42 protein-coding genes (1 of these 42 running past the window's edge) are annotated in these 40,973 nt (G+C 44.7%); 22 read left to right on the forward strand and 20 right to left on the reverse strand.

Features of this window, described 5'->3' with window-relative positions; all coding sequences use genetic code 11:
• Positions 1-95, reverse strand: partial view of an RT0821/Lpp0805 family surface protein gene (locus WH96_RS12590; protein ID WP_047764501.1) — the start only. 373 nt of this gene lie to the left of the window's left edge; the window shows 95 of its 468 coding nt (coding positions 1-95); its start codon is at positions 93-95; its stop codon lies beyond the left edge, outside the window.
• Between the two features lie 322 nt (positions 96-417).
• Between WH96_RS12590 and pdxH the strand changes: the two genes are divergently transcribed.
• The 6 genes from pdxH to modC all read left to right on the forward strand — a co-directional run bounded on the left by pdxH (position 418) and on the right by modC (position 5,501).
• Complete coding sequence (gene pdxH, locus WH96_RS12595) at positions 418-1,041, forward strand: pyridoxamine 5'-phosphate oxidase (RefSeq protein WP_047764502.1); 624 nt, start codon at positions 418-420, stop codon at positions 1,039-1,041.
• A gap of 22 nt (positions 1,042-1,063) precedes the next feature.
• Positions 1,064-2,041 (forward strand): cation diffusion facilitator family transporter, encoded by a 978-nt coding sequence (locus WH96_RS12600; protein ID WP_245629488.1) that lies wholly within the window; start codon positions 1,064-1,066, stop codon positions 2,039-2,041.
• A gap of 16 nt (positions 2,042-2,057) precedes the next feature.
• Entirely contained in the window at positions 2,058-2,831 is a 774-nt protein-coding gene (locus WH96_RS12605; protein WP_047764593.1) for an SDR family NAD(P)-dependent oxidoreductase, read from the forward strand.
• A 108-nt stretch (positions 2,832-2,939) separates the two neighbouring features.
• Positions 2,940-3,686, forward strand: a complete 747-nt coding sequence (modA, locus tag WH96_RS12610; RefSeq protein WP_047764504.1) for a molybdate ABC transporter substrate-binding protein — start codon at positions 2,940-2,942, stop codon at positions 3,684-3,686.
• A 43-nt stretch (positions 3,687-3,729) separates the two neighbouring features.
• Entirely contained in the window at positions 3,730-4,395 is a 666-nt protein-coding gene (gene modB, locus WH96_RS12615) for a molybdate ABC transporter permease subunit (RefSeq protein ID WP_047764505.1), read from the forward strand.
• Positions 4,392-5,501, forward strand: a complete 1,110-nt coding sequence (gene modC, locus WH96_RS12620) for a molybdenum ABC transporter ATP-binding protein (protein ID WP_047764506.1) — start codon at positions 4,392-4,394, stop codon at positions 5,499-5,501. The genes modB and modC overlap by 4 nt, the downstream gene beginning before the upstream one ends.
• 96 nt (positions 5,502-5,597) lie before the next feature.
• On the opposite strand, the gene WH96_RS12625 is transcribed toward modC, so the two are convergent.
• The gene (locus tag WH96_RS12625) at positions 5,598-7,358 is read right to left on the reverse strand and encodes a methyl-accepting chemotaxis protein (RefSeq protein WP_053005895.1); all 1,761 of its coding nucleotides are present in this window, start codon (positions 7,356-7,358) and stop codon (positions 5,598-5,600) included.
• Between the two features lie 359 nt (positions 7,359-7,717).
• On the opposite strand from WH96_RS12625, the gene WH96_RS12630 reads away from it, so the two are divergent.
• On the forward strand, positions 7,718-9,889 hold the full coding sequence (locus tag WH96_RS12630; RefSeq protein WP_053005896.1) for a CHASE3 domain-containing protein: 2,172 nt from the start codon (positions 7,718-7,720) through the stop codon (positions 9,887-9,889).
• 64 nt (positions 9,890-9,953) lie between these two features.
• On the opposite strand, the gene WH96_RS12635 is transcribed toward WH96_RS12630, so the two are convergent.
• A complete protein-coding gene (locus WH96_RS12635) occupies positions 9,954-10,397 on the reverse strand; it encodes an Lrp/AsnC family transcriptional regulator (RefSeq protein ID WP_053005897.1) in 444 nt (147 codons plus the stop codon).
• Between the two features lie 160 nt (positions 10,398-10,557).
• Between WH96_RS12635 and WH96_RS12640 the strand changes: the two genes are divergently transcribed.
• Complete coding sequence (locus WH96_RS12640; RefSeq protein WP_047764507.1) at positions 10,558-11,328, forward strand: carbon-nitrogen hydrolase family protein; 771 nt, start codon at positions 10,558-10,560, stop codon at positions 11,326-11,328.
• Positions 11,329-11,393: 65 nt separating this feature from the next.
• Here the strand turns inward: WH96_RS12640 and WH96_RS12645 are convergent, their stop codons facing one another.
• The 3 genes from WH96_RS12645 to WH96_RS12655 form a co-directional block, all read right to left on the reverse strand.
• Positions 11,394-11,939, reverse strand: coding sequence for a hypothetical protein (locus tag WH96_RS12645; RefSeq protein ID WP_047764508.1), 546 nt, complete (start codon positions 11,937-11,939; stop codon positions 11,394-11,396).
• A gap of 118 nt (positions 11,940-12,057) precedes the next feature.
• On the reverse strand, positions 12,058-13,269 hold the full coding sequence (hemA, locus tag WH96_RS12650) for a 5-aminolevulinate synthase (protein ID WP_047764509.1): 1,212 nt from the start codon (positions 13,267-13,269) through the stop codon (positions 12,058-12,060).
• A 358-nt stretch (positions 13,270-13,627) separates the two neighbouring features.
• Positions 13,628-15,025: an aspartate aminotransferase family protein gene (locus WH96_RS12655; RefSeq protein ID WP_047764510.1), complete on the reverse strand. Its 1,398-nt coding sequence runs from the start codon at positions 15,023-15,025 to the stop codon at positions 13,628-13,630.
• A 242-nt stretch (positions 15,026-15,267) separates the two neighbouring features.
• On the opposite strand from WH96_RS12655, the gene WH96_RS12660 reads away from it, so the two are divergent.
• The 5 genes from WH96_RS12660 to WH96_RS12680 all read left to right on the forward strand — a co-directional run bounded on the left by WH96_RS12660 (position 15,268) and on the right by WH96_RS12680 (position 19,440).
• Positions 15,268-16,476, forward strand: a complete 1,209-nt coding sequence (locus WH96_RS12660) for a response regulator (RefSeq protein WP_047764511.1) — start codon at positions 15,268-15,270, stop codon at positions 16,474-16,476.
• 135 nt (positions 16,477-16,611) lie between these two features.
• The gene (locus WH96_RS12665) at positions 16,612-17,097 is read left to right on the forward strand and encodes a hypothetical protein (RefSeq protein WP_204248194.1); all 486 of its coding nucleotides are present in this window, start codon (positions 16,612-16,614) and stop codon (positions 17,095-17,097) included.
• A 4-nt stretch (positions 17,098-17,101) separates the two neighbouring features.
• Positions 17,102-17,629, forward strand: coding sequence for a hypothetical protein (locus WH96_RS12670; RefSeq protein ID WP_053005898.1), 528 nt, complete (start codon positions 17,102-17,104; stop codon positions 17,627-17,629).
• Between the two features lie 3 nt (positions 17,630-17,632).
• Entirely contained in the window at positions 17,633-18,358 is a 726-nt protein-coding gene (locus tag WH96_RS12675) for an SCO family protein (protein WP_047764512.1), read from the forward strand.
• A 128-nt stretch (positions 18,359-18,486) separates the two neighbouring features.
• Positions 18,487-19,440, forward strand: a complete 954-nt coding sequence (locus tag WH96_RS12680) for an AEC family transporter (protein WP_047764513.1) — start codon at positions 18,487-18,489, stop codon at positions 19,438-19,440.
• Here the strand turns inward: WH96_RS12680 and WH96_RS12685 are convergent.
• Together WH96_RS12685 and WH96_RS12690 are read right to left on the reverse strand one after the other, a co-directional pair.
• Positions 19,437-19,844, reverse strand: coding sequence for a DUF2867 domain-containing protein (locus tag WH96_RS12685; protein WP_204248195.1), 408 nt, complete (start codon positions 19,842-19,844; stop codon positions 19,437-19,439). The two genes, WH96_RS12680 and WH96_RS12685, sit on opposite strands and share 4 nt — an antisense overlap.
• A gap of 179 nt (positions 19,845-20,023) precedes the next feature.
• A complete protein-coding gene (locus tag WH96_RS12690) occupies positions 20,024-20,830 on the reverse strand; it encodes a helix-turn-helix domain-containing protein (protein WP_047764514.1) in 807 nt (268 codons plus the stop codon).
• A gap of 107 nt (positions 20,831-20,937) precedes the next feature.
• Between WH96_RS12690 and WH96_RS12695 the strand changes: the two genes are divergently transcribed.
• Positions 20,938-21,351, forward strand: coding sequence for a hypothetical protein (locus WH96_RS12695; protein WP_047764515.1), 414 nt, complete (start codon positions 20,938-20,940; stop codon positions 21,349-21,351).
• A gap of 59 nt (positions 21,352-21,410) precedes the next feature.
• On the opposite strand, the gene WH96_RS12700 is transcribed toward WH96_RS12695, so the two are convergent.
• The 4 genes from WH96_RS12700 to WH96_RS12715 form a co-directional block, all read right to left on the reverse strand.
• On the reverse strand, positions 21,411-21,767 hold the full coding sequence (locus WH96_RS12700) for a nitrile hydratase accessory protein (RefSeq protein WP_047764516.1): 357 nt from the start codon (positions 21,765-21,767) through the stop codon (positions 21,411-21,413).
• Positions 21,764-22,426: a nitrile hydratase subunit beta gene (nthB, locus tag WH96_RS12705; protein ID WP_047764517.1), complete on the reverse strand. Its 663-nt coding sequence runs from the start codon at positions 22,424-22,426 to the stop codon at positions 21,764-21,766. Before nthB ends, WH96_RS12700 begins: the two co-directional genes overlap by 4 nt.
• A gap of 46 nt (positions 22,427-22,472) precedes the next feature.
• Entirely contained in the window at positions 22,473-23,117 is a 645-nt protein-coding gene (gene nthA / locus WH96_RS12710; RefSeq protein ID WP_047764518.1) for a nitrile hydratase subunit alpha, read from the reverse strand.
• A 173-nt stretch (positions 23,118-23,290) separates the two neighbouring features.
• Complete coding sequence (locus WH96_RS12715) at positions 23,291-24,223, reverse strand: LysR family transcriptional regulator (RefSeq protein WP_047764519.1); 933 nt, start codon at positions 24,221-24,223, stop codon at positions 23,291-23,293.
• A gap of 94 nt (positions 24,224-24,317) precedes the next feature.
• Here WH96_RS12715 and WH96_RS12720 point away from each other — a divergent pair, with 94 nt between their 5' ends.
• Positions 24,318-25,202: an NmrA family NAD(P)-binding protein gene (locus WH96_RS12720; protein WP_047764520.1), complete on the forward strand. Its 885-nt coding sequence runs from the start codon at positions 24,318-24,320 to the stop codon at positions 25,200-25,202.
• A gap of 172 nt (positions 25,203-25,374) precedes the next feature.
• Here WH96_RS12720 and chrA read toward each other — a convergent pair whose 3' ends face one another.
• From chrA to WH96_RS12740, 4 genes are all read right to left on the reverse strand, one after another.
• A complete protein-coding gene (gene chrA, locus WH96_RS12725; protein WP_218045049.1) occupies positions 25,375-26,724 on the reverse strand; it encodes a chromate efflux transporter in 1,350 nt (449 codons plus the stop codon).
• 3 nt (positions 26,725-26,727) lie between these two features.
• Positions 26,728-27,561 (reverse strand): chromate resistance protein ChrB domain-containing protein, encoded by an 834-nt coding sequence (locus tag WH96_RS12730; protein WP_047764521.1) that lies wholly within the window; start codon positions 27,559-27,561, stop codon positions 26,728-26,730.
• 197 nt (positions 27,562-27,758) lie between these two features.
• Positions 27,759-28,793 (reverse strand): permease, encoded by a 1,035-nt coding sequence (locus WH96_RS12735; protein WP_047764522.1) that lies wholly within the window; start codon positions 28,791-28,793, stop codon positions 27,759-27,761.
• Between the two features lie 89 nt (positions 28,794-28,882).
• Positions 28,883-29,239, reverse strand: a complete 357-nt coding sequence (locus WH96_RS12740; RefSeq protein WP_245629489.1) for an ArsR/SmtB family transcription factor — start codon at positions 29,237-29,239, stop codon at positions 28,883-28,885.
• A 334-nt stretch (positions 29,240-29,573) separates the two neighbouring features.
• Between WH96_RS12740 and WH96_RS12745 the strand changes: the two genes are divergently transcribed.
• From WH96_RS12745 to WH96_RS12755, 3 genes are all read left to right on the forward strand, one after another.
• Positions 29,574-30,506, forward strand: a complete 933-nt coding sequence (locus WH96_RS12745) for a LysR family transcriptional regulator (protein WP_047764524.1) — start codon at positions 29,574-29,576, stop codon at positions 30,504-30,506.
• 183 nt (positions 30,507-30,689) lie between these two features.
• Entirely contained in the window at positions 30,690-32,879 is a 2,190-nt protein-coding gene (locus tag WH96_RS12750; RefSeq protein ID WP_047764525.1) for a methyl-accepting chemotaxis protein, read from the forward strand.
• 60 nt (positions 32,880-32,939) lie between these two features.
• Positions 32,940-33,245: an STAS domain-containing protein gene (locus tag WH96_RS12755; RefSeq protein ID WP_047764526.1), complete on the forward strand. Its 306-nt coding sequence runs from the start codon at positions 32,940-32,942 to the stop codon at positions 33,243-33,245.
• Between the two features lie 63 nt (positions 33,246-33,308).
• Here the strand turns inward: WH96_RS12755 and WH96_RS12760 are convergent, their stop codons facing one another.
• Positions 33,309-33,980, reverse strand: coding sequence for an orotate phosphoribosyltransferase (locus WH96_RS12760; protein ID WP_047764600.1), 672 nt, complete (start codon positions 33,978-33,980; stop codon positions 33,309-33,311).
• 240 nt (positions 33,981-34,220) lie between these two features.
• On the opposite strand from WH96_RS12760, the gene WH96_RS12765 reads away from it, so the two are divergent.
• Positions 34,221-35,036 (forward strand): enoyl-CoA hydratase/isomerase family protein, encoded by an 816-nt coding sequence (locus WH96_RS12765; RefSeq protein ID WP_047764527.1) that lies wholly within the window; start codon positions 34,221-34,223, stop codon positions 35,034-35,036.
• A 169-nt stretch (positions 35,037-35,205) separates the two neighbouring features.
• A complete protein-coding gene (locus WH96_RS12770; protein ID WP_047764528.1) occupies positions 35,206-35,697 on the forward strand; it encodes a PAS domain-containing protein in 492 nt (163 codons plus the stop codon).
• Between the two features lie 48 nt (positions 35,698-35,745).
• Here WH96_RS12770 and WH96_RS12775 read toward each other — a convergent pair whose 3' ends face one another.
• On the reverse strand, positions 35,746-36,144 hold the full coding sequence (locus WH96_RS12775) for a PaaI family thioesterase (RefSeq protein WP_047764529.1): 399 nt from the start codon (positions 36,142-36,144) through the stop codon (positions 35,746-35,748).
• 41 nt (positions 36,145-36,185) lie between these two features.
• A complete protein-coding gene (locus WH96_RS12780) occupies positions 36,186-36,665 on the reverse strand; it encodes an Lrp/AsnC ligand binding domain-containing protein (RefSeq protein WP_047764530.1) in 480 nt (159 codons plus the stop codon).
• 151 nt (positions 36,666-36,816) lie between these two features.
• On the opposite strand from WH96_RS12780, the gene putA reads away from it, so the two are divergent.
• Together putA and WH96_RS12790 are read left to right on the forward strand one after the other, a co-directional pair.
• The gene (gene putA, locus WH96_RS12785) at positions 36,817-39,954 is read left to right on the forward strand and encodes a bifunctional proline dehydrogenase/L-glutamate gamma-semialdehyde dehydrogenase PutA (protein WP_082130470.1); all 3,138 of its coding nucleotides are present in this window, start codon (positions 36,817-36,819) and stop codon (positions 39,952-39,954) included.
• Positions 39,955-40,146: 192 nt separating this feature from the next.
• A complete protein-coding gene (locus WH96_RS12790) occupies positions 40,147-40,638 on the forward strand; it encodes a hypothetical protein (RefSeq protein WP_047764531.1) in 492 nt (163 codons plus the stop codon).
• A gap of 89 nt (positions 40,639-40,727) precedes the next feature.
• On the opposite strand, the gene WH96_RS22340 is transcribed toward WH96_RS12790, so the two are convergent.
• On the reverse strand, positions 40,728-40,973 hold a 246-nt coding region (locus WH96_RS22340; RefSeq protein ID WP_204248197.1), incomplete at its 5' end, for a hypothetical protein.

Consider the following 40,973-nt stretch of genomic DNA (forward strand, 5'->3'; position numbering starts at 1 on the left):
AGTCCACCGACTGTTTGTTTTACGCCACGATCATTTGAACAGGCTGTCGTCGACAAGGCTATCAATAGGACTGCTATACTTGCTTTGACTTTCATCGTCTTGCTCTCTTGTAGTTATTCGTCTGCATTATGAATGAAAGAACTTTCCGGTTTATGTTCGTTCTGGACATCTTGTTCTTTCACACACAGTTGCTTAAGTTTCAACATATCAGATAAAAGATAATTGAGGCACTATTATGACCCCAAAGTCTTTTCTGTGACATATCTGTGTTCGTGTTTGTGTATCATCCTGCTTATTCGCTAAGCAAGATTTCACCAAGATGTCGCACTTGAGAATGTTGTGATCTCGACCATGTTCTGATAAAGCATTCTAATACTATTTTTGCGTATGACTGCTGGCTAAAAGGCTGTTTTTATTATGATCCGCGATAATACTCCTTCTGATCCCTATGATATTTTTGATGCCTGGTTAAAAGAGGCAGAAGAAAAGGAGCCGAATGATCCTACGGCGATGAGTTTATCAACGGTCGATGAAACCGGGATGCCGTCTTCGCGTATGGTTTTGCTCAAGGATTGGGACAGTCAGGGTTTTGTATTTTACACAAATTACGAAAGTCGAAAAGGTGAACAGCTTATTGCGCACCCCAAGGCAGCTTTGATGTTCCACTGGAAATCTGTCCGTCGGTCCGTGCGTATCGAAGGGCTTGTGGAGCAAGTGACGTCTGAAGAAGCTGACGAGTACTTTGCAAGCCGTCCCAAGCAAAGCCAAATTGGTGCTTGGGCCAGTGATCAATCTCGCCCGCTTGAAGGGCGTTTTGAGCTCGAGAAAAGAGTAGCAAAGTACGCCGCAAAGTATGGTCTTGGCAAAGTGCCCCGTCCACCACATTGGTCAGGTTTCCGTGTGCGTCCGCTACGTATTGAGTTTTGGCAGGATGGTCCTTTTCGATTGCATGATCGACTGGTTTATTCGGCTAACGATGTAAAACCGGGGGACGATGTCAAGCAAAGTGGGCAGTGGAATACCGAACGGCTGTTCCCTTAGGTCGGAATAGTGAACTCATTCCATGGTTAATAATGCCCAAAAGATGAAAATGCAAAACCACAGGCAACGAACCGCACAATTAATGCAGCGAGCTGGCTATGCTGCTGTTGCGGCGGCCTTGATTTTGATTGCGGCAAAGTTATCTGCCTGGGCCTACACAGGATCTGTGTCTGTTCTGACAACATTGGTTGATTCTTTGTTGGATGCCGGGGCTTCACTCTTAAATCTTTTAGCGATCAGACATGCGCTGACCCCAGCAGATAATGAACATCGTTTTGGCCATGGAAAAGCCGAAGGTTTGGCGGCCTTGGCACAGGCAGCTTTTATTTTCGGTTCTGCCATTTTTTTGATGCTACAGGCAGGGGAAAGATTTTCAAATCAACATATTGTTGAGAACAGTAGCGTCGGTATTGGGGTTATGATTTTCTCTATCCTGACGACTTTTGTTCTGACCAGATATCAGCACTATGTTGTTAAAGAAACAGGGTCAGTGGCTATTCAGGCGGATGCCTTGCACTATGTCGGTGATATGATCGTGAATGGTGTTGTTATCTTGGCGCTGGTATTGGGGTTTTATTTTGATCTTCCCTGGATTGATCCGGTTTTTGCCTTGGCAATTTCCCTGTACATTCTTACCTATGCATGGGGTGTTTTGAAAAAGGCGCTGGATATGCTGATGGATCGGGAACTGGATGATGGGGAACGGGCAAGGATTGAAAATTTGATTCTTGCACATGAAGAAGTTCTGGGCGTTCATGACATAAGAACCAGAATATCTGGACCTGATCTTTTTATTCAGTTTCATATGGAATTGGACGGAGCCATTAGTTTGGCACAATCCTATGATATCGCTGAAGAGGTGGATCGCGAAATTTGTCAGATATACCCCCATGCAGAGATTATTGTTTTGCAGGAACCTTACGGGATAGAAGTACAGAAGACGATACTGAAGAAAAAGAAAAGCGCCGAACCTGGCGATGAAACTGCAAATGCAGGGTGAAGGAAAATTGGACGTTATGAATAATAATTCCAACAACAATGCCGAAGATAACGCTACTGACCGTAAAACCTTGATTTTAACAGGCGCTAGCCGGGGAATTGGTCACGCAACAGTTCAGTATTTCAGTCAGAGAAACTGGAAAGTTATTACCTGTTCCCGTGAAGACGTACCCGAACACTGTAAGCGAGATCCAAACTGGGCTGATCATATTGTTACCGATTTGAATGACACGGCTAGCACGCAGAGTTTTATTGATCGCGCAAACGAAGTTCTTGATGGTGAACCTATTCATGCTCTGGTCAATAATGCAGCGGTTTCACCTAAAACGTCTTACAAAGAGCGTTTAGGTTGTCTCAATGGTGATGTTGATACCTGGCGAGAAGTTTTTGAACTGAATTTCTTTGCGCCTCTGATGCTTTGTCGCGGGTTTGCCTCTGCTTTGGGCAAAGGGGAAGGGGCTGTGGTTAATATTACCTCGATTGCCGGTCATGGCGTTCATCCCTTTGCCGGGTCAGCATATTCAACGTCAAAATCGGCGCTTTCTGCGCTTACGCGAGAGCTTGCTGTCGAATTTGCCCAGTTCGGAGTGAGGGTGAATGCGGTCGCACCGGGAGAAATTGAAACGGCAATGATCGGTGAAGAATACGAAGCTTTGATCCCGAGAATTCCGATGAACAGAATGGGCGAGCCGACGGAAGTTGCTTCTGCTGTTTATCAACTTTGCACACCAAATTTTGGTTATGTCACGGGAACCGAAATTTTCGTCACAGGCGGACAGCATCTATTTTAGTTTCTGTGTTTCTAATGCTTTTTATGAGAGCTAACTTTCAAGAGGATTAAGGCAATACGGACTTATTTAGGCAAGCTTTATAAAGAGTTCGCTTTTGTTGTTTTTCTTATGCTGGGAATAGCATTTGGTGTTTCGTCTGCCTTGGCTGAAAAGGTGAATATTGCTGTTGCTGCCAATTTTACCGCTACGGCAAAGAAGCTCGCACAGGATTTTAAAAAAACCACAGGCCATGATGCTGTTCTTTCCTTTGGCTCTACAGGCAAGCTTTATGCCCAAATTCTAAATGGGGCACCTTTTGATGTGTTTCTGTCCGCAGATCGCGAGCGTCCGCGTAAATTGGAAGAAGAAGGGCGCAGTGTTTTAACTTCCCGCTTTACCTATGCTTATGGGCAGATCGCTTTGTGGTCGCGAGATGATAAATTTTTCAACGGCAATAAATTGAGTAATGAAGACGTTGTAAAACTGGTGATGGGGAACAGAGTAACCCGGTTTGCTGTTGCCAACCCCAAAACGGCACCTTACGGTCTTGCTGCTGAACAGTACCTTAAGAAGCTCGGGGTTTATAGCCATCTTCAAGGGAAGACTGTTTATGGCGAGAATATCGCACAAACCTATCAGTTTGCGTACACAGGTAATGCTGAGTTAGCAGTCGTTGCCTACGCACAGATTTTGGGTAACTCACTTGGCCAGCATTGGCTTATTTCGCAACAAGATTATGCGCCATTGGGACAAGATGCAGTTCTTTTAAAAAGAGGGCAGTCTAGTGAAGCAGCTCTGGCTTTCATGAATTACCTGCAAAGTAGAGATGCGGCTGTTATCATTAAAAAATTCGGGTACACTCTTGAGCCACGGTAAAACCTAACAACGCCAAAGAAGCCTTTCTGGGGGAGTTTTATATATGTGGGATCCTATTTGGATCACTGTAAAGCTGGCTTTTATCACAACAGTTATTTTGCTGGTGTTGGGAACCCCTGTCGGGTGGTGGTTGGCGCGGTCCAAGGCATGGTGGAAAGAAGCCGTTGCGGCGATTGTTGCTTTGCCGATTGTATTGCCGCCGACGGTGATGGGTTTTTATCTATTGATTGCTCTTGGTCCGGATAGCCCGATCGGACAAATCACGACAGAAGTATTTGGCAGGGCTTTGCCCTTTACCTTTGCTGGGCTGGTTGTCGGGTCTGTTATCTATTCCATGCCTTTTGTTATACAGCCAATCCGCAATGCTTTCGAAGCAATTGGAGATCGACCGTTGGAAGTTGCCGCGACTTTACGAGCATCGCGTTTGGATAGTTTTTTCTCTGTCGCACTGCCAATGGCACGGCCAGGCTTATTAACAGGTGCTGTTCTTGGCTTTGCCCATACGGTAGGTGAGTTCGGGGTCATTTTGATGATCGGCGGGAATATACCGGGCGAAACGAAAGTACTTTCAGTTGCAATCTATGATCATGTCGAAGCCTTGGAATGGGGGCAGGCGCATATTCTGTCAGCCGGACTTCTTGTGTTTTCGTTCCTTGTTATCTTGAGCATGATGGTGTTTGAGAAAAGACTGGGGCGCCGATTGCGATGAAGAATACGCAGAGTAAAGAAATTATCGCGAAGTTTTCTGGTTCGCTGGACCAGTTTGATCTTTCCGTTGATGTCACGTTACCTGCGCGCGGCGTAACTGCGCTCTTTGGTCGTTCGGGCTGCGGGAAAACAACCGTCCTTCGTTGCTTGGCAGGATTATCTCGGGTGGATAGGGGATATCTGTCTGTGAAAGGAAAGGTTTGGCAGGATGGTAATTATTTCCTGCCTACACCCAAAAGACCTGTCGGGTTTGTTTTTCAGGAAGCAAGTTTATTCCCGCATCTTTCGGTAGATGAAAATCTGACTTTTGGGCAAAGGCGGGCTGGGGATCGGGCAAACATCATTTCCAGAGATGATCTTGTTGAACTGTTGGGGCTTGGAGCTCTGATGAACCGTTCGACACATCACTTATCTGGCGGAGAGCGTCAACGTGTTGCGATTGGCAGGGCGTTATTATCTGGGCCAGAATTGTTATTGATGGACGAGCCTTTGGCGGCGCTGGACAGACTCAGTAAGAATGAAATCATTCCTTATCTCGACCGTTTATTCAAGACACTTGATATCCCCATGATATTTGTCAGTCATGATACAGAAGAAGTTGAACGGTTGGCTGATCATATGGTCATTATGGATCGAGGGAAGATTGTTTCAAATGGACTGTTAAGCGATGTTCTCTCGGATCCAGCCTTGTTTATTGCTGAAGGCCCGAAAACCTCTTCTGTAATAGAGGTCGAAGTCGTGTCCTTTTCAGAGGTTGATAAAATTACGGAAGTTCGTGTTGAGGGGGGGAGACTTCAAATTCCCGGGCAATTAAGCGACGTTGGCAGTAAGCAGCGGATATCTATCGCGGCCAATGATGTCAGTCTGGCAAAGGAACAGCCATCAGAAACGACTATTTTAAATGTCTTGCCTGCACGTATTCTGGATATTCATTTGCTGGATGGTGCGCGATGTAATCTGCTTTTGTCCATCGGTCACCAGAACGAGGACGGGGCAAGATTCTTGGCGCGTATTACCCAGAGATCACTACGTAAGTTTGATTTTGCAATTGGTCACAATATCTATGCACAGGTTAAATCTGTTTCGATGGTTGGTGCCAAAATCTGAAAGCTTACCTAGATTTGAATTTAAAATATTAATTAGGGCAAAAAAAATAGGTAGCCTTCCAAAGAAAGCTACCTAAAAAAGATTTATGTCAAAATTTTAAGCTGAGCGCATTGTTTCAAGAAACTTGTCGATTTCTGTATTCAACACGTTTGTTTGCAAGGAAAGCTCACCAGTTGCAGATAAAACTTCCTGGGCGTTGGTCTCTGTCTGAGAGGCACCATTCTTGACTTCGGTTATACTGCTGGAAACCTCTTGGGTTCCCTGTGAAGCCTGTTGAATGTTGCGTGAAATTTCCTGCGTAGCTGCTTCCTGTTCCTGTGCAACTCCGGCTATTTGCTTGGTAATATCGTTTACCTTGTTAATGGTGCTACTGATATTGCCAATGGCTTCCGCTGTATTACCCGCAACATTTTGCATCTCTGCAATTTGCTCGGAAATTTCCTGTGTTGCCTTGGCTGTTTGATTCGCAAGATTTTTAACTTCACTGGCAACAACGGCAAAACCTTTGCCCGCTTCGCCTGCTCGTGCGGCCTCAATCGTTGCATTCAACGCAAGCAGGTTGGTTTGTTCTGCAATGTCATTAATAAGGCTGACAACAGAGCCAATCTTGTCGGCCATTTCAGCCATACCCTGCACCGTGCTATTGGCACTTTCGCCTTCGGTTACAGCCTTGGCAGTGATATCAGATGATTCTTTAACCTGTCGGGTAATTTCCTGTACGGAATAGGAAAGTTCTTCGGTTGCAGATGCAACAGTTTGCACATTGTGAGATGCCTGATCCGAAGCAGAGGAAACGGAAAGGGCCTGCATATCTGTTTCTTTGGCGATGGTCGTTAAAGCTTCGGCAGAGGCATGCATTTCAGTCGCTGCGGCTGCAACGGATTGAATAACGCCACCGACGGTGTCTTCCAGATTTTGCGCCATATCAAGACGTGCTTGCTCTGCTGCTTTTGCTGCACGCTCTTTCAATGTCTCGGCTTCTGCTTGAAGTTTATTGTTTTCTTCAAGCTTTTCTCGGAAGATATTTAGGGCTTTAGCAACTTTACCAATTTCATCGTTGCTTTTTACTTCAACTACAGTTTGGGTATCGCCAGATAGCATTCTGCCAATAGCGACAACAACCTGTTCAAGGGGTGTGGTAATCGATCTTCTGACGAGGACAAATGATATAACGATTGCCAGAGCCAGAACGACAATGGTCAGTATGATCAAAATGCGAAGAGCAAATATTTCATGTCGTTCTGCCGTCAGAGCGGCTTTTGCAGTGAAATCTTCGACTTCAAACAGAATTTCTTCGAGTTCGTGCACGAGATGTTGAGCTTCGGCTTCGAATTTTTCTTCTGCAGCCAGGGCTTCTTTGAATTTACCAGCTTCGATCAGGTCGAAAATTTCATTGGCGTGTTTGTCATAATCGTGATGCTCTTTTTCTATCTTTTTCAAGACTTCAAGAACATGGGTGAATTCTTTTAATTCAACCTCGTTATGTGCGAGGTTTATCGCATTCTGCGCAATTTCTTCACCCTTGAGGATCTCTTCATCAACAAGAACGGTCAAGTCTGCGAAGGATTTTTTCGCTTTGTCGTATAGCTCACCAATATGGGCATCATCTGTTCGGTGTTCACCGTATTTTGCCGCACGTTCATAGCTGACGGACTGTTCCAGTTGGTGCGTGGTAATTTTTGTCAAAATATTTGTAAGAGGAATATCCAGTTCCGCGATACTTTCCAGCTCAGTACCTATTTGTTGCATTTGGTAGATTGAAAAGCCTGATACGCCCATTAGTGAGAGCAAGCACAATGCAACGATGCCCAGAATCTTTGCGCTTACCGATGTCATTCGATCTTTTATATTCAACACTACGTGTAGCTCCTACCCAAATGTACCCCCCTAAGGCACTAAAATATAAGAAAATATTTACTTGAATCATACTATTGTATGCAGCAAGCTACGCTAATTCAGTTAACGGATTACTAACGTTTATTCCCCGCCACCTAGAATAGGGGAAAAAGGTTTATAAAGTGTGATTAAAAACAATATTAAACGTATAAAGTGTTATTTGTTGAGTTTTATTGGGATATAGTCCTGATAATGTCGTGCGAGTTATATAAGTAATAACGATAAAGTATTGAAAATTATCCAATAAATAGAATTAATGTCTTGGTAATTATAGTTCTTTATGGTTTTGAAAAAATAATAATGTCCCAGGTAGTTGTTCTATGAAATGGTCATCCCTTAAAACTATGCCCAAAATTTTAATTGGCGTAGCTATTCCTCTAGCTTTACTTGTTGTGATCAGTTTGGTGAGTTTCACATCGATAGGAAATATATCAACCGCAACCAAAAATGTTGAAAACGCCCATGAAACTCTGGAAGAAATGACAGATGTTATTGCATCGGCGGTGGATATGCAGACATCAATGCGGGGATATCTATTGGCAGGACAGGATGACTTTCTAGCCCCTTATGAACAAGGGCAGGAAGAAACCTATACCAAGATTGCAACGCTCAAAGATCATGTTGGTGATGACCCGGTACAATTAACACTTTTAAACGAGGCAGAAGCCACCCTGCGGGAATGGCAGGATGTCGTCACTGGCCCCTCGATAGAATTACGTCGGCAAATCGGTGATGCTGAGACCATGAATGATATGGCGCGTCTGGTCGCTGAGAACAAAGGTAAAGTGTATTTCGAAAAGGTACAAAATCAAATAGAAAGTCTTATCAAACAGGTTGTTTCACAGCGTGCAGAACGCCAAAAGAAAATTGATGCTGTTCTAATGTTTACAAAACTGGATGCTGAATCCGTTGGTAAAATGTTGAAAGAGGTCAATGACACCAACAGCATTATTATTCAGGCAAATGCCGTCTTCAAAGCAGCTGTTGATATGGAAACAGGTATGCGCGGTTATCTTTTGGCCGGGCATAAAGATTTTCTCAAGCCCTATAGCGATGGCAGTGTTGAACTGTTCAAAATAACAGCAGATCTAAAGGCGGTTCTCAAGGATAACAAGGAACAGGTTGAATTGCTCAATCAACTGGATGGAACGGTCAAGGAATGGCAGTCAAAGGTTGTCGAGCCTCTTATTACGCTGCGCAAAAAAATCGGATCGGCAAAAACAATGGATGATATGGCGGATCTGGTTGGTGAAGCCAAAGGCGAAGAATATTTCTCGGCCTTCAGAGCATCTATGGCAGCTTTTGAAAAAAGCGAACTGTCAAAACTTGAAAGCCTGAAAGTTGAAACAGATGGCACAGTGACTACGACGAACACAGTAATTGTTATCGCTACTGTGATTGCCATTCTTTTGGGGGGTGGTTTGGGTTTGTTGGTTGGCCGGGGTATCGCACAACCGATTAAGCAAATGACTGCGGTGATGGGACGCTTGGCCGGGGGGGAGAAAAAAGTTGATATTCCTGGGTTAGAGCGTGAAGACGAAGTTGGCGAAATGGCTACGGCTGTTCAGGTTTTCAAAGATAACATGATCAGAACTGACGAGCTTGCGAAAGAGCAAGCGGAAATTCAGCAGCTACGTGAAGAACGTACAAACAGAATTTCATCTCTGACTCAAGACTTTGACAGTGGTGTTTCAGTACTTTTGGAATCGGTTGGCGCGGCGGTTTCAGAAATGGAAGGAACTGCGACCTCTATGTCGGATATTGCGCAACAAACCAAAGAGCGGGCAACTGTGGTATCTGGCGCTGCGCAAGAAGCATCAGTCAATGTACAGTCTGTGGCCAGTGCAACCGAAGAGCTATCTTATTCAATTAAAGAGATTAGCCAGCAGGTTAATCAGTCTTCAGAAATGACCAGTAAGGCTGTTGCTGAAGCGGGTAAGACGGATCAACAGATCCAGGGGTTAGCGAATACAGCAGACCAAATTGGGGACGTTGTCAGCCTTATTTCGGATATTGCTGAACAAACCAACCTTTTGGCGCTCAATGCGACTATTGAAGCTGCGCGCGCTGGTGAAGCAGGTAAAGGTTTTGCCGTTGTTGCCAGTGAAGTAAAGAATCTTGCCAATCAAACGGCAAAGGCGACAGAGCAGATATCATCACAGATTGATGCCGTACAATCCGATACCAAGAGTGCGGTTACAGCAATTCAGTCCATTACCTCTACAATTAACGAAATCAACCAAATTGCGTCTGCCATTGCTTCGGCTGTTGAAGAACAGGGCGCAGCGACATCAGAGATTTCTAGAAACATTGAATTGGCTGCAAATGGTGCCGGTGAAGTTACGACCAATATTGAATCTGTAAGTCTTGCGGCCAATGATGCGGGTACAGCATCAGAACAGGTCTCTACCGCTACGCGAGAACTTAATACCAAGGCAGATAATTTACGTGGTGAAGTTGAAGATTTCCTGAGTGCGATACGCGCCGTGTAAAGATTTTGCCACAGCGCGGCGCTAAAGGAGGGCTTCGGCTCTCCTTTTTTGTATTTAGTCGAGCTTATTGGTAATGCGTGGCTAGAAGAATGTTTGTATCGGTTTCCATTACATCTTCATGAGTTCTTATATCCGCAAGGGCACTATCTAGATTTTCCAAAGATTGGGTGTGGATATCAACAAGAATATCATAGGGGCCGCTAATGGTATGGACGGCAACGATTTCTGTCCGTCCGGCGAGATATGTCATGATCCGTTTATTGGATTTTGACCGCATTTTAATTCTGGCCTGGGCTCGGATTGGTGCCTGAGCATCAGCGTTAGAGGTTTTGATAGTAAAACCCTGAATAACTTTCTTCTTTAACAGTCTATCGATACGGTTTTGAACGGTCGCACGGGAAATACCTAGTGTGTGCGCAAGGGATACAACAGGTTGGCGTGCGTCTTGCCGTAAAAGAGCAATGAGTTCCTGATCTGTATTATCTATCATTGGTACATAATGAAGCATTGATTATACATTATGAAAGGTAAAAATCAATTTGTGAGCAATTATGGATCTATTTGTTGGCGTGGTGATACGTAATACTTGTCATTTAGTTTGAAACTCTGATGTAGAAGTCGTCTCTGATAAGGACGTTTTTTCGTCAGCTGTATGAGTGAGTGAAATTATGAAAGTCACCGTTTGTCAGTTCGATAATCGTGCGCAGAAAGTAGAAGATAGTTTTTTAAGTTTGGTAGAGCACGTGCAAAGACATAATTCTGAATTTGTGCTGGTTCCGGAAATGTCTTTTTCCCCTTGGTTGGCGGCGTCAAATCAACCCACAGCAGAAGCTTGGGTTAAAGCGGCAGAAACACATGAAAAAATGATTGCACGCTTGGATGAATTTGGTGCAAAGGCCGTAATGGGGACGCGTCCTGCTGTTGATCTGGGGCGAAGAAGAAATCGTGCTTATTTGTGGCAAGAAAATCGAGATTTGACTGATTTTCACGATAAATGGAATTTACCGGACGAAGAAGATTACTGGGAAGCGACTTGGTATGACCGTGGAGACAAGCTCTTTTCCACGGCACGTTATAATGATGTGCGTATCGGGGTAACCATCTGTACCGAGATGTGGTTCTTTGAACATGCCAGAGCCTATGCAAAGCAAAAAGCACATCTGTTGTGTGTGCCAAGGGCGACACCGCATGGCTCTACAGAAAAATGGCTGGCAGGTGGTCGTGCCGCAGCTGTTGTTTCCGGGGCTTATTGCCTGTCATCCAACCTATATAATCCAAAGGATGAGGGAGACAATCTCGGCGGTTTAGGTTGGGTTATTGATCCCGAAGGTAATGTACTGGCAACAGCAACACCTGAAGAACCGTTTGTTACTGTGGAGATTGATATCGATTTTGCCGAAAAATCAAAGAAAACCTATCCACGATACGTTGCGGATTAGAGGTTAGGGCTTGTTTTTAAGTCATGTGAAAAAGCTGTTCACAGAGTTAGCTAGTCGAAAATTACTTAGGCAACGCTTTTTGCCATGTCTTCGGCCATGTCTTCGTAAGTTTTGAGCTGTTCAGTCGTATGTTTGATATCAAGATCAAGCCAGCTACCAAATTGACCTTCTGTGGTCGAATAACCTTGCTTTAGTTCCAGAAGACGATTGAGCTGTCTTTCATAGATATCGACCAGCAAGTTTACCTGCATCGTTTGTGTCGTCTGGTCTGCAAGATGGAGCAAGCGCATTTTGATTGCGATAATCAGCTTGCTCATATCTGTGATCGGTGCCCGGAGGTTTGACCCCATAAGATACACGAACTCTTCCTGCCCGGCATCTGTGAGGGAAAGCGTTTCGGCATCTGATGTTTTATCTAAGCTGACAAGACCTTCGACCTTGAGAACTTCAAGGGGAGTACCAATAAGATCGAGAGATGGGCCAACAACAAGGCTGGTGAAACCACGTACCGTTTGGGCCAGCATGGCATAGCTCATGGGTTTTTCCATCAGCAGGCCAAGGGCAAGAAGGCGTGTTGCTTCTGCTGGGACCAATGTATTGTCGCGGTACATAGAGTTCTCTCTCCTAGGTAGAAGACGTCACTGATTAAGATATCAAACTCCTGCTAAAATATCCCGAAGTTTTTTATCTGTCTAGTTAAATGAGAACTATTCGCAATAAAGGCAATTGTTATGCAGCTATTTTTAATTGCAGTTCTTGCCAAATTTCCTTTAACGCCTTGACCAGATAATCAATGTCATCATCGCTGTGAACAGGTGATGGCGTTAGCCGTAATCGTTCTGTACCCTTTGGCACCGTCGGATAATTGATTGGCTGCACATAGATACCATAGCGGGACATCAGCGTATCGGTTATCTGTCGGCAAATCTTTGGATCGCCAACCATCACAGGGACAATATGCGTTTCCGAATCGAGAACCGGTAACCCAGCTTTTTTGAGGCGCTTGCGGGTTTCGTGCGCGCGATCCTGGTGACGGCTTCTCTCAAAAGCACTTTCTTTTAAGTGACGGATAGACGTCAGTGCACCTGCTGCGACGGCAGGGGGGAGAGAAGTTGTAAAGATAAAGCCGGATGCATAGCTTCTAATGAAATCAACAAGGCTGGCAGATCCTGTAATATACCCACCAACAACACCAACGGCTTTACCCAGAGTTCCTTCTATGACATCCAGACGATGGGACAGGTTTTCTCTGTCAGTAATGCCGCCACCGCGTGGTCCGTAAAGACCAACAGCGTGGACTTCATCCAGATAAGTCAGGGCATTGTATTTATCTGCAAGATCACAGAAAGCTTCGATAGGGGCAACGTCGCCATCCATTGAATAAACTGATTCAAAGGCAATGATTTTGGGGCGGGCAGGGTCGATTTCCTTGAGCTTGGCTTCAAGGTCTTCGGGGCTGTTATGTTCAAAAATAACCCTGTCCGCTTTACTGTGGCGAATACCTTCGATCATGGAAGCATGATTCATGGAATCAGACAGAACAACACAGTTTGGCAGTTTTGATGCCAGTGTACTTAGTGCGGCCCAGTTTGACACATAGCCAGAGGTGAAGAGCAGCGCGGCCTCTTTTTGATGCCAGTCGGCCAGCTCTCTTTCAAGCAAGACATGGTAGTGATTGTTGCCGGAAATATTGCGTGTGCCACCTGCACCTGCGCCGCATTTATCCAATGCTTCGTGCATTGCAGCAATAACTTTGGGATTTTGTCCCATACCCAAATAATCATTGGAGCACCACACGGTAACCGGGCGTGTGCCATCTGTACCATAGTGGGTTGCGTTGGGAAACTTACCGGCCTTACGTTCCAAGTCAGCAAAAACACGATAGCGACCTTCTTCTCTCAGGTCCTCTATCGCCGTACTGAAATACTCTTCGTAGTTCATGTTGCTCTTCTCGCCTAACGTGAGCCGTTTAATCCGGCTTGTTTTTACTTGTATACAGGCATTCCTGAAACAAGCTTATCAGCTGTTGAATTAATGAATAGTTTATCTGAATTCAACAACAATTCGCACTCTAATACGCCGTTATTATAACACCAACGCGACTGAACGACGCATAAAGATTCATATTCTTTATACACAACAGTGTTATCGCAGTTTGAATTGGTGGTAATTGATCGATGTCAATTCTAAGAATTCTCTGATTTGTTTAATGTGTAAAATGAGACGTCAGATTAGGTTACAGTTTAGTCGCTATGAATGTAACATCAGGACTCTGTAACGCATCATATCTGACGAAGGGTTAAATCATGCCTTCTGCTTTGACCCAATCCAGAGTTTTGGCCAATGCGATATTGAAGCGTTCAATTGTTTGATCAACTTCATCCGTTGTGATGATCAGTGGCGGACAGAAGGCAATTGAATCACCCATGTTTCTAATAATCAAGCCTTCTTCTATTGCGCGCTCGTTTAGATAGGTTCCCACTTTTCCAATAGGATCGAAACTCGCTTTTGTCTCTTTGCTTTGAACCAGTTCAACAGCGGCAATCAAGCCAACACCACGTACCTCGCCAACCAATGGGTGATCTTTAAACTGGGCTAGACTTGCTTGTAGATATTCGCCTACCTTGGCAGCTTCAACGAAGAGATCGCGTTCTTCGTATATTTTTAGTGTTTCCAGCGCAACGGCAGCACACACCGGATGTCCTGAATAGGTATAGCCATGTCCCAGTACGCCAATTTTGGCAGAGTTATCCGCGATACCTTGATACAACTCGTCCGTAATCATAACTGCTGAGATCGGCAGGTAAGAGGAACTCAAGGCTTTGGCAACGGAAATAATGTCTGGTTTCATTCCAAAGGTTTCACAGCCAAAAGCATTTCCCGTGCGGCCAAAGCCGCAAATGACTTCATCAGCAATCAAGAGAATATCGTATTTTTTCAGAACAGCCTGAATTTTCGCCCAATAGTCCTTTGGTGGAATGATAACTCCCCCTGCGCCCATAACTGGTTCCCCGATAAAGGCGGCGATAGTTTCTGGTCCTTCGTCGAGGATCATTTTCTCCAAGTCATCCGCCATACGGGTCGAGAAATCGTCTTCACTTTCTCCACCCTGCCCAAAACGCCAGTAGTGGGGACAGGAAGTATGAAGAATATTGTCTATTGGTAAGTCGAAATCAGTGTGATTTGCGGGCAGGCCTGTCATGCTGGCACTAGCAACTGTTACACCGTGATACCCTTTGATACGGCTGATGATCTTTTTCTTTTCCGGACGTCCGATTGCATTGTTGTAATACCAGACCAGCTTGACGACTGTATCATTAGCTTCTGATCCGGAATTTGCAAAGAAGACCTTTGACATGGGAACAGGTGCCATGGAAAGGAGCTTCTCTGATAACTCTATCGGCGGGATGGGGGTTTTGTGTGTAAAGCTGTGGTAATAAGGCAGTTGCTTCATTTGTTTGTTTGCAGCTTCAATTAAGCGCTCTTCCCCAAACCCCAGTGAGGTTGACCAAAGCCCAGCCATAGCCTCGATATAAGAGTTTCCTTGATCGTCGAATACATTGATACCTTTTCCATGAGTAATGACCAGCGGTCCTTTTTCTTCGTGAGCGCGGGCATTGGTGTAGGGGTGAAGGCAATAGGCAATATCGCGACCTGCAGTAGAATTAGGGGCAATGGTGCTGGATGTATTACGCATCTGGGAATCCTGTTCGAAGATGTTTGCATTATTTTTTTTGATTACAGCCGAGACAAGAGAAGACTTCAAGCATAGAAATGAATAAGGTTATGTTTTTATTTACAAACGTTTTTGTGGACTAATTTTTATGTGAAAAAAATACCTTAGTTTTAAACTCTGGTAATACTTATTGTATTAGGTTTAGGCTTGAAAATAAAAATTAACTTAAGCAGTGATTAGTAATTTGAAAGTTTAAGATATCAATGGCTTTTAAAAATGTGGACGAGGGGTTCCAAGGGTTAAGAATAGAGTTTGCTGATCAATGCCGTGTTGTGACAGATGAACTCGAAAGTCTGTTAAATCAGGTCTATGATGGCAAGCAGGATGCTAATACTGCTATCCAGCTTATTCGTCGCGAAATGCACAACCTTAAGGGACAAGGAAGTGTTTTTGGATATCCGGTGATATCCATGATTGCGCATCGTTTGGAAGATTATCTCGCAAAAGAAAATGGACTTGAGATTACGAATATCAACGAAGTTAATATCTATCTGGATCATATTCGTGGAATAATTAACAGCGAGAAACTACCAACTGAAGCAGAAACGACAGAGCTTCTAAGGTCCCTTCCTCAATCAGGTTTTTCAAATCATAGCGATGTTGAAATCGAAGCGATTTTGGAAGAAGTTGAAATCATGGCTGTGACTTCGAGCAAGTTACACCGTCATCGACTGGAAAGCACTGTGAACAAGCCTGGTTGGCGATTGATTTCTTTTACCAGCACACTGAATCTTTTGGAAAATGCATTGGCAAGCCCCCCGAATGGCGTGATCGTTTCTGGCGAATTGCCATCAATGTCCGGCATTGAGCTCGCAACTGTCTTCCAAGCATTGTCAAAATTGAAAGATGTTCCGTTTGCCATCTTAACGAGCCGCCCTAAAACAGATAATCATTTTAAAAATTTGCCGGATACGGTCGAATACATCTCTACAGGACAGAGTTTCCCTGAGGATGTGAAGCGAATTATAGAAGTTTTCTCTCCTCAAACCAGCGTTTCTGTTCCCAAAAACATCAAACTCAGTTCCTCTAAAGCACCTCTGAAACGGCTTGAAGTTCTTTTTGCTGAGGATAATAGGATTAACCAAATTCTTGTTCAGCGGTTCTTGGATGAGCATCCCTTTAATGTGACGTTGGTTGAAAATGGCGTTGACGCCGTTGACGCTTGTATAAATAGAAAATTTGATATCGTATTAATGGATGTGATGATGCCAAAAATGGGTGGTGTTGAGGCAACAGAAACTATTCGAAAGCTTAATAAGCCTTGGGTAAAAGATATGCCTATTATTGCTTTGACAGCAGATTATTCTGCAGAACATCAGCGAAGCTATATAAAAGCTGGAATGAATGACTGCATTGGGAAACCTATCGATCCAGATGATCTGACCCGCATGATTAGAGATTTGACGGAATGATTTATTATTCGAGATAAAGCGTTCAGATAAGAACACAGAAACTTTATGGAACGTGATAAAAAAATTGGTAGATTAAGTAGTAGAGTATCAGTTTAGAATTTTGTGTGTGGCCTCCTTTTTATAAAAGGTGATTTGATGATTAGCACTTTTCCTGATGTTTTCCGCTCATCGCTTGGAAAATTGAAACTGTTACCATTCGGTTTTGTCGTTGTAGCAGGTGTTTTTTCTTCCTATTGGACAACTGCCATCGCTGCTACATCTCCTCAGCGCGTACAGATCGAAGGTGAAATTATTGACACCTGGTGCTACGTCACTGAAATCATGGGAGATGCACAGGGAACGGCACATCATCTCTGTGCGGTTTGGTGTGCGATTGGCGGCATTCCTGTCAGTATTCTGGGCGATGACGGGCAGGTATATATGGTTTTACGGGTTGAGAACGAAGACACGAATGTTGCCAACCCTACCATTGTAAAGATCCAGACCCATAAAGTGATAGTGGATGGTGACCTCTATGAACGTGATGGTGTGAAGTATCTTTTTGTTGATCAGGTCGCTGATGACAAAGGTGTGGTTAACCTGAACCACGAAGATTATGGCATCATTCCTTTCGGAGAATAGAGACATGAGAATTTTTTCTAAACTACTGGTGACATCAGTTTTCTCTCTTTCTGTTGCTCTTGGAACCGCGCATGCAGCGAATGAATGGGGTATAGAGCACGAAGAAGCCAAAGAATTAGATGGTAAAGTCGTTGATCTGGCTTGTGAGTTGTCCGGGAACTGTCCTGCTAATTGTGGCGATGGCAAAAGACAACTGGGTCTTTTACTGGAAGATGGAACGCTATACCCGGTTGTCAAAGGGGGAACAAACTTTGCCGGTGGAACAGATGATTTGATTGGTCAGTGTGGTAAATCAGTGCATGTGGATGGTCTTTTGATCAAAGATCCTTTGATGACAATTTACTTTGTCCAACGTATCAAATCTAAAGAAACAGGCGAGTGGTCTAAAGCCAACCAATGGGGCAAAAGCTGGAAAGCAGCTAATCCTGGTAAAAAGCTTGGTCGCTGGTTTCGTGAAGATCCCATCGTCGCAAAGATTGTGGATGAAAGCGGTAAACTCGGTATTCCCGGTTTGGTTTATGTGGAAGAGTGATTGATGAAACTTGGTTCTATATCGGGATACACTTGTTTTAAGTATTCTGTTTTATTGGCGTTTTCAGTATTAGTTATGGCTACAGGCGTTACTTTCGCTGCTGAAACCAGTGTCACGCACGAAAGTCATTCAACTACGCATAAAAAGTCATCAACGCATGACAAGAAAGCTCCAAAAGGGCCTGCAGCACTGGACACTTTGTTTGGTGGCCCTTTTGAACTTGAAGATCACACGGGAAAAACGAGGCGTGATAGTGATTGGGATGGCCAGTTTAAGTTGATCTTCTTCGGCTATACGAACTGCCCTGCGATCTGCCCGACAACCCTGAGTGATATTACGGATGCTCTCGATTTACTCGGTGAGTCTGCCAAGAATATCCAACCCATTTTCATTACCGTTGACCCTGAACGGGACACACAAGAAGTGTTAGCCGATTATGTCACTGCTTTTCACCCCAGTTTGGTAGGGCTGACAGGTACCGAAGAAAAGATCAGTCAGGTTGCAAAAAGCTATCGGGTACAGCGTCACAAGATACTGTTATCTGAAGAAGACCATTCTAACCATGGTTCAGGACATGGTATGGATGATGACGTGAATTATGACGCAGCGCATAGTACCCTTACATACTTGATGGATCGGCATGGCAAGTTCGTGACGCTTTTCCCCTATGATACCAGAGGTGATGTTATGGCTGAGCGCCTAAGGGGATATTTGCCCGGAAATTCTTAAACCGGAAACTCTTAAACCGGAAAATATTCAAGTAGGAGGTTTCTGGAAGTGATTGAAGAGGAAGTGAAAAACTGATCTAAGAAGAGGGGTGTTTCTTTTCCTTTTCTGTATTATTCAGGCCTTTTCCCATGCTGATTGTTTTTGAGAGTATATTTCCGATCTTTGCTATTATTCTGCTTGGGTTTGGCCTGCGCAAAAGCAATTTTGTCCCCAAGGAACACTGGCGGGTTCTTGAAGAACTTTGTTTTTGGATATTTTTCCCCTGTATTCTGGCTACGACGCTGATCAAGGCGGATCTTTCTGCAATTGAACTGGGACCTTATGTCTTTACTGCACTTGCCATGATGGTGAGCCTTGGTCTTTTCACTCTCACTCTATGGCCTGTACTGCAAAAGCTATGGGGAACGCGTCGGGGGCAGTTTTCCACTGTTTATCAGACGGCGACCCGTTGGCACGGCTTCATTGCACTCGCGATTGTTCTGAAACTATATGGACAAGAAGGCGGAGCGTTGATCGCACTGGCAATGGCGATTATGGTGCCATTCCTGCAAATAACAAATATTTTTATTCTGGCTACATTTTCTGATGCAGATGACCAATCAGGGCCGTCTCTCTCGAAGATTACCAAGACCATCGTGATTAATCCTATCCTTTGGGGTGTTTTGACTGGCCTTGCCCTTAACCTGTTTGATGTAACTGTGTGGGAACCTGCCATGACAATGGCGGATCTTTTGGGACGGGCTGCGCTGAGTATGTCGTTATTAGCCCTTGGGGCTGGGTTAAGCCTCAAGGCTGCTCTCAAGCCCTCGAAAGAGCTATTGGTGGGGGTGATTGGCAAGTTATTTGTCACTCCCGCCGTTATGGCTGGTTGGGCTTTGTGGTTTGGTATCTCAGGTTTGTCGCTTTCCGTCCTTATGGTTTGCGCATCCGTACCAACAGCTATGAACGGTTATTTGCTGGCCAAAAAAATGGGGGGTGATGCTGACCTCTATGCCGCGACGTCTACAGTACAGACCGTTGTGTCTTTTTTCAGTATTCCTCTGGTTTTATGGTTGGCTAAAACCTATGCCAGCGGACTTTAATTTTTGATCATTTTATGCTTTAGGCGCTTAAGATCTGATCGTACAATCTGCCTGTGAGCTATCGCGACTGGGAACATATAGAGACGCCCAAACAAGTTATGGATTTTAACTGATGATGTAATGGTTAGCTCTGTTTTATCTGTCGTTATACAGGTCATCACGTCCAGATGTTTGTCCCTTGCTGTCAGTGTCAGAACATTTGGTGATATATGTTCTACCAGAAAGAAGTCGAGTTGGTCTCCAGTTTGTAAATTACTTGGCCATTGCCCTGAAAAACCTTTGATGGGTTTGATGCCAAAACAGGACGATATTCTATCGCGAATTAGAAAAGCGAGTTTCATCACAGGGATAGGATTTGAGATAATCGCCCGCCATGCTTCTGATGTCGTAATTTCCTCGGACAAAATGACAGATTACGCATCGTAAAAATCGAGTTTCTCTCGTGATGCCAAGAGGTGTACGGTCGGGTTTTTGGAAAGAGGAAAATGATTTGTCATCAAAATATCAGATACTGAATTCAAGTATTGCCGTCTATATCTAGGTTCGAAGTTACGGATTTCAATTATCTAGGGGCTGCAATGTTCTATAAATGGAGCGCGATGTTTTGTTGAAACCATTGTTCCGTTGACTCATCAGCAGGGAAAAAGGTTTCCATACGAATATCTTCTATCGTTGCATCGTTTGATAGGCCGACGGTCGTGATCATTGAAAAGAGTGTAATGTCATCCTGCCCAAGCTTAAATTGCATTGTAAGCAGGGGCGGGGAATCTTCTTTGGTTGTTAGATTTCGGGCTTCACTGGCACCGGGCAGATTATTTAGTTCCTGAAGAAGTTCAAAAGCTTCGTGGTCATTTGGGCGTCGGGCAACTTCCAATTCAAACAGCCGCATCAGGCTCTGTACCTTTCCATCCCAGTTATTCAGGCTTTTACGCACCTTGCCTGGTTTTAAAAGTGCTCTTAGCATATTGGGGTCGCCATCATGGCCCAGCATTTGAAAGAAAACACCTGCCGCCGAGTTTGCTTTTTGTAAGTTCCATATTCGATCGACAGCAACAGCTGGATATGGATTATGGCTTTCCAGGATATGATTGATCGATGCATTCACTGCGGTGCGTGTTGCTTCTGACCAGTTTCGGTTGCTTGTGCGCGCGGCAAAGCCAGCGGTTAACATCAGAATATCAACTTCAGACGCAGGTAAATTCATTGCCTGACCAAGCTGTTGGATAGAATAGCGGCTTGGTTTGGATCTACCGGTTTCCAGAAAACTGACATGCCTTTGTGACAAACCAGCTTCTAACGCGAGATCTAGTTGGCTGAAGCGGCTTTTCTTGCGCCAGTTCTTCAATAGCTCGGGGAAAGCTTGTGAGGTATGGGAGGTTTGATAATTCATGAAGACATTATTTCGGGATCGTAAGTTAAAGTCTATTACTTCCGAGGTAATTGAATTCCGTTTTTACATCCTAGATGGTTGGCGGAAATAAATTGAGGAGAAGACAAATGCCAAACAGTTTCCCAACCTATTTATGTGCCCGTGTATTTCTGGGATTCAACGCAGGATTTTCTATTCTAACCGGATTTGCACTCATTCTCTTTCCAGATTTCATTGCCGAGATAATGTTAACCAAAGAGATATCCTGGATCTCTGAGGCATTTGTTGGGTTAGGAGTTCTGTTATTGGGTTTTGCCGTTAGTCTTGTTGTTCTGGTTCGGGATCGCTTTTTGTCCAAACCAAAAATAGTGTCTATTTCTGCTGCTGATGTGGGGTGGGTGGTAAGTAGCGGTGTTGTTTTGTTGTTATTCAGTGACTTTCTCACCAGTAAAGGTGTTGCTGTTATTATTGGTGTGAATGTCTTTGTCGCTGTTTTTGCTTTGGGGCAATTTATGGGCGCACGGGTTACGGTGGCAGCATGATATATCCCTATATTTTTCCTGGATCTTATTCTCCTTTGTGGAGCGATCAAGAAAATGCATTATAGCTCAACAGGCTGTCCGTGGGGGGTGCGTAAATAGGCTTTGCGCCACTCTTCTTTACGCAAATTCATCTCTTCAGACGTGATATCTTGTTTTTGTGTAATGATTTTCTCAAGTACATTGAGCCAGTGATTGTAATAGGTATTCCCGAGATCCGGGTCGCCATTGGCTTGAGCAAGCTTGATTTCCTGACTGAACATATCAACCCATTCTGCCCATGTGAAATGGCCTTCATCACAAAGACGCACAGCTAGCGCAAAAGCCTGTGCCTGCCATGGTTCGGTAAACACGGGGCCGTCTGCGTCGGTCGGGATTTGTGGAAGATTACGACAAAAATGTTGGGTAGTATTGCTCATGCCAGTTCCATGTAATTTTGCCAGAGATCAACGTGTATCGTTGTATCGTTGCCATCCCCCCACAGTTGGTTGCCGTCAAAAGAGACATTGTAGAGGTGTTGGCCAATTTTATTTCCCTGTGCGTTTTCATCCGGGAAAATAAAGCTGCCGTAGTAATCAGTGATGATGCCTTCATGTCCGCGAATATATCTCGGTACGCGCGTATGTCCTGTGGGGTTGAGCTGCAGGACCTTGATTTTATCGCCGATCTGGAATTCTTGACGATCATCTGTTGCCATATCACATGGTCCTCCGGATGAGAGGATACCTTGAACGGCTGATGCCGGGGCGCATTTTGCCGTGAGTTCTTCAGGTGTTGGGTCGATTGCTTTTGCTTGTTTCAGCTCTTCTGGTGAGACAACACCGTGTTCGACCAAAAGTGTTTCCAGGCCGGTTAGCCAGTTTTCATAGTAACTGTTGGAAAGGTATTCCACGGGATGTTGGCGTTCCCTGGCAAAACGTGAAATGTCGATGTTCCACTGTCCAAGCCATCCGGCGGTCAAGGTTAAACCAAGAGCGCGTTTTTCCCATTCCGCATGAAAGGTGGGTTCTTCTCGTTCAGGCTCCGGATTGATCGGACCTAATCCGTGCATTCCACCGAGATCATGTGCGCCGTTCATAAAGCTTTTCCTATCATGAATGTTTCTCTTGATCGAAGTTTATTGATCAAGGGGTTTTGTCTGCTTTTATTGCGTGCAGTTTTTCGAGTGTTTGCGCTTGTTCTACACCGATCATGGAATTACGCGTTACGAGTTCTTCAAGCTCTTCAGCTGTCCAATCCTCTGTGCCTTCCGGACGCTGGGGAAGGACAAGAAAACGCATTTCCGATGTTGAATCCCAGACGGAGATTTTCACACCTTCGGGAAGCGTCGTTCCAAACTCTGCCAGAACACCTTTGGGATCGGATACAGCCCGTGCCCGGTAAGGAGCCGATTTATACCAAACAGGGGGCAGACCAAGAACAGTCCAAGGGTAACAGGAACAAAGGGTGCAAACGACGAGGTTATGCCGGGTGTCGGTGTTTTCTACCACCTTCATGTGTTCACCCTGACGCCCTGTATACCCCATGGAATGAATTGCCTTGTTCGCATCCGAGAGTAACAGAGATTTAAAGTCAGGATCTGTCCAGGCTCTTGCCACGACTTTTGCCCCGTTTCTCGGCCCGACCTTGGTCTCATAGGTTTCAATAATTTCATCAATGGCAGCAGGATCGACCAGCCCCTTTTCCACAAGAAGGGATTCAAGCGCTTTGACTCTGAGTGCCGGATCAGAAGGCGGGTCAGTATGGTCGTGTGAATGATCGTGTCCCATGGTACGTCCAGTTTTGTATGTTTTTATGATGCTGATTTTGATGTCTTAGGGGGTATGCTGGTGAAAGTATGAGGCAAAAATTTTCATAAGTACAACATGATAAGTACAAGAGTTGTGATAAATAACGATTATTGATTTCACTTGTGATATAGCGTTCAAATTATGGCCCTGAATTATCTCAGGGCCTTTGATGATGAATTGACCTCAGAACTTATTTCAATGATCAAGTTTCGTAACCAAATATGGGCCGGATCATCGTGTCGTCTTTCATTCCAAATTATTGATGGACTAAAACCCTCTATCTCAATTGGTAGTTCGAGTATTTCTACGGGCATTGCCATTGCCATGCGATGGGCGAGGCGACGTGGAAGAGATAAAATCATATCGCTCTCGGCAACTAACATAGGGGCGGCAAGAAAATGCGGAAGCCGTACAGCTATTCTCCGGCTGAGATTAAGCTGTGTCAGGGCTTCATCAACAACATTTTTCCCATGACCTGTGATTATTACCGATATATGTGATAAAGCGATAAAACATTCCAGGTCCCAATGCTTTGTCAGTACGGGATGATCGCGACGGACGAGGCAGACAAAATCTTCATTGTACAGGGCCCGTTTATGGAAACGGTCAGGTAATTTATCATAAACACCGATTGCTAAATCTACGTCTCCTTGCACGACCAATTTTACATTATCGCCCGATGGAGCTGCAATCTCCAGATCAAGATTTGGTGCGGTCTCTGCCAATTTTGACAGCAATTTTGGCATTAGTAAAAATGTCATATGGTCAGTAGTTGCAATGGACACGCGGCCAGAAGCCTCATTTGGTGAAAAAGTTGATGGAGCAACGATTTGCTTTGCTTCTTCTAGTAACTTGGCCACAGGCTCGGATAATGACGCGGCCCTTGGTGTCAACTCCAGGCCTCTCGCCGTGGGAATAACCAATTTATCGCCCAGCATTCGACGAAGACGCCCTAAACCACGACTTGCAGCTGGTTGACTAAGACCAAGTTTTTGGCCTGCACGCGTGACACTGCGCTCTTTTATCAAAGCATCAAATAATTTTAAGAGGTTAAGGTCAATGTTATTAAAATTCACTTCACGCATTCTAAGAATTCTTTTTATGCATTCGAGTAATGATGGTCCTGTCTATATGATTTTCGATACAGAAGCCACTGCGATTTCATAATGAGAGAAAATCATGACTAAAACTGAATTATATGCTGTGACCGGTGTTAGCGGACGTACAGGCGCAGCCGTTGCCCGAACTTTACTCGCAGCAGGTAAAGGCGTGCGGGTGATCGTGCGTACCCAGGCCAATGGTGCCGTTTGGGCCAATCAAGGTGCAGAGGTTGCTGTCGCAAATCTTACAGATATAACAGCATTGAGTAATGCGCTCTCAGGAACCGAGGGCGCTTATATCATTAGCCCACCGCAATACGCACAGGATGAGCTTTTTAAACAGGCTGATGTTATGGCAGAGACGATTGCCGAAGCATCAATAAAAGCACGGTTACCAAAATTGGTTGCCTTATCTTCTATCGGAGCTGACAAATCGAAAGGCATTGGCTTGATCAGCATGAATAGAACATTAGAGCAAAGTCTGGAGCAGACGGGATTGCCTGTCACATTCCTGCGTGCTGCCTACTTTATGGAAAACTGGAGCCCTATGATTCAATCCGCATTACAGCAGGGGAGTTTTTCAAGTTTTCTATCCCCTCTTAATCGGAAAATTCCTATGATCGCAACTGATGACATAGGTCGTATTGCTGCCGAAGCCTTAAATGAGCATTGGGAGAAAACACGTGTCATTGAGCTGGAGGGTCCGAGGCCATACTCTCCCAATGATTTAGCAAATAGTTTAACTCAACGTTTGGGGAAAGCTGTGAATGTAAAAGCTATTGCTGAAGCAGACTGGGCCAAGGCACTATTGGGTTCAGGAATGTCTGCAGCAGCTATAGATGGTTTTATTACAATGACTCAAGCTCTTAATTCCGGCCACATTGGTTTTTCTGATAAATCTAAAATCGATCGCCGGAAAGGCAGTACTACTATTGATGACATCGTGACTGAAATATCGTCATAAGTTGTTTTCATTGATTTGAAACCCTGGATGCGTTTCATCATTCGTTCCAGCTTTTCATCATCAGACAGAATCACATAATTTCTGATTTATTTCAGGTTTTTTTTGTGATGTTTATTAAAGACCGATGCTCTTTTGTCATAGAGCATCGGTCGAATATTTGTCGAGGTATTAATTATAATCCAATCCAGACTAATCCTGCTCCGCTGAGAGCCGAAATTAGAAGAACGCGGGTGAGACTCCAGTGAAGCTTCAGGATCAAAAAGCCACAGATTGACGAGAGTAAAATAACCCGCCAGTCCAGTGAGCTTAACTCAGGGATCCAGACAGTAAGGGGGCCATAGGGTTCTGCCTCTACTTTGGAAAAGAAAACATGTAAGCCAAACCAGATGGACAGATTTAGGATCACACCCACGACGGCGGCGGCAATGCCGCTCAAGGCGCTGCGTAATCTTGGCTGTGCGCTGATCCAGTCGATGTAGGGGGCGCCGACAAAGATCCACAGAAAGCAAGGGGCAAAAGTCACCCATAGTGTGACCAGAGCACCGAGCAAACCTAGGGTGAGGCCGCCTTCACGGAAAGCAGCGATAAAGCCGACAAACTCTGTCACTAAAATCAAGGGGCCGGGCGTGGTCTCGGCCAGCCCCAGTCCGTCCATCATCTCCCCGGCAGTTAGCCAACCAAAATGAATGACAACATCCTGTGACATATAGGCAAGAACAGCATAAGCGCCCCCGAATGTAACCACAGCAAGCTTGGAAAAGAAGATCCCGATGTCATTGAGAATGGACTGGGGCGCGTAGATGTTTAACAAAACCAGTGGGATCGCCCATATCATAAGCCACAGGATGATGGTACCGAGGGTTTGCTTGAGATTACGGGTATGTTTCCTGACTTCTTCAACGACAGTTGTATCAGCATTGTTGCGGAGAAAGCCGAACAAGGCGGCAACGACAATGATCATGGGAAAGGGCAGATTCAAAAAGAAAATACCGATAAAGGCCAATCCCGCAATGATCCAGTGCTCTGGCAGATGCAGAACTTTTTGGGCGACGCGATGCAGTGCCTCGATCACAATGATCAAGACACAGGCTTTCACACCAAGGAACAATGCATTTACAAGCGGGACATCCCCAAAGAGGGCATAGATAGTAGCGAAGGCCAGTACGACCAGTGCACCGGGAATAACAAAAAGCAATCCCGCCAATAGACCACCAAGAAAGCCATGTAATCGCCAGCCTGTATAAGTAGCCAACTGCATAGCTTCGGGACCAGGCAGCAACATGCAAAAACTGAGGGCATTGAGGTATTGTCGTTCGCTTAACCATGTACGCTCTTCGACAATCATGCGATGCATTAACGCAATTTGAGCTGTTGGACCGCCGAATGACAGCAGTCCGATTTTAAGCCAGACATGAAACAACTCTCCCATAGATGGGTGAGCAGAGGCAGTTGATGCTGCCTCTTGGGATGTAAGCTCTGATGATTTACTATTATTTGACATATTGTTTTCTATAGAAGACATGACCTACTCCCCTTTTGAGGGGCGGTGGGAATTGGGAGCTGGCCAATCATGACTTTCGTCCGTGGCATCACGGGCCCAGCGATAAAAGGCGTCATAGAGTGTCATGCCAGCATCCAGTTGTTGCAGGTCATCCTTGTACATGCGTGATAATCCGAGAGATGCGGCAAGAAGACCTGCTGCTTCCGGTGCCAAATCATGCCGGTTGGTATCTGCGCCGCGCACTATTGTGGCCAGTCGTTTAAGAGGTTCCGTTTCAAGGCAGAACTCTTCAATCATCGTATCGAATGTGCATTTTTCGCCGCGGTGGCTCCAATAGACATCTTCAACATCAAAAGGTGTGGCATTGAATTTTTCTGCAACGTCTAGAACTTCTGATGCTGTTACATAGAGGATTTGGGCGTTGCGGTCGATAAAGCGGCGGATCAACCAGGGGCAGGCCAAGCGGTCAATCTTGGGACGCAACCTGGTCACCCATACAGTTCGCCCGTCAATGTTTCTATCCGGAATTTTTTCCACAGGAACCAGCGGATTGTTTGCTTCTTTCCAGCCGAGAAATCCCCCTTCAAGGCTTTCAGTTCGCACACCATGATCGCGCAAGATGGCCGCCGTTCCCTGGCTGATCTTTTTTCCCTTGTGACAACTGACGACCACATGTTGGTTCTGCAGAGATGGCGCCAAGGCAGTGATGTTCTGAAAAGGATAGCGAAAAGACTGCGGGATAAGTTTTGGATCTTCGGCAAAGTCTTCATCAATACGCAGGTCGATAATAACCGGAGCGTCCGGCGTGCCGACAAGACGGGATAGTTGGGATACTTTAATTTCATTTGGTGATGGCATAGCGCATCCTCTCACACATTAGGTGTTGAATCAGGATGCGAAACTTAGGCTGTCGCCTCACGGGGTGTTCGCAACCCCATGTCATAATTCTACGCGGTTATTTTCAGAGGTCAATCGAGCTTTGATGAAATTTTGAATTTGGAAATAAAGTAAGGGTCTTAGCTGGTGCCAAGACCCTTACTGACGTTATGTGCTTTTTATAGTGCCAGCCAGGCTGTGAAGGCATAGCCTGATACAATTGCACCAAATAGACCAAGCAGGAGATAGAGAGCGAACACGGGCTTTTTGACCAATGCGTATACTCCCATTGCGGCTGGAATTGAGGAGACTGAGCCCGCAAGCATAAAGGTCATGCCTGTACCCGCGCCCATACCAAGTTCAATCAGGCTGTTTATGGTTGGAATGGCGGCATAGCCGTTCAGATAGGCCGGAATACCGATGAGAGCCCCAAGTGGAATTGACCACCATTGCTCGTCGCCAAAAAGCAAGGCAACTTTATCGACAGGCAGATATGCGACCATCAGGCTTTCGAACAGGAACGCAAGTGCTAGCCATTTGAAAAGGAACCAGCCATTGGTCATGGCCTCGTTCTTGAAGGTCTCTGTACGTTTGGGATCGCGCCAGAACTTCCAATAGATTGTTGTGTCCGGTTTCTGATCAGTGGCACAGGACGATCCGCAGCCCCCTGATGTTTGCGGGCGCATGACTTCCTGAAAATAACCCGCCCGAACCATCAGATAGGCAATAATGCCACCCGTTGTTCCCATCAGAAAAGCAGCAATCGTTTTGAAGGTTGTGAACTCCAGACCAAAAACGGCGCTGGTTAGAATAAACATTTCGGGATCCATCAAGGGAGAGGAAATCCAGAATGCCATGACCGGAGCGAGGGGAACGCCCGCGCGGAGTAAGCCGGCAATCAAAGGAATAACACCACATGAACAGAAGGGAGACAGCGTGCCAAACAAGGCTGCAATGCCGATACTGACGATGGGATTGCCTGATGTTGTTGTGTTGATCTTGCTGTCGAGATTACTTGCCTTTGTATAGGCGGCGACACCAATGGAAAGAACAATAAAGGGGAGGATAGTAACGATGTTTTTTATGGCAAAAACAATCGAAGGCCAGAGCTGGTTTTGATCTAGGATGGCAATCAATACGAGGGTGAGTAAAAATGCGAGGATAACTTTATCCAGTCGCAAGCTGTTCAATTTTGTTATTTCAAGGAAGGACATAACATTACCTTGTTTCTGGAATAATCGAAATATTTGCGTAAGTTTTAAACAACAGAGATCTCTTCTTTTAAATTACAGTTTTTTTGCAGTTAGGCTTCCTGAAGCCCCTTACAGCAGTCTTCCATCAGATAGTCCAAAAGACTGTTTGTCAGTTGGTAATCCAGACGACAGCGCAAGACCCGACCTTCACGCGATTGAATTAGAAGACCTGATGTCATCATGTGCGAGATATGATGAGAGAGTGTGGAATGTGGCATATCCAACTCTTTTTGTATATCGCCGACAGCAAGCCCTTCGTCCCCAGCTTTAACCAGCAGACGGAACATCGCCAAACGTGCCGGATTACCCAGTTTTGAAAGACAGACTGCTGCTTTATCCAGTTCCATATCATCCTCAGGTATTATTTCTGTATTTATCGAAATAATACCTGAGAGACGGTTTGTCAAGCAGTGATCAATATTGGGGTGTTTTGAATGTCAGTGTTTTAACGTTTTGATTGCGAGATATATCGCTTGCCTTTTGTCAAAGATAAGTCGTGCCTAATAACAGGGTGTGGTAGTTTTGGACGAGGATCTGTTGGGTGCAATTGTTTTTAGCATTTTGATGAAGCGGCGTAATATTTTATGTGCAGTTTCACTGCGTTCTTTGCGGGCAATGTGTTCGTGTGAGTTGCGTGTATGTAACATGAGTGTCTCCTTTTCTTTAAAAAGAACTATCTCATCATTAATACTTTTGTATAATAAGCCTAATTTAAATAACACTTTTCAAAGTTTTTGCATAATGCGTCTTGATGATCTTAGATTTTTTGTTCGTGTGGCGACGTTGGCTAATCTTTCTGCGGCAGGTCGGGAGTTCGGTCTGTCACCTTCTGCAGCCAGTGCCCGCTTGGTCACACTGGAAAAGAATGTTGGTAGCCAGTTAATGTCGCGAACCACGCGGTCCATCGCTCTTACTGAAGCAGGGCAGATTTTTAAAGACCATGCTCTAGCTGCGCTTAAAGAGATTGATTCAGCTCTCTGCCAGCTCGATGAAAAAGCTGAAGAGCCCAGTGGTTCTCTACGTATATCCTGCAATATGTTTTTTGGCCGGAAACATATCCTGCCTTACCTCAATGAGTTCAGGGATCTTTACCCGAAAATTACCTTGGAGATGAGTTTTTCTGACCGCTTGGTGGACCTGATTGCAGAGGGTTATGATCTCGCTGTTCGTGGGGCAAAGCTACCTGATTCAAGCCTGCGCGCCAGAAAACTGGCGGGAAATCCAAGGGTGCTTTGTGCTTCCCCGGAATATATCGCCCGCAAGGGAGAACCGAAAACACCGAGTGATTTGAATGAACATGATTTTGTCGGGGTGAGTTTCATGCCCTACTGGTATTTCGAAGGCCCAAAAGGAGAGATTAGCTTTGATGCGACCTCTTCCATCATGGGGGATTCTGGTGATTACGCCTATGATGCTGCGCTATATGGTATGGGCCTAACTGTGAAATCCGTTGCCCATGTATGGGAAGATCTACGCGACGGGCGTCTAGTGGAATTGATGACAGATTATCCAGTAGCACGTAGTGGAGAAATTTGGGCTGTTTATCCTCCGGGTAATTTCACACCACCAAAGATTACGGCCTTTATAGATTTCTTGCGCGGAAAGTACGGTTCGCCTCCTTATTGGGAAACGGATTATCGAATTGGAGATCTGTTAAATAAATATGATATTTAATACATGATTCAATATTACTGTAGATGCTAAGTTTTTTATCTCTATTTTTTTATACGCCTATTAAGGGTATTTTTACATATTCATTATCAGTATTTGATGTTGCCTTATCTAAGAAAATTAAACGATGGGCTTAACCAGCGTAATATTTAGAAAATATATAAAATGTTATAGGGAATTAATAAGATGGTGAATTTTTCCAAAATATTTGGCATGAAAATATCAACAAAACTTCCCATTTTATTTGTTATTGTTTCTACTCTGTCGATATTTTTTGTCGGAATATTCAGTGTTCAAAATACATCATCCAGCCTTATTACCCAATCAACCCAAACTTTGGAAGCTTTGAGTGAGTCCCGAAGTTCTGCTCTGAATGATTATCTAAGTTTTATTGGGGACGACTTGGTTCTATTGGCGGGGAATGAATATATTCTAAATGCAATGTCCAACTTTTCTCGTGGATTTCAGGATGAAAAGAGATTGCATGAAAGTCCGCTCAAATCGCTACATGGAATCTATATTAATGATCAAACTGCAGAAGCAGTAAACCCAAAAGGAAATCCTGAAAAGCTTGGGGAGAAACATCTCTATGGCGGGCCAAAACTTGAAGGTGTTTATCATATCGAACATCAACGATTTCATCCCTGGTTTCGCGATCTCCTGCTTACGCGCGATTATTACGATATCTTTTTAGTCGATGTGGAAGGAAATGTTGTCTATTCGGTATATAAAGAGCTGGATTATGCAACCAATCTAATTAACGGAAAATATAATGATACAGGTCTAGCTGAAGCTTTCAATGCTGCTATGGAAAGTAAAAAGTCTGGTAGCCTCAGCTTTATTGATTTTGCGCCCTATTCACCTAGTTATGGGGCTCCTGCGAGCTTTATATCAACACCTGTCATTTCAAAGGATGGTGTTCAAGGCGTTTTAATCTTTCAAATGCCAATAAATAATCTCAACGCCATTTTACAGCAACGAGCTGGTATGGGTGAATCTGGTGAAACTTACCTCGTTGGTAAAGATTATCTTATGAGAAGTGATTCTCGGTTCTCGGAAGAATCAACAATTTTAAAATTGAAAATAGAAACTAATACTGTAAGTCAGGCCTTGGAAGGCAATAAAGGTGTTCAAATTATATCGGATTACCGAGGTATTGAGGTTATATCAGCTTATCAGCCGATAGATTTTCTTGGGATACGTTGGGCTCTTCTCGCAGAAATTGATAAATCGGAAGTTTTGATACCTTCTGATAATGCCCGAAATAATATTATTTTTATATCCTTAAGTATTCTTTTTGTGGTTGCCATAATAAGTTGGTTTTTTGCGCGCTCTATTATAAAGCCTTTGCAAAGATCAACATCGGAAATGCTAACGCTTGCGGAGGGAGATAAGTCAATTACGATCTCTAATGTCGATTCAAAAGACGAAATTGGGGATATTGCCGCCGCTCTGCAAGTTTTTAAAGATAACATGATCGAGTCAGATCGATTGATGGAAGAGCAATCTGCCGCAGAAGCAGACAAGTTAAGACGAGCCGAGGAAGTATCCGGATTTATTCAAGATTTTCAAAATCAGTCGGAAGAATTGATCGACTTGGTTACGGAAGTGGCATTGCGTATAGACAATGCAGCATCGACATCGGGTACAGAGACAACAACAACAGGAAATCGATCATTTGAAGTCGCGTTAGCAGCGGAGCGTACATCATCAAGTGTTGATTCAACTGCTGCTGCGGCTGAAGAATTATCAGCTTCTGTTTCTCAAATATCAGATCAAATAGCACAATCTTCAACTATTGTAGAAAGCGCGGTTACAGAAGTTGATCAGGCAACAAATATGGTTCGTGGGCTAGAGCAGGAAAGCCAGAAGATCAGTGAAGTTTCCGAGATGATTTCTGCTATTGCAGAACAAACAAATCTTTTGGCATTGAATGCAACAATTGAGGCCGCGCGCGCAGGTGATGCGGGGAAAGGGTTCGCTGTTGTCGCATCTGAAGTTAAAAATTTGGCTACTCAGACTGCTAATGCGACAGAGCAGATATCTTCAATGATTGGTAACATTCAAGGAGCGACTGGCAAGTCTGTTACAGCGATTGAACGCATTGGAACAGTCATAAATGATATCAACTCCACGACAACAGTAATTGCCAGTGCTATTGAGGAACAAAATTCAGTCACTCAGGAAATTGCACGAACTGCAAGTAGTGTTAGCACTGACGCCAATCTTGTACTTGATAGTGTTGGAACGCTTGCTTTGTCAGCGGCACGGGCTTCAAGAAAGTCGGTTCAAATGGTATGGGAAGCTAAATCTCTGGATGAAACAATGACTACCTTCCGGACTGAAATTCAAAGCTTCTTGAAAAGAGTTTCTTAAAGTTTTTCTGGGAACCCTTTACATCAAAGGTTGTGTCAAGCCTGAGATAAATACTAGATATTGGATTATTCAACGACACAAAATGGTGAGACTCTATCTATTTCTTTTCGTGGAGAGTTCGGGTTTCCCTATAATCCTAAAGCACAAAAAATCATCGAAGATCTTAAGAAAAGTGGGTGCTCTGGCTTCTCTATTGAATTGAGTGAATTGCAATCAATTGATTCTGCTGGCCTTGGTATGCTTTTACTGATTAATGACGCTGCTCAGGATAATGGAAAGAGCTTAGAGCTGTGTAGGCCAACTGGACAGGTTGAAAAGATGCTTGAGATTTCTAAATTCTCCGAGATCATTTCTATCAAGTCTTAGCTCCGGTAATATTAAAAGGGCGCTATGTAGCGCCCTTTGTTCAAGATCAAGTTTGTTAATAGATTAATCCGCTTTACCGCCACGGTCTTTTGACCATTCGTTTGGCTTGCTAAGGAAGGATCTTACCGTCACGAGGTTATCGTTTTCCAGATAACCTTTTTCTTCAGCAACTTTCAGGGCGTCCCACCATGTGGCGAGGGCATGCAGTGTCACGCCTTCTTTGGCGAGATCGGTGACAGATTGCGGATAGATGCCATAGTGGAAGAAAACAAAGGTATGATCACATTTACCGCCCGCATTGCGGATGGCTTCAACAAAGTTAAGTTTTGATCCACCATCTGTGGCGAGGTCTTCAACCAGAAGAACGCGGCTACCATCTGCCATGTAGCCTTCGATCTGTGCATCGCGTCCAAAGCCTTTTGGTTTTTTACGGACATACAGCATGGGCAAGCCCATGCGCTCTGCAATCATTGCGGCAAAGGGAATACCTGCTGTCTCGCCACCTGCAATGGCATCAATGGATTCATATCCAATATCGCGCTGGATAAGTTCTACAGCCATATCCATTAACTTGGCACGGGCACGGGGAAAGGAAATAATTTTCCGGCAATCAACATAAACGGGACTGATACGACCAGACGTAAAGGTAAATGGATCTTCCGGGCGGAAGAGGACAGCTTCGATCTCCATTAGAATTGAGGCTGTTGTTCTGGCGGTTTCGGTGATTTTGCTCATCGCTTGTCCGGTCCTTGGGTCAGTTGCCAATAGCTTTTGCTTCATCGCTACTCAAATAATTCGGATCTATTTACCTCTTGCTTAGCCGTGCTGCAATATTTTTCCCGTTTGGAAGAGGTTGGTCAAAAAACATTCATGTAAGTTATAGCGCCATAAGATGAGACTGGTTATCTTATTGCGAAGCCGTGCTTGTCAAAATAGCTCTATTCGCGAGGAATATAGCTCTATTCGCGAGGAATAATGTCTGAAGGTTCCCAAAAGGATAACAAAGAAAATAAGCAAGACACAGTCTTGGCCTGGCGCGAAGGAAATGTAGCGACGGTTGTTTTGAACCGCCCTGAGAAACTTAATGCCTTTAATCTGTCAATGTGGCAGGATCTCGGGACTGTTATGCTTAAACTAGCGGCTGATGTAACTCTGCGTTGTGTTGTTATTCGCGGTGCTGGAGGTCGAGCCTTTGCGGCAGGGGCGGATATTGCAGAGTTTCAGAAGGTCCGCTTTTCATCACAGCAGGCGGTGAGCTATGCCAAGCCAATGGATCGTGCGGTCGATGCTATTCGTCAATGCCCGCATCCGACCCTGGCCTTTATTGAAGGGGCTTGCATGGGCGGTGGATTGGAAATCGCTGCACAGTGTGATCTTAGGATAGCCAATCAATCAGCCCGATTTGGTATTCCGATCAACAAAATTGGGAATGTACTGCCGTATCCGGCGATGATTGCTTTGGTCGATCTGGTCGGGCGAAGTGTAACGATGGAACTCCTTCTGGAAGGGCGAATTTTTACGGCTGAAGAAGCCTATGTCAAAGGGCTTGTCGGGCGTGTTGTTGACGATAATATTGCCGAAGCTGAAGTATATAATTCAGCAAGGCGGATTGCAGAAGGTGCGCCTCTGGTTGCGCGGTGGCACAAGAAACATGCGACCAGGGTACAAAACCCAACACCCTTAACTGCAGAAGAACTGGCACAGCCGTTTCTCTGTTGTGACACAGAGGATTATAAAGAGGGTGTTGCTGCTTTCCTCGAAAAGCGAAAGCCTTGCTTTAAAGGGAAGTAAGTGAAGGGAAAGGCGATTTACATTTGGAGTTCGAGGGTAATTGTACTATCGGCCAGTTGTTCAAGTTTTAGTTTCTATCTTTCATATTAATAAAAGTGTATATACTTGAGCTGCCTTGTCGGAGATTATTTCTTCTCTGGTTTTTTGCGTTTTGAATTGGCTGGTTTGTATGTATCAAGTTCTGGATCTGGACGAGATCCCAGAAAGCTCCCCGGTATCCTATATGGCTTCCTACTATGATGGATTGCCTAAATTACAGCTAAAAAAAACTGATCAAATCCCTCTGCCTCAATGGTCAGATTTTAATCCGCTTGAAGTCCGAAAAATATTGCCTTGGACAATGGTGATCCAGCGCGATGGCGCTAGTCCGTCCGGCCATCTCATTAAGCTTGAAGGTGAAAGAATAATTGAAGCTTCTGGCGTGAATTCCATGGGAAAAACGTTGGCTGAGGCCTTCGAGCCGGATATGGCTGAAATTAAATGGCGGGAAATGGAAGATGTTGCTCAGCAAAGATGCACATCTTTTACACTCAGTCCTGTCCCCAGATCTGACAGATCTTTTATTGACCTTTATCGGGGATGTTTCCCCTTTTGTGATGATCAGGGCGATGTTTGCCGCTTGGTGATTACTGTTGCGCCAGTAAAAGATATTATCCGGTAATTGAACAGAAATGTCGACTATATGTCAGTTACCATGGTGGGAATGTTTTTAGAATAGTTTCATTACTGCTTCACCATGGCCAATCAATTGCCCATGTTGGTTTTTAACATCACATGATAAAAACTTAATATGTTTTCCGCCGCCTTTCAGGGTGCCTGTTGCAAGTAATTTGTCACCACTTTGAGCGGATGCTGTAAATTGTGTGTTGAGTGAAAGTGTTACTGCACGCCGCCGTTTTGCGGGATCTGGATTGTGAATAAGCGTATAACCGCAGGCTGTATCAATGAGTGTTGCGAGGACGCCGCCATGCATGATGCCGGCACTGTTCAGATGATAATCGGCAATCGTAAGGGCAATGCTGGCTGAGCTTTCAGTCCACTCGACAAGGCTATAGCCTATGTGTTGTCCGAAGTTGCTAATGCTGTCTTGTGTATCTGATGTGCTCATAACAGTCTCTTTATGAAATTGATTCTGAATAGATTGCGTTTTTAAAAGTTATCTTTTACCGCAAGGATGTTGGTATTTTTAACTTCTTCCATAACAACGTAGCTGTGGGTTTGGGAAACCCACGGGGTTGCTGCCAGTTTGTCCCCCAGAATTCCTCTATATTCAGCCATGTCAGCCGCGCGGACTTTTATCAGGTAATCGAAACCGCCGGAAACCATATGGCATTCCAGAACCTCTGGAATCTCCATCATGGATTTTTTAAACTCTTCAAATGCCGCAGATGTTGTTTTCTCAAGGGTAATCTGAACATAGACCAGAAGGCTTGCGTTAATCTTAACCGGATTGAGGGTTGCCATATATCCTTTGATATAATTGCTTTGCTCAAGCCTTTTTACCCTTTCCAGACAAGGCGTTGGACTTAAATTAACACGCCGGGCAAGTTCAACATTCGAGACACGTCCGTCTTCCTGTAGTACGCGGAGGATATTTCTATCTATTCGATCCAGCTTTTTTTCACTCATCCAGATTATATATCTAGAAAAATCAATATTTTCTAGAGAAAATATTGTATATTTTGTTAAAATGGCAGCATATATCGCTATAATTAGTGTAAATTGATCTTAGATATGAATATGTAATACGCGCCTGAACGCGATATCTGGGATTAATGAAATGATTATCGATAAAGAACTGGCAAATGCCACGCCTTTAATGACGGCCCTACGCCTTGCTTATCGTATGGATGAAACACAAGCTGTAACAGATCTGGTCAATGCACTGGATTTGTCGAGTGATGCGCTGGATAGAATTTCAGCAAGGGCCCGTGATCTTGTGAAGGAAGTTCGCAAGTCACGCGTAGGGCAAGGCGGTATCGATGCTTTTATGCATGAATTTGAACTCTCCTCTAAAGAAGGTGTTGTTCTTATGTGTTTGGCCGAAGCATTGCTTCGGGTTCCGGATAGCGAAACAATCGATAAACTCATTCGTGACAAGCTGTCTTCTGCTGATTGGGAAGCGCATCTTGGTCACAGTGACTCCATGTTTGTGAATGCATCGACTTGGGCATTAATGCTGACAGGCCGCGTGGTGAATATTAAAAAGGAAGAAAGCAACGATTTTTCCGGTCTTTTCCAGCGGATGGTTCAAAAAAGTGGTGAACCGGTTATTCGAAAGGCTGTGCGCCAGGCCATGAAAATATTAGGCCGTCAGTTTGTTATGGGGCGCGGTATTAAAGAGGCGTTGGATCGGGCTGTTGATGACGAGAAAAAGGGCTATCGCTATTCTTACGATATGCTGGGTGAAGGCGCACGTACGATGCCGGATGCTGACCGTTATTTTGAGGCGTATCGCACCGCTATTGCTGAAATTGGAAAGGCAGCCGCTGGACGTGGTGCCATTAACTCACCGGGTATTTCTATAAAACTGTCAGCAATCCATCCTCGTTACGAGTTTACTCACCGTTCCCGGGTTATGAGCGAAGTTGTTCCGCGGTTGAAAAAATTAGCCTTGGATGCCAAGCGCTACGACATTGGCTTGACGGTCGATGCCGAAGAAGCTGATCGTCTTGAAATCTCACTGGATGTCCTAGAGGCCGTTTCCGGTGACCCTGATCTTAAAGGCTGGAATGGTCTTGGTCTGGCGGTTCAAGCTTATCAAAAGCGTGCCCCTTTTGTCATCGATTGGCTCGCTGATATGGCTCATCGTCATGGACGACGACTGATGGTGCGTTTGGTCAAGGGTGCCTATTGGGATACTGAAATTAAATTGGCTCAGGAAGAAGGGCAGGAAGGGTATCCCGTATACACCCGTAAGGTATCCACTGATGTTTCCTACTTGAGCTGTGCTCGTAAAATGCTTGCTGATCCAGAAGCTTTTTATCCGCAGTTCGCATCACATAATGCGCATACCGTTGCCTCCATTATGGAAATGGCCGGACCGGAACAGGATTTTGAATTCCAGCGCTTGCACGGTATGGGCGAAGCTCTTTACGATCAAGTTGTTGGCAAAGCTGGCAAAGGCTACCCGGTTCGTATTTATGCACCGGTTGGCAGTCATGAAGACCTGCTGGCATACCTTGTCCGTCGGTTGTTGGAAAATGGCGCGAACTCATCTTTTGTAAACAGAATTCAAGATGAAAAACTTCCGATTGATGAAATCATTGCTGATCCAATCCTAAAGGCACGCAATCTATTTAACATTCCGCATCCACAAATTCCTCTGCCATTACATCTTTTTGGTACTGAACGTTTGAATTCAAAAGGGTTGGATCTATCTGATGCTGTTCAATTGTCAGAAATTGGCAAAGATGTTCAGAAGTTTGCAAACGAAGGATGGCACGGTGCCCCAATCATTGGCGGGATCGAGCAAACAGGTGCAACTCATCCAGTAATGTCACCAAGTGATCGACGCAACAAGGTCGGTGAAATTGCGTGGGCCTCTACAGAACAGGCCCAGAACGCACTGGCCCGGGCAGATCGTGCATGGTGGGGGTGGGATCAGACCTCTGCAACAGCGCGGGGGGATTGCTTGGATAGGATGGCGGATCTACTCGAAGAAAACACAGCGGAATTTATCGCACTGTGTATGCGTGAAGCAGGTAAAACGACGGCAGATGCGATTGCTGAAATTCGCGAAGCTGTTGATTTCTGTCGTTATTACGCTGTGAAATGCCGTCAGGATTTTGGCGATCCACTTGTGATGCCTGGACCAACTGGTGAGCGCAATGAACTGTCTATGCACGGGCGAGGTGTTTTCTTGTGTATCAGCCCATGGAACTTTCCGTTGGCAATATTCTTAGGCCAGGTATCTGCTGCTTTGGCCGCGGGGAATGCCGTGATTGCAAAGCCGGCAGAGCAAACTGGATTGGTTGCAGTAAGAGCCATTAAACTCTTTCATCAGGCGGGTGTTCCTGGTGATGTTCTTCATCTTTTACCGGGGGATGGGCCAACTGTTGCGGGGCCATTATTGGCCGATGATCGCATCAAAGGTGTTGCTTTTACCGGGTCGACAGAGACAGCAAAACTTATCCAAAGAGCACTTGCTGCGCGAGAAGGGGAAATTGTGCCTCTTATTGCTGAAACTGGTGGCCAGAATGCGATGATTGTGGATTCAACTGCGCTGCCCGAACAGATTGTTCGGGATGTTCTGGCATCTTCTTTTCAGTCGGCGGGGCAACGTTGTTCTGCTTTGCGAGTTCTTTTCCTGCAAGAAGATGTTGCAGATAAAATTCTAACGATGCTTGCCGGAGCAATGGATGAATTGACGGTGGGGGATTCATCGTTCCTTTCTACCGACGTTGGTCCCGTGATTGATGAAGATGCTTTAACAATGCTGAATGCACATATTTCTCATATGAAGTCGCAGGCAAAGGTTATACGGGAACTGTCTTTACCGTCGAGCACATCAAATGGCGCATTTGTCGCGCCTGTTACGTTCGAGATAGAGGGACTTCATCAGCTCAAGCAAGAAGTCTTTGGGCCTGTGCTTCACGTTATTCGCTATAAAGCATCAGAACTGGACAGTATTATTGATCAGATTAACAACTCTGGCTTTGGCTTGACGTTGGGTATTCACAGTCGTATTGACGAAACTGTGGATTATATTGCCCGTCGTGTTCGGGTGGGAAACACCTATGTAAACCGAAACCAAATTGGTGCTATCGTCGGTGTACAGCCGTTTGGCGGCATGGGCTTGTCTGGAACAGGTCCAAAGGCCGGGGGACCTAGGTATCTTCATCGTTTCGCGACAGAACATTCCATTTCTATTGATACAACGGCGGCGGGTGGCAATACATCTCTTATGACGCTGTGATTTCTGGAATTCTTATTTCTGGAGCTCTTTTTTCTGGGGTTCCTATTTCTGGGGCTCAGACTTTACGCTTTTAAACATAGAAAACCCGGTTTTGATCTTATCTTGCTCAAAACCGGGTTTTTCATTGCTTTGGTGTTGGGATGAATTATCTTGATACCTTCTTTTCTGATAAAGCAATAAGAGTAATCAGGTTTGCACGAAGATGACCTCAGAGAGTTTGTACAGGCTGGTATTCGTGAAGATGAAGAACCCTTATGGTTCGCGCAGCCCCAGTTTTCCCGAATTTGGCAACGGGAATATACATCTCCGATAACTAAATTCTTTTTGTTCGTCGGCCTTCTCACAATTTTATTAAATATTGTTGCTCTTATCTTTTTCAGCCTGTCGACGATTTTAAATATCTTTCTGATCGTGGCTTTAGGTGGCGTTATCCTCAGGTTCTGTTGGATCTACTACCTGGGACGTCGCTTGGTTTATGTTCTGACATCAAAGCGTTTGGTGTTTTTCTTGGAATCCGCAAAACCTATTGAGTACAAATCCTTTTCTCTGGATAAGCTCGGTGAGCCAAGACTGGTTAGAGGTAACGATGACTACGATGATGTGATTTTTCCAGCTTTAAAAGATGGTTTGTTTGGCGTATTAGATAGTGCATTGGTTAAGGATTTGATCGCTAGTAATCAATAGCATCGCAACGTCATAACTATTCCTATTTTTAATCTAGGAACCTGATGATGGCAATCTGTTCGGTTATTGAACTTTGTAACTTCGAACACTTAGCATCCCGAATTTAACACGCTCTGGGGAACCTCTGTAGCTTGCCAAGGGGCTGACCATTTTAAGTATTTTGATTGACTTGGTAATGGTGGGAATGTTTGTTCAGAAATTGCAGAGAAGATTTCCCGGTAGATGTTTACTATATTGAATTCGCCGTTCTCATACTTCCTGAATGCAGATTTAACACTTTCAACATTCATTCCGGTCTTTTTGATTAATTTCCAAACTTCAGGTTTAAATCCACC

This window comes from Kiloniella spongiae, from assembly GCF_001026905.1.
GTDB lineage: Bacteria > Pseudomonadota > Alphaproteobacteria > Kiloniellales > Kiloniellaceae > Kiloniella > Kiloniella spongiae.

Coding starts and splice junctions, on each gene's coding strand:
- pdxH (WP_047764502.1), top strand. CDS start 418: ATGATCCGCGATAATACTCCTTCTGATCCCTATGATATTTTTGATGCC.
- WH96_RS12600 (WP_245629488.1), top strand. CDS start 1,064: ATGGTTAATAATGCCCAAAAGATGAAAATGCAAAACCACAGGCAACGA.
- WH96_RS12605 (WP_047764593.1), top strand. CDS start 2,058: ATGAATAATAATTCCAACAACAATGCCGAAGATAACGCTACTGACCGT.
- modA (WP_047764504.1), top strand. CDS start 2,940: ATGCTGGGAATAGCATTTGGTGTTTCGTCTGCCTTGGCTGAAAAGGTG.
- modB (WP_047764505.1), top strand. CDS start 3,730: ATGTGGGATCCTATTTGGATCACTGTAAAGCTGGCTTTTATCACAACA.
- modC (WP_047764506.1), top strand. CDS start 4,392: ATGAAGAATACGCAGAGTAAAGAAATTATCGCGAAGTTTTCTGGTTCG.
- WH96_RS12630 (WP_053005896.1), top strand. CDS start 7,718: ATGAAATGGTCATCCCTTAAAACTATGCCCAAAATTTTAATTGGCGTA.
- WH96_RS12635 (WP_053005897.1), bottom strand. CDS start 10,397: ATGCTTCATTATGTACCAATGATAGATAATACAGATCAGGAACTCATT.
- WH96_RS12640 (WP_047764507.1), top strand. CDS start 10,558: ATGAAAGTCACCGTTTGTCAGTTCGATAATCGTGCGCAGAAAGTAGAA.
- WH96_RS12645 (WP_047764508.1), bottom strand. CDS start 11,939: ATGTACCGCGACAATACATTGGTCCCAGCAGAAGCAACACGCCTTCTT.
- hemA (WP_047764509.1), bottom strand. CDS start 13,269: ATGAACTACGAAGAGTATTTCAGTACGGCGATAGAGGACCTGAGAGAA.
- WH96_RS12655 (WP_047764510.1), bottom strand. CDS start 15,025: ATGCGTAATACATCCAGCACCATTGCCCCTAATTCTACTGCAGGTCGC.
- WH96_RS12660 (WP_047764511.1), top strand. CDS start 15,268: ATGGCTTTTAAAAATGTGGACGAGGGGTTCCAAGGGTTAAGAATAGAG.
- WH96_RS12665 (WP_204248194.1), top strand. CDS start 16,612: ATGATTAGCACTTTTCCTGATGTTTTCCGCTCATCGCTTGGAAAATTG.
- WH96_RS12670 (WP_053005898.1), top strand. CDS start 17,102: ATGAGAATTTTTTCTAAACTACTGGTGACATCAGTTTTCTCTCTTTCT.
- WH96_RS12675 (WP_047764512.1), top strand. CDS start 17,633: ATGAAACTTGGTTCTATATCGGGATACACTTGTTTTAAGTATTCTGTT.
- WH96_RS12680 (WP_047764513.1), top strand. CDS start 18,487: ATGCTGATTGTTTTTGAGAGTATATTTCCGATCTTTGCTATTATTCTG.
- WH96_RS12690 (WP_047764514.1), bottom strand. CDS start 20,830: ATGAATTATCAAACCTCCCATACCTCACAAGCTTTCCCCGAGCTATTG.
- WH96_RS12695 (WP_047764515.1), top strand. CDS start 20,938: ATGCCAAACAGTTTCCCAACCTATTTATGTGCCCGTGTATTTCTGGGA.
- WH96_RS12700 (WP_047764516.1), bottom strand. CDS start 21,767: ATGAGCAATACTACCCAACATTTTTGTCGTAATCTTCCACAAATCCCG.
- nthB (WP_047764517.1), bottom strand. CDS start 22,426: ATGAACGGCGCACATGATCTCGGTGGAATGCACGGATTAGGTCCGATC.
- nthA (WP_047764518.1), bottom strand. CDS start 23,117: ATGGGACACGATCATTCACACGACCATACTGACCCGCCTTCTGATCCG.
- WH96_RS12715 (WP_047764519.1), bottom strand. CDS start 24,223: ATGCGTGAAGTGAATTTTAATAACATTGACCTTAACCTCTTAAAATTA.
- WH96_RS12720 (WP_047764520.1), top strand. CDS start 24,318: ATGACTAAAACTGAATTATATGCTGTGACCGGTGTTAGCGGACGTACA.
- chrA (WP_218045049.1), bottom strand. CDS start 26,724: ATGTCTTCTATAGAAAACAATATGTCAAATAATAGTAAATCATCAGAG.
- WH96_RS12730 (WP_047764521.1), bottom strand. CDS start 27,561: ATGCCATCACCAAATGAAATTAAAGTATCCCAACTATCCCGTCTTGTC.
- WH96_RS12735 (WP_047764522.1), bottom strand. CDS start 28,793: ATGTCCTTCCTTGAAATAACAAAATTGAACAGCTTGCGACTGGATAAA.
- WH96_RS12745 (WP_047764524.1), top strand. CDS start 29,574: ATGCGTCTTGATGATCTTAGATTTTTTGTTCGTGTGGCGACGTTGGCT.
- WH96_RS12750 (WP_047764525.1), top strand. CDS start 30,690: ATGGTGAATTTTTCCAAAATATTTGGCATGAAAATATCAACAAAACTT.
- WH96_RS12760 (WP_047764600.1), bottom strand. CDS start 33,980: ATGAGCAAAATCACCGAAACCGCCAGAACAACAGCCTCAATTCTAATG.
- WH96_RS12765 (WP_047764527.1), top strand. CDS start 34,221: ATGTCTGAAGGTTCCCAAAAGGATAACAAAGAAAATAAGCAAGACACA.
- WH96_RS12770 (WP_047764528.1), top strand. CDS start 35,206: ATGTATCAAGTTCTGGATCTGGACGAGATCCCAGAAAGCTCCCCGGTA.
- WH96_RS12775 (WP_047764529.1), bottom strand. CDS start 36,144: ATGAGCACATCAGATACACAAGACAGCATTAGCAACTTCGGACAACAC.
- WH96_RS12780 (WP_047764530.1), bottom strand. CDS start 36,665: ATGAGTGAAAAAAAGCTGGATCGAATAGATAGAAATATCCTCCGCGTA.
- putA (WP_082130470.1), top strand. CDS start 36,817: ATGATTATCGATAAAGAACTGGCAAATGCCACGCCTTTAATGACGGCC.